General features: G+C 72.2%; 52 protein-coding genes and 1 tRNA gene (2 of these 53 cut by a window edge). 33 read left to right on the forward strand and 20 right to left on the reverse strand.

Features of this window, described 5'->3' with window-relative positions:
- The 3 genes in view from ABZ374_RS07580 to ABZ374_RS07590 are tightly spaced (each overlapping or abutting the next) and all read left to right on the forward strand, a layout consistent with a single transcriptional unit that may run on beyond the window.
- On the forward strand, positions 1–426 hold the end of the coding sequence (locus ABZ374_RS07580) for a hypothetical protein (RefSeq protein ID WP_360307614.1). 774 nt of this gene lie to the left of the window's left edge; 426 of the gene's 1,200 nt are visible here — the last part of the coding sequence; its start codon lies off the left edge, out of view; it ends in the stop codon at positions 424–426.
- Positions 423–1,982 (forward strand): hypothetical protein, encoded by a 1,560-nt coding sequence (locus ABZ374_RS07585; protein ID WP_360307617.1) that lies wholly within the window; start codon positions 423–425, stop codon positions 1,980–1,982. Before ABZ374_RS07580 ends, ABZ374_RS07585 begins: the two co-directional genes overlap by 4 nt.
- Positions 1,973–3,322: an AAA domain-containing protein gene (locus tag ABZ374_RS07590; protein ID WP_360307620.1), complete on the forward strand. Its 1,350-nt coding sequence runs from the start codon at positions 1,973–1,975 to the stop codon at positions 3,320–3,322. Before ABZ374_RS07585 ends, ABZ374_RS07590 begins: the two co-directional genes overlap by 10 nt.
- A gap of 64 nt (positions 3,323–3,386) precedes the next feature.
- Here ABZ374_RS07590 and ABZ374_RS07595 read toward each other — a convergent pair whose 3' ends face one another.
- Both ABZ374_RS07595 and ABZ374_RS07600 read right to left on the reverse strand, forming a co-directional pair.
- Positions 3,387–3,722 (reverse strand): hypothetical protein, encoded by a 336-nt coding sequence (locus ABZ374_RS07595; protein ID WP_360307623.1) that lies wholly within the window; start codon positions 3,720–3,722, stop codon positions 3,387–3,389.
- A gap of 385 nt (positions 3,723–4,107) precedes the next feature.
- Positions 4,108–4,545, reverse strand: a complete 438-nt coding sequence (locus ABZ374_RS07600; protein WP_360307626.1) for a hypothetical protein — start codon at positions 4,543–4,545, stop codon at positions 4,108–4,110.
- A 357-nt stretch (positions 4,546–4,902) separates the two neighbouring features.
- Between ABZ374_RS07600 and ABZ374_RS07605 the strand changes: the two genes are divergently transcribed.
- On the forward strand, positions 4,903–5,928 hold the full coding sequence (locus ABZ374_RS07605; protein ID WP_360307629.1) for a hypothetical protein: 1,026 nt from the start codon (positions 4,903–4,905) through the stop codon (positions 5,926–5,928).
- A gap of 531 nt (positions 5,929–6,459) precedes the next feature.
- Here the strand turns inward: ABZ374_RS07605 and ABZ374_RS07610 are convergent.
- Both ABZ374_RS07610 and ABZ374_RS07615 read right to left on the reverse strand, forming a co-directional pair.
- Positions 6,460–7,125 (reverse strand): HAD family hydrolase, encoded by a 666-nt coding sequence (locus ABZ374_RS07610; protein ID WP_360307632.1) that lies wholly within the window; start codon positions 7,123–7,125, stop codon positions 6,460–6,462.
- 277 nt (positions 7,126–7,402) lie between these two features.
- A complete protein-coding gene (locus ABZ374_RS07615) occupies positions 7,403–8,215 on the reverse strand; it encodes a phosphatase PAP2 family protein (protein WP_360307635.1) in 813 nt (270 codons plus the stop codon).
- A gap of 225 nt (positions 8,216–8,440) precedes the next feature.
- On the opposite strand from ABZ374_RS07615, the gene ABZ374_RS07620 reads away from it, so the two are divergent.
- Together ABZ374_RS07620 and ABZ374_RS07625 are read left to right on the forward strand one after the other, a co-directional pair.
- On the forward strand, positions 8,441–9,577 hold the full coding sequence (locus tag ABZ374_RS07620; RefSeq protein ID WP_360307638.1) for a phosphotransferase family protein: 1,137 nt from the start codon (positions 8,441–8,443) through the stop codon (positions 9,575–9,577).
- A 243-nt stretch (positions 9,578–9,820) separates the two neighbouring features.
- Positions 9,821–12,085 (forward strand): HD domain-containing protein, encoded by a 2,265-nt coding sequence (locus tag ABZ374_RS07625; protein ID WP_360307641.1) that lies wholly within the window; start codon positions 9,821–9,823, stop codon positions 12,083–12,085.
- 70 nt (positions 12,086–12,155) lie between these two features.
- Here ABZ374_RS07625 and ABZ374_RS07630 read toward each other — a convergent pair whose 3' ends face one another.
- Positions 12,156–12,641 carry a MarR family transcriptional regulator gene (locus ABZ374_RS07630; RefSeq protein WP_360307644.1) on the reverse strand — a complete coding sequence of 162 codons (486 nt, stop codon included), beginning with the start codon at positions 12,639–12,641 and terminating at the stop codon, positions 12,156–12,158.
- Between the two features lie 159 nt (positions 12,642–12,800).
- Complete coding sequence (locus tag ABZ374_RS07635; RefSeq protein WP_360307647.1) at positions 12,801–13,658, reverse strand: enoyl-CoA hydratase-related protein; 858 nt, start codon at positions 13,656–13,658, stop codon at positions 12,801–12,803.
- 164 nt (positions 13,659–13,822) lie between these two features.
- On the opposite strand from ABZ374_RS07635, the gene ABZ374_RS07640 reads away from it, so the two are divergent.
- The gene (locus tag ABZ374_RS07640; RefSeq protein ID WP_360307650.1) at positions 13,823–15,544 is read left to right on the forward strand and encodes a class I adenylate-forming enzyme family protein; all 1,722 of its coding nucleotides are present in this window, start codon (positions 13,823–13,825) and stop codon (positions 15,542–15,544) included.
- Positions 15,545–15,560: 16 nt separating this feature from the next.
- Here the strand turns inward: ABZ374_RS07640 and ABZ374_RS07645 are convergent, their stop codons facing one another.
- Positions 15,561–17,228, reverse strand: coding sequence for a serine/threonine-protein kinase (locus ABZ374_RS07645; protein ID WP_360307653.1), 1,668 nt, complete (start codon positions 17,226–17,228; stop codon positions 15,561–15,563).
- A gap of 164 nt (positions 17,229–17,392) precedes the next feature.
- Between ABZ374_RS07645 and ABZ374_RS07650 the strand changes: the two genes are divergently transcribed.
- Positions 17,393–18,556, forward strand: coding sequence for a nucleoside 2-deoxyribosyltransferase domain-containing protein (locus ABZ374_RS07650; protein WP_360307656.1), 1,164 nt, complete (start codon positions 17,393–17,395; stop codon positions 18,554–18,556).
- On the opposite strand, the gene ABZ374_RS07655 is transcribed toward ABZ374_RS07650, so the two are convergent.
- Positions 18,547–18,753, reverse strand: a complete 207-nt coding sequence (locus ABZ374_RS07655; RefSeq protein ID WP_360307659.1) for a hypothetical protein — start codon at positions 18,751–18,753, stop codon at positions 18,547–18,549. The two genes, ABZ374_RS07650 and ABZ374_RS07655, sit on opposite strands and share 10 nt — an antisense overlap.
- A 131-nt stretch (positions 18,754–18,884) precedes the next feature.
- Between ABZ374_RS07655 and ABZ374_RS07660 the strand changes: the two genes are divergently transcribed.
- Positions 18,885–19,124 carry a hypothetical protein gene (locus ABZ374_RS07660; RefSeq protein WP_360307662.1) on the forward strand — a complete coding sequence of 80 codons (240 nt, stop codon included), beginning with the start codon at positions 18,885–18,887 and terminating at the stop codon, positions 19,122–19,124.
- Between the two features lie 65 nt (positions 19,125–19,189).
- Here the strand turns inward: ABZ374_RS07660 and ABZ374_RS07665 are convergent, their stop codons facing one another.
- Positions 19,190–19,738, reverse strand: a complete 549-nt coding sequence (locus ABZ374_RS07665) for a hypothetical protein (RefSeq protein ID WP_360307665.1) — start codon at positions 19,736–19,738, stop codon at positions 19,190–19,192.
- Between the two features lie 286 nt (positions 19,739–20,024).
- On the opposite strand from ABZ374_RS07665, the gene ABZ374_RS07670 reads away from it, so the two are divergent.
- On the forward strand, positions 20,025–20,498 hold the full coding sequence (locus tag ABZ374_RS07670; RefSeq protein WP_360307668.1) for a hypothetical protein: 474 nt from the start codon (positions 20,025–20,027) through the stop codon (positions 20,496–20,498).
- A 98-nt stretch (positions 20,499–20,596) separates the two neighbouring features.
- Here the strand turns inward: ABZ374_RS07670 and hemC are convergent, their stop codons facing one another.
- Positions 20,597–21,496 carry a hydroxymethylbilane synthase gene (gene hemC, locus ABZ374_RS07675; RefSeq protein ID WP_360307671.1) on the reverse strand — a complete coding sequence of 300 codons (900 nt, stop codon included), beginning with the start codon at positions 21,494–21,496 and terminating at the stop codon, positions 20,597–20,599.
- A gap of 214 nt (positions 21,497–21,710) precedes the next feature.
- Here hemC and ABZ374_RS07680 point away from each other — a divergent pair, with 214 nt between their 5' ends.
- Positions 21,711–21,914, forward strand: a complete 204-nt coding sequence (locus tag ABZ374_RS07680) for a chaplin family protein (RefSeq protein WP_360307674.1) — start codon at positions 21,711–21,713, stop codon at positions 21,912–21,914.
- Positions 21,915–22,050: 136 nt separating this feature from the next.
- Here ABZ374_RS07680 and ABZ374_RS07685 read toward each other — a convergent pair whose 3' ends face one another.
- Entirely contained in the window at positions 22,051–24,519 is a 2,469-nt protein-coding gene (locus ABZ374_RS07685; protein WP_360307677.1) for a glycoside hydrolase family 3 C-terminal domain-containing protein, read from the reverse strand.
- A gap of 176 nt (positions 24,520–24,695) precedes the next feature.
- Between ABZ374_RS07685 and ABZ374_RS07690 the strand changes: the two genes are divergently transcribed.
- Complete coding sequence (locus ABZ374_RS07690) at positions 24,696–25,361, forward strand: helix-turn-helix domain-containing protein (RefSeq protein ID WP_360307680.1); 666 nt, start codon at positions 24,696–24,698, stop codon at positions 25,359–25,361.
- 10 nt (positions 25,362–25,371) lie between these two features.
- On the opposite strand, the gene ABZ374_RS07695 is transcribed toward ABZ374_RS07690, so the two are convergent.
- The 3 genes from ABZ374_RS07695 to ABZ374_RS07705 all read right to left on the reverse strand — a co-directional run bounded on the left by ABZ374_RS07695 (position 25,372) and on the right by ABZ374_RS07705 (position 28,981).
- The gene (locus ABZ374_RS07695) at positions 25,372–26,568 is read right to left on the reverse strand and encodes a MerR family transcriptional regulator (RefSeq protein ID WP_360307683.1); all 1,197 of its coding nucleotides are present in this window, start codon (positions 26,566–26,568) and stop codon (positions 25,372–25,374) included.
- 165 nt (positions 26,569–26,733) lie between these two features.
- Positions 26,734–27,231, reverse strand: coding sequence for a universal stress protein (locus ABZ374_RS07700; protein WP_020550635.1), 498 nt, complete (start codon positions 27,229–27,231; stop codon positions 26,734–26,736).
- 637 nt (positions 27,232–27,868) lie between these two features.
- Entirely contained in the window at positions 27,869–28,981 is a 1,113-nt protein-coding gene (locus ABZ374_RS07705) for a putative sulfate exporter family transporter (protein ID WP_360307687.1), read from the reverse strand.
- Positions 28,982–28,992: 11 nt separating this feature from the next.
- Here ABZ374_RS07705 and ABZ374_RS07710 point away from each other — a divergent pair, with 11 nt between their 5' ends.
- The 12 genes from ABZ374_RS07710 to ppgK all read left to right on the forward strand — a co-directional run bounded on the left by ABZ374_RS07710 (position 28,993) and on the right by ppgK (position 42,278).
- Complete coding sequence (locus tag ABZ374_RS07710; protein WP_360307690.1) at positions 28,993–29,919, forward strand: LysR substrate-binding domain-containing protein; 927 nt, start codon at positions 28,993–28,995, stop codon at positions 29,917–29,919.
- Between the two features lie 185 nt (positions 29,920–30,104).
- Complete coding sequence (locus ABZ374_RS07715) at positions 30,105–31,400, forward strand: helix-turn-helix domain-containing protein (protein ID WP_360307693.1); 1,296 nt, start codon at positions 30,105–30,107, stop codon at positions 31,398–31,400.
- A gap of 4 nt (positions 31,401–31,404) precedes the next feature.
- The gene (gene orn, locus ABZ374_RS07720) at positions 31,405–32,016 is read left to right on the forward strand and encodes an oligoribonuclease (RefSeq protein WP_360307696.1); all 612 of its coding nucleotides are present in this window, start codon (positions 31,405–31,407) and stop codon (positions 32,014–32,016) included.
- 109 nt (positions 32,017–32,125) lie between these two features.
- Positions 32,126–32,201, forward strand: a tRNA-His gene (locus ABZ374_RS07725).
- 164 nt (positions 32,202–32,365) lie between these two features.
- Positions 32,366–32,668, forward strand: a complete 303-nt coding sequence (locus ABZ374_RS07730) for a DUF397 domain-containing protein (protein ID WP_360307699.1) — start codon at positions 32,366–32,368, stop codon at positions 32,666–32,668.
- Positions 32,669–32,797: 129 nt separating this feature from the next.
- Positions 32,798–33,457, forward strand: coding sequence for an ATP-binding cassette domain-containing protein (locus tag ABZ374_RS07735; RefSeq protein WP_360307702.1), 660 nt, complete (start codon positions 32,798–32,800; stop codon positions 33,455–33,457).
- Positions 33,457–34,818, forward strand: a complete 1,362-nt coding sequence (locus ABZ374_RS07740) for a YhgE/Pip family protein (RefSeq protein ID WP_360307705.1) — start codon at positions 33,457–33,459, stop codon at positions 34,816–34,818. The genes ABZ374_RS07735 and ABZ374_RS07740 overlap by 1 nt, the downstream gene beginning before the upstream one ends.
- Positions 34,819–34,960: 142 nt before the next feature.
- Positions 34,961–36,382: a hypothetical protein gene (locus ABZ374_RS07745; RefSeq protein ID WP_360307708.1), complete on the forward strand. Its 1,422-nt coding sequence runs from the start codon at positions 34,961–34,963 to the stop codon at positions 36,380–36,382.
- 180 nt (positions 36,383–36,562) lie between these two features.
- Positions 36,563–37,216, forward strand: a complete 654-nt coding sequence (locus ABZ374_RS07750; RefSeq protein WP_360307711.1) for an ACT domain-containing protein — start codon at positions 36,563–36,565, stop codon at positions 37,214–37,216.
- Between the two features lie 211 nt (positions 37,217–37,427).
- On the forward strand, positions 37,428–38,588 hold the full coding sequence (locus tag ABZ374_RS07755) for an LCP family protein (protein WP_360307714.1): 1,161 nt from the start codon (positions 37,428–37,430) through the stop codon (positions 38,586–38,588).
- A gap of 171 nt (positions 38,589–38,759) precedes the next feature.
- Positions 38,760–41,414, forward strand: coding sequence for a right-handed parallel beta-helix repeat-containing protein (locus ABZ374_RS07760; RefSeq protein ID WP_360307717.1), 2,655 nt, complete (start codon positions 38,760–38,762; stop codon positions 41,412–41,414).
- Between the two features lie 126 nt (positions 41,415–41,540).
- Entirely contained in the window at positions 41,541–42,278 is a 738-nt protein-coding gene (gene ppgK, locus ABZ374_RS07765) for a polyphosphate--glucose phosphotransferase (protein ID WP_360307720.1), read from the forward strand.
- Positions 42,279–42,318: 40 nt separating this feature from the next.
- Here the strand turns inward: ppgK and ABZ374_RS07770 are convergent, their stop codons facing one another.
- Positions 42,319–42,915 carry a 3'-5' exonuclease gene (locus tag ABZ374_RS07770; protein WP_360307723.1) on the reverse strand — a complete coding sequence of 199 codons (597 nt, stop codon included), beginning with the start codon at positions 42,913–42,915 and terminating at the stop codon, positions 42,319–42,321.
- 97 nt (positions 42,916–43,012) lie between these two features.
- Here ABZ374_RS07770 and ABZ374_RS07775 point away from each other — a divergent pair, with 97 nt between their 5' ends.
- Positions 43,013–43,780, forward strand: a complete 768-nt coding sequence (locus ABZ374_RS07775) for an SDR family oxidoreductase (RefSeq protein WP_360307725.1) — start codon at positions 43,013–43,015, stop codon at positions 43,778–43,780.
- 123 nt (positions 43,781–43,903) lie between these two features.
- Here the strand turns inward: ABZ374_RS07775 and ABZ374_RS07780 are convergent, their stop codons facing one another.
- The gene (locus ABZ374_RS07780; RefSeq protein ID WP_360307728.1) at positions 43,904–45,175 is read right to left on the reverse strand and encodes a metallophosphoesterase; all 1,272 of its coding nucleotides are present in this window, start codon (positions 45,173–45,175) and stop codon (positions 43,904–43,906) included.
- 271 nt (positions 45,176–45,446) lie between these two features.
- On the opposite strand from ABZ374_RS07780, the gene ABZ374_RS07785 reads away from it, so the two are divergent.
- The 3 genes from ABZ374_RS07785 to ABZ374_RS07795 are packed head-to-tail and all read left to right on the forward strand — an operon-like array spanning position 45,447 to position 48,633.
- Positions 45,447–45,992, forward strand: coding sequence for a TrmH family RNA methyltransferase (locus ABZ374_RS07785; RefSeq protein WP_360307731.1), 546 nt, complete (start codon positions 45,447–45,449; stop codon positions 45,990–45,992).
- Between the two features lie 23 nt (positions 45,993–46,015).
- A complete protein-coding gene (locus ABZ374_RS07790) occupies positions 46,016–47,479 on the forward strand; it encodes a carboxylesterase family protein (protein WP_360307734.1) in 1,464 nt (487 codons plus the stop codon).
- Positions 47,461–48,633: a type ISP restriction/modification enzyme gene (locus ABZ374_RS07795; RefSeq protein WP_360307737.1), complete on the forward strand. Its 1,173-nt coding sequence runs from the start codon at positions 47,461–47,463 to the stop codon at positions 48,631–48,633. The genes ABZ374_RS07790 and ABZ374_RS07795 overlap by 19 nt, the downstream gene beginning before the upstream one ends.
- Before the next feature lie 58 nt (positions 48,634–48,691).
- Here ABZ374_RS07795 and ABZ374_RS07800 read toward each other — a convergent pair whose 3' ends face one another.
- Complete coding sequence (locus ABZ374_RS07800; protein WP_360307740.1) at positions 48,692–49,864, reverse strand: amidohydrolase family protein; 1,173 nt, start codon at positions 49,862–49,864, stop codon at positions 48,692–48,694.
- Between the two features lie 256 nt (positions 49,865–50,120).
- On the opposite strand from ABZ374_RS07800, the gene ABZ374_RS07805 reads away from it, so the two are divergent.
- Positions 50,121–50,612 (forward strand): GNAT family N-acetyltransferase, encoded by a 492-nt coding sequence (locus tag ABZ374_RS07805; RefSeq protein ID WP_360307743.1) that lies wholly within the window; start codon positions 50,121–50,123, stop codon positions 50,610–50,612.
- Positions 50,613–50,687: 75 nt separating this feature from the next.
- Positions 50,688–51,437 carry a hypothetical protein gene (locus ABZ374_RS07810; RefSeq protein ID WP_360307746.1) on the forward strand — a complete coding sequence of 250 codons (750 nt, stop codon included), beginning with the start codon at positions 50,688–50,690 and terminating at the stop codon, positions 51,435–51,437.
- Positions 51,438–51,536: 99 nt separating this feature from the next.
- On the opposite strand, the gene ABZ374_RS07815 is transcribed toward ABZ374_RS07810, so the two are convergent.
- Together ABZ374_RS07815 and ABZ374_RS07820 are read right to left on the reverse strand one after the other, a co-directional pair.
- Positions 51,537–52,673 (reverse strand): serine hydrolase domain-containing protein, encoded by a 1,137-nt coding sequence (locus tag ABZ374_RS07815; protein ID WP_360307749.1) that lies wholly within the window; start codon positions 52,671–52,673, stop codon positions 51,537–51,539.
- A 66-nt stretch (positions 52,674–52,739) separates the two neighbouring features.
- Complete coding sequence (locus tag ABZ374_RS07820; protein ID WP_360307752.1) at positions 52,740–53,342, reverse strand: TetR/AcrR family transcriptional regulator; 603 nt, start codon at positions 53,340–53,342, stop codon at positions 52,740–52,742.
- A gap of 1,173 nt (positions 53,343–54,515) precedes the next feature.
- Here ABZ374_RS07820 and ABZ374_RS07825 point away from each other — a divergent pair.
- On the forward strand, positions 54,516–55,352 hold the full coding sequence (locus ABZ374_RS07825; protein WP_360307755.1) for an ATP-binding cassette domain-containing protein: 837 nt from the start codon (positions 54,516–54,518) through the stop codon (positions 55,350–55,352).
- Complete coding sequence (locus ABZ374_RS07830; protein ID WP_360307758.1) at positions 55,345–55,656, forward strand: hypothetical protein; 312 nt, start codon at positions 55,345–55,347, stop codon at positions 55,654–55,656. The genes ABZ374_RS07825 and ABZ374_RS07830 overlap by 8 nt, the downstream gene beginning before the upstream one ends.
- A 14-nt stretch (positions 55,657–55,670) precedes the next feature.
- Here the strand turns inward: ABZ374_RS07830 and ABZ374_RS07835 are convergent, their stop codons facing one another.
- Positions 55,671–56,045 (reverse strand): nucleotide pyrophosphohydrolase, encoded by a 375-nt coding sequence (locus tag ABZ374_RS07835; RefSeq protein ID WP_360307761.1) that lies wholly within the window; start codon positions 56,043–56,045, stop codon positions 55,671–55,673.
- Positions 56,046–56,176: 131 nt separating this feature from the next.
- Here ABZ374_RS07835 and ABZ374_RS07840 point away from each other — a divergent pair, with 131 nt between their 5' ends.
- Positions 56,177–56,419, forward strand: the start of a protein-coding gene (locus ABZ374_RS07840; protein ID WP_360307764.1) for an exodeoxyribonuclease III. The gene runs 549 nt beyond the window's last position; the window shows 243 of its 792 coding nt (coding positions 1–243); the start codon lies at positions 56,177–56,179; its stop codon lies off the right edge, out of view.

Raw genomic sequence — 56,419 nt, forward strand, 5'->3', positions numbered from 1 at the left:
GAGCGCCTGTCCGGCGTGGAGGAACTGCTCGGCGAACTGCCGGAGACGCTCACCTTCGACGTCGACGGCGAACTGGTCGGGGCGGCCGTCGCACGGGTGCCCGCCGCGTACGTGCCGGACTGTCTGTCCGCGTGCGAACTCGCGCTGTTCTGTCGGGACGAGGCCCGCGGTTGTGCTCCCGGCGGCGGCAGCGTCGGCACGCTGGGCACCTCGGTGCGCGGTGCGCTGGGCGGGATCGAGGACATCGCCGACGCACTGGCCCTGGCCGACGGCCGGCGCGCGGCCCGGCCCGGCGAGGAGGACGTGGCCCGGCTGCTCCGTCGGGCCCAGGCGCTGCGCGCCGAGGTGCTGGGGGCGGCGGAGCCCGGGTCCCGGGCGCCCGGGACCGAGGTACCGCTCTCCGAGGTGTCGGGCGGTGTCCGGTGAGCGCGATCGCCGCGCTCGGTCGGCTGCGGGCCGCCGCGACCGGGGTGGCCCAACCGGCCGCCACCGTGCGTCACCGGCATCTGTCCGCCGGGCCGCTGGTGCTGGTGCCGTATGTGCTCGCGGGCGAGGCGTTCGCGCCGTTGGCCGTGTTGGTCGGCACCGACCGGGACCGGCCGCATCTGCTCGCGGTGCCGCAACCGCGGGACCGCGACCGGCGGTTCGCACACGCGGCCGAACTGGGTCGGTTGTTGCTGCCCTACCTGGGCGCGTTCGCGGCCGAGACGGAGACGATCGAGCGGCGGAGCGAGGACCCGTACGAGCGCAGCCTGGACGCGCCGCAGGTGCTGGTGCCCACGGCGGGCGGTGTCGAGTATCTGCGCCTGCTCGGCCGGTCCACCCGATTCCGGCGCACCGACGGCGAGTTCGCGGTGGCCCAGGAGGTGCCGCTGCTCGGCCGGTGGAGCACGTGGCTCGCGGATCGGGCCGGAGTGCCCGGATCGAGTGTGCTGTTGGCGATGACCGACCTGCTCACCCAGGCGTGGGTGACCGGACAGAGCGCGCTGGAGGACGGTGACCTGGCCGCGCTGCTCGCCTGGATCGACCCGCCGGCCGGGCAGCGCGGCGATCGGGCGGCGCGTGCGGTCGAGGGTGGTCCGACCGCGGGGCCGGCGACCGATCCGGCGTTCGACGAGCGGCTGGTGCCGTTGATCGCCGCCTTCGACGACGCGGTGGCGGCGGAGCGGGACGAGGCCGCGGAGCGGGACGAGGCCGATGCGGCCGGTGGCGCCCGGACCGACCTCGGACCCCGCGGTCGGGACGCCGAGCAGGCGATCCGGGATGCGTTGGCCGCCGAGTTGTTGCCCACCTGGGATCGCGTCTGGCGCGGGGTGGAACTGCTTCGCGCACTGCCTTCGGGCGCGTCGGTGGCCGGGCGATGGGAGGCGGATCGGGCCTCGTACAGCTTCTTCGCCGCCGCGCTGGCCGACCCCGAGTCCCGCCCGCAGCCGCGCGTTCCCGGAGCGATCTCGGCCGCCGCGCAACTCGCGGGCAGGGAACGGGCGCAGGCCCGACTGGATGCCGAACAGGTGCGCGACGACCCGCTGTTGATGGCCGCCGTCCGGCTCGCGGGCGAGGCGTTCCGGGGCGAGTTGGGCGCGGTGGACGCCGAGCGCATGGTCGCCGAGCCCGGGAAGAAGACCGCCCGCCCGCGTCCGATGTTGACCTTCGCCACCGACGACGAACCGCTGTTCGGGCCGGGCACCGACCTCGCGTGCGTCGAACGCCCGGACGCCAAGGCGCGGGTCCTGGCCACCGAGCCCGGTCGGGTCGTACTGGAACTGCGCGGTGGCATGGGCGGCGGCAAGGCACCCAAGCCGGGCAGCGTGCCCGAAGTGGGCGAAGTCCTTTGCTGGACCTCGCTGATCGCCGAATTCCGGCGCGGCCCGGACTGGCCCGACGTCGAGGACACCCCGTGGACGCACGGCGGCCCGCCGCCCGTGCCCGAACCGGAGGCCGCCCCGGAGGCGGACGACGACGCGTTGGAGGATTGGTCGTGACGGCTGTGGCCACCGTTCGTCCCGAAGGCGACCCGGCCGCGCTTGCCGCCGCCGCGACCGACGCCGTGCTCGCCGATCTCGCCTCCGGCGCGCATCGCGGTGTGGTGGTCGACTCGCCGCCCGGCGCGGGCAAGTCGACGCTGGTGGTGCGCGCGGCGGGGGAGTTGGCCCGGGGCGGCGAGCGGCTGATGATCGTCGCGCAGACCAACAACCAGGTGGACGACCTGCTGGTCCGGCTGGTCGAGGAGCACCCGGGGTTGGCCGTGGGCCGGTTGTCCGCCACCGGGTATCGGCTGCCGCCCGCGCTGGTGGGCAGCTCGGTGTCGAACGCGGAGAAGGCCGAGGCGCTGGACGCGTGTGTGGTGGTGGTGGCCACCGCCGCCAAGTGGGCGCTCGTGCAGGATCGGCGTTGGCCGTGGGCGATCGTGGACGAGGCGTACCAGATGCGGTCGGACGCGCTGCTGCTGGTGGCCCGACTGTTCGACCGGGCGCTGTTCGTCGGCGACCCCGGCCAACTCGACCCGTTCGCCACCGTGGACACCTCGCGCTGGCACAGCCTGAGCTACGACCCCTCGCAGAGTGCGGTGGTGGTGCTCCGACGGCACAACCCGGACCTGCCGGTGCATCGACTGCCGGTGTCCTGGCGGTTGCCGGCGAGCGCGGCGCCGCTGGTGTCCGAGGCGTTCTACCCGTTCACCCCGTTCCGTTCCGGCACCGGTCCGGGCGAGCGGCTGCTGCACTTCGGTGCGGCGGTCGAACACGACGCGTACGACGCGGCCGTGGACGTTGCGGCGAAATCCGGCTGGGGCCTGCTGGAGTTGCCCGCGCGGTTCACCGCGGCCGCCGACGAGGAGGCGGTTCGGGCGGTCGCCACGCTGGCCGCGCGGCTGCTCGCGCGGGGCGGGACCACGATCGGCGAGCGCACGCCGGACGGGGTGCCGCTGGACGCGTCCCGGATCGCGATCGGGGTCAGCCATCGCGAGCAGCGGGCCCGGATCGAGTCGGCGCTGCGCGACCTGGGTGCGGCGGACGTCGTGGTGGACACCGCGAACCGGCTCCAGGGCCGCGAGTTCGACGTGACCGTGGTGCTGCATCCGCTGTCCGGTCGGCGCGACGCGACCGAGTTCCACCTGGAGACCGGCCGGTTGTGCGTGCTGGCCTCGCGGCATCGGCACGCGTGCCTGGTGGTGGCCCGGGCGGGCATCCCCGACCTGCTCGACGCGCATCCCACCGCCGACCCGGTGCACCTGGGCGTGCCGGTCAGCTTCCCGGACGGCTGGGAGGCGAATCAGGCGGTATTGGCCGAACTCGCCCGGCACCGGGTCGCCCTGCCCGGATGAACACATCCGAACGCCGGCCGGGCCGAGCCCGACCGGCGTTCACGGCCCGGAATCCGCGCCGGCGCTACTCGCCGCGCTCCAACAACAACTTTCGGCCGTGCTCGATCATCTTCGCCGTGTACTCCTCGCCCCAACCCGCCCGCGCCGCGACCTGAGCCGTCGTCAGATGGTCGAAGCGATTCGGATCCGCCATCCGCGCCACGGCCATCGCCTGATAGTCCACCGCCCGGTCGGCCGCCGCGCGAAACGCCTCGGCCAGGTCCGTCGAGCGGGCCAGCACCTCCTGGGGATCGGTCAGATCGTCCAGGTCGAAGAAGCGTTCGTCGGGCGGCTCGGGTACCGCGGGCTCGAACAACAGCGGCGCGGGCCGCATACGGGGCTTGCGCGACTCGGACGGCATGCGCGGATTCCTTCCGACAGTGCAGACGTGCTGACGACGAATACGGACGGGGGGAGCAACGGGATCGGCCGAAACCGGCCCGCAAGATCCCGCGCCCTTGCCATTGTCGCCAACCGGACGCCATCCGAAAGACCCTTGCCCGAAAGAGGGACGACAGCCCGGGACCCGCGCCGATAAACCCCGAATCGGGGGTGTCGACCCGGTACCGCCGGGTGGTTTCGGCGGCCGGTAAACCTCGCGGAGCCGGTCCGGACAAGCGGATGCGCCCCCTCGCGCAGTGGCGAGGGGGCGCATCGCGTCTTACCGGTACCGGCCGGGTCGAGCAGGTATTGGGGGAGCCGCTCGTGATGTCAGGTCCCCGACCGGTACGTCCTGTGGGGCGACTTCAGATCGCCTGTTGGTGGCGCTCGGCGAGCGCGCGGGCGGCCTCGGCGATGGCCGCGCGCACGTGCCGCAGCGTCGTCAGGCGGTTGTCGGGCGTCGGCGGTACGAGCCACACCAGCGGTCCGTCGTTCTGCTCCGGGGGCGGCGGGAAGGTGATCCACGCCCCCCGCCCGTGGTGGCGCGGGCCGAGCCGGCGCTCGCGCGGCCGCATCGGCATCACCGTGGTCGGCGGTACGAGGAAGCCGATCCGGCGGTAACGGCGGTCGAAGATGACCGGGCCGACCGGCACGCGGTGTGCGTGCAGCGTGGCCAGGGCCTCGCGGCCGAGTCGGTCCTCCACCTCGATCACGTCGAACGTCTCGCCGGCCGCGACCAGGCGAGGGGCGTACGGGTTCCGAAGCGCGTCCTGCGGCAGCGCTGCCAGCGTCGTTCGGTTCACGTCGGCGTCCATCGGTGAGGCGGTCCTCTCGTTTCGTCTGGAAACGGAATCGTCCTCGGGGGCCGGGAGGTCCTCGAAGCGTCCTCTTCGTCCTGCACGAGCCCGAAGCGTCCGACTTTCGGGGCGTCCGCTTCTGCCTTAGATGCAACCAGGTCGGCACACCGTGTGACGAGGCCCGCGGTGGGACTCCTGCAGGACGCGCTGAGGACTCTTGCCGCTCTAACGGGCTAGAGGCATGACGCCGCAGGTGGGACGGGGTCACGATCGAGATCCAGCACGGAGCGGTCGGGCCCGGTGTACCGCGTGATCGGGTCCACGCAGTCATGTCCGTCACCACGACGCGTATGGGAGGACGCGGTGCAACGACGAACCTTTCTGGCCGGCGCCGCCGTCGCCGGCCTCACCGCCAAGAGTTCCGCTTCCGCCGCATACGCCTCCTCGGGGTCGGCGGCCTCTCTCCCCGATCCCACCGCCTATGTCGCCACCACCGCCCGGCTCCGGTCCCGCTACTGGATCGAGGAACCCGGGCGGTTGCTTCCGGTGGTGGCCGAACACGCCCGCAACGGTGCCCGGCTGCTGGCCGAGGGGCCGGAGGGGGCGCACTATTCCGCGATCGCGGAGACCGCGTTGCTCGCTTCGCGGATCGCCTTCTTCGACCTGAGCCTGCGCGGGCCGCATGTGCGGCGCTGGCAGGACCTCGCGCTGGACGCGGCGGACCGGGGCCGGGACGGCTCGTTGGCCGCCGCCGTCCTCGGACACATGGCGTTCGCGCCCGCCTGGACCGGGCGGGGCGCGGAGGCCCGGGACACGCTGGCCGCCGCGCGCGAACGCACCACGAGCGGCGACGCCGGGCCGACGCTGCGGGCGTGGTTGGACGCGATCGCGGCCGAGGCGGAGGTCCGGCTCGGCACACCGGACGCGGCCTTCCCGCTGCTGGATCGTGCCGCCGATACGTACGCGCCGCCGGAGACGCCCGGGTCGTGGACGGCGGACGGGCCGCCGGCCTGGCTGGACTGGTTCTCCGCGGCCCGTCTGGAGGGCTTCCGGGGGGCCGCGGAGGTGGCGGCCGGGCGCTCGGCCGAGGCGCGGGCCAGTCTGGAACGCACACTCGCCGGATTGCCGGCGGACAGCCACAAGCAGCGGGCGATGACGCTGGCCGAACTGGCCGCGACGGCGGTCGGGGCGCGCGAGCCGCAGGATGCCTGTCGGCTGTTGGAGGAGGCGTTGGATCTGGTCGGTGTGCAGGGGTATGCGACGGCGGTGGATCGTATGCGCACGGTGCGGGCTTCGCTGGCGCCGTGGGCTCGGGAGTCCTTCGTCCGGGAGATCGACGATCGCCTGCACTCGGGCGGCGGGGCGCGGGCGGAGGAGGGCTCGGCGTGACCATGGTCGGCGCCTCGGGTGGCCTCAAACGCCGGCCGGGCTGGGTTCGCCTCATGCGCCGGCGGGGCTGAGTGGCCTCAAGCGCCAGCCGGGCTGGTTCGCCTCATGCGCCGGCGGGGCTGAGTGGCCTCAAACGCCGGCCGGGCTGGTTCGCCTCAAGCGCCGGCCGGGCTGGGTTCGCCTCATGCGCCGGCGGGGCTGAGTGGCCTCAAACGCCGGCCGGGCTGCTTGGCCTCAAACGCCGGCCGGGCTGGGTTCGCCTCATGCGCCGGCGGGGCTGAGTGGCCTCAAGCGCCGGCCGGGCTGGTTCGCCTCAAACGCCGGCGGGGCTGAGTGGCCTCAAGCGCCGGCCGGGCTGATTTGCCTCATGCGCCGGCGGGGCTGAGTGGCCTCAAGCGTCGGCCGGGCTGTGTGGCCTCGGGCGTCGGCGAGGTTGAGTGGGTTGGCCGCAGGTGCCGGTCGGGGTGGAGTCTGTCGGGCCGGCCGGGCTCGTTGGTTTGTTGCCCGGCCGGTTTGTGTTGGGGTGGCCGGTCAGGGTTCCGTGATGCCGTTGATGCGGGCTACTGCGGCGGGGAGTTCGCCGAGGGATTCCAGGCGTAGGTCGGTGACCGCGAGGAGTTCGGGGTCGTCGGCGGTGAGGTAGCCCCAGGGGCCGCGGCGGACGTGGGCGGTGCGGAGGCCGGTGAGGTGGGCCGGGCGGACGTCGTTGTCGAGGCGGTCGCCGACGTAGAGGATCTCCTCGGCGGGGCACGGGCACTCGGCCACGAGGCGCTCGAAGAAGGCGGGCTCGGGCTTGCTGATGCCCCAGTCGTCGGAGGTCGCGAGCAGGTCCACGCCCAGGTCGAGGCCGCGCAGGATGACGCCCGCGTTCACGGTCTGATTGCCGACCACGCCGAGCCACAGGCGCTGGTCGCGCAGGGCCTTCAGGCACGGTCGGGTGTCGGCGTAGAGGTCTTCCTCGCCGAACCATTCGGGAAAGCCCGCCGCGGTGCGCGCGGCTCGTTCCGCGGTCAGGTCGAAGCCGGGCCGAAAGCGCTGGAACACCTCGCGATAGTCGAGGCCCTGCGCGATCACCGCCCCGAAGGTGGCCGCGAACGTGTGTCGGGGCACTCCGAGCCAGTCGGCCCACGTGCCGTATTCCCGCGTTTCGTCGACCAGGGTCTCGCCCACGTCGAACACCACGGCGCTGATTCGCATTACCGCTCCCCGCTGTCGTCGCCTGCCGGCCCCGTCTCCGGTTCGCCGTACCCTCCGTCCACCATGCGGGGTCCGGGCCTGTCAGGCCGAGCCCGACCGGGTTCGTCCGCCGTTGTGGCGGATTGTCCGATCGGCATGTGCCCGATGACGGAATCCTTGCCGTTGCCGGGCGCGGGAACACCCAGAAGGTACCGCTTGCCTGGGAGGCAAGCGACGTTCGGAAGTCGTATCCGGCCGATCTTGATCGAAATCGTTTTTCGATCGCGATTCGGCGTGATCAAGCGGCGTTTCTTTGATCGACCTCGATCGGTTGAACAGACTTTTCCGACCCCGCTCGGCGCATCGCCACCCCGTTGCGTACCCGGTCCACGCCGCGCAGGACCCACGGCGACGCGAGCGCGCCCAGCCCCATCACCGCGAGTCCCGCGACCACGTCCGCGAGGTAGTGGTTCGCGGTGCCCAACACCACCACGACCACGAAGAGCGGGTACAGCACGCCCAGGACCCGCAGCCCCCGACCGCGACCGTGCCGCCACAACTGCCACCCGCACCACGCGGCCCAGCCGACGTGCAGGGACGGCATCGCCGCGTACTCGTTGGTCATGTGCTCCATGCCGCGCGGCGCACTCGCGCCCTCGCCCCACCAGCCCCAGGACGCGAAGTGCGCCATGGTGTCGGTGAAGCCGTCGATCATCCGCGGCGGCGCGGTCGGGAAGAGCATGAAGCCCGCCAGCGAGACCACGGTCGCGATCGCCAGCGTGGTGCGCGCGCCCCGGTAGCGCTCCGGTCGGGACCGCCACAGCCAGAACAGCACCAGCGGGGTCACCACGTAGTGCAGCGTCGCGTACGCGTAGTCGCAGACCACGCCGATGAACACGTGGTTGGTGACGACCTGGTTGAGCAGCCGTTCGGGATCGAGGTGGGTGAGCGATTCGACGTGCAGTATTCGCTCGGCGTTGCGCATCGCGGCGTCCACGTCGCCGCGGACCACGAGCCGACTGAGCGAGTACGCCTCGTACAGCACCGCGATCAGCAGCAACTCGGTCCACCAGCGCGGGCGCCGGCGGACCGTGGTGGGGGTTGAGGGCATCCGTCCAGTCTGCAACACCCGTTGCCCGAACCCGGCACCGCGTCCGAGGGATCCCGGCCGATGCCCGCTCTCGCGGCCATTGATGACACGTGTCACACATGATAGAACGTGTTTCACTTTTGTGGCGGGGCAGGGCAGCCGCCGACAACAGGGCGGGGACCGGACGTCGGCAGGGACGCCCGGCCGCGCCGGTCGCACCTTGCGACATGGATACCGGAGGTTGTCGTGTCCGACTCCGACGAGGTCACCCGTCCGCAGACGAGTACGCGGGACCTGGCGACGGTGCACGATCAACTGCTCGCCTGGTTGACCGGCCGCCTGCCCGAGGGCGCGGCGCCGGAGATCTCCGAGCTCAAGGCCCCCTCCGGCAACGGCATGTCCAGCGAGACGCTGCTGTTCGACGCGACCTGGACCGTGGCCGGCGAGCGCCGCACCGAGCGCTGTGTGGTGCGGATGCGGCCGTCGATGGACGCCAAGCCGGTCTTCCCGACCTACGACCTGGACAAGCAGTACGCGGTACTGACCCTGGTCGGCGAGCGTTGTTCGATCCCGGTGCCCGCGCTGCTGTGGAACGAGCCGGACGAGGGTCCGCTCGGCGCCCCGTTCTTCGTGATGCGCCGGGCCGAGGGCGCCGCGCCGCCGGACGTGATGCCGTACACGATCGACGGCTGGATGCTCGCGGCCACGCCCGAGCAGCGCCGCCGGCTCCAGGAGGAGTCCGTCGCCGTCGTCGCCGCGATCCACGAAATCGCCGTGACTCCCGAGGAACTGGCCTTCCTCCAGTACGACGGTGCCGGGGAGACCGCGCTGCGCCGGCATCTGGACGACCTGCGCGCGTTCTACGAGTGGGGCATCGAGGGGCAGCGCGTCCCGCTCCTGGACCGTGCGTTCGCCTGGCTGGAGGACAACTTCCCGGTCGAGGTCGGCCCGGACGTGATCAGCTGGGGCGACGCACGGATCGGCAACATCCTGTACGTGGACTTCGAGCCGACCGCGGTCCTGGACTGGGAGATGGCCGCCGTCGGCCCGCGCGAGCTGGACATCGCCTGGATGATCTTCATCCACGCGTTCTTCCAGGACATCGCCACCCGCTACGGGATGCCGGGCCTGCCCGACCTCATGCGCACCGAGGACGTGTGCGCCCAATACGAGAAGCTCACCGGTTACGCACCGCGCGACATGCGGTACTTCGAGATGTACGCGGCGGTGCGGCACGGTGTGGTGATGGCCCGCATCGCGCACCGTCAATGGCACTTCGGCGAGCGTGAGCAACCGGCCGACCTGGACGAGACGGTGCTGCACCGCGGCCTGATCGAGGCGATGATCGCCGGCACCTACTGGGAGCGCGCCGACGGGAACTGACGCCCGGTCATCGCGACCCGCACACCCGTCGCGCGCCGGGTGCGCCCCCCGAGCCCGGCGGGTGCGCACCCGGACAAGATCCCGAGGGGTTAGGCTGGCCTCTTCACCATCATCCGAAACGGGCGCCGTGATCCGTGCGGGTGATCGTGTGTGACGGGCGACATCACGCGGACACGGTCCGTGTTGTTGTCGGTAGCATGAATCACCGGGGGCGACTCCGGGGGTAGCTGCCGGAGGTGCCGCATGACGATCGGGGGACTCGACCCGCCGGCCGGTGCGGGTGTGCCCAAGGGTGCGCCGCGAGCCGAGGGTGACGTTCCGAGCCGGAGCATGTCCGACCGCGTCGGACGACTCTCCCGCCGGCCTGTCCAACAACCCATCCAACGACTGGGTCTGGCCGCGGTCACCTTCCTCACCGGAAGCCGCCGACGCACGCCGGACGCGGTCGAACCGCTGCTCCAGGTGCATCGGGTGCACCACCCGAAGGCTGACGTGACGGCCATTCAGGAGGCGTACGCGGTCGCGGAGTTGTCCCATCGCGGGCAAATGCGCAAGAGCGGCGAGCCGTACATCACCCACCCGCTCGCGGTGGCCACCATCCTGGCCGAGCTGGGCGCGGACAGCACGACGCTGGTCGCGGCGCTGCTGCACGACACCGTCGAGGACACCGACCTGACCCTGGAAGAGGTCCGCGCGGCGTTCGGCGACGACGTCACGCACCTGGTCGACGGGGTGACCAAGCTGGAGCGGGTCGACCTGGGTGACCGGGCCGAGGCCGAGACGATGCGCAAGATCATCGTGGCCACCGGCCGGGACCTGCGGGTGACGGTGATCAAGCTGGCCGACCGGCTGCACAACATGCGCACGATCCGATATCGCCGCCGGGCCAGCCAGATCCGCACCGCCGAGGCCACGCAGGAGGTGTTCATCCCGCTCGCCGAGCGGTTGGGCATCCACGTGCTCAAGTCGGAGCTGGAGGACATCGTCTTCGCCACGCTCCGGCCCGAGGAGCACGCCGCGACCGCGCGCACCGTCGGCGCGAGCCAGGCGGCCACCGACGAGGCCGTGTCCAAGCTGTGCACGACCGTCAAACGCGCGCTGCGCGATGCCGGGATCGAGGCGGAGGTATCGCCGCGCGCGCGGCACCACGTATCCGTACGCCGAGTACAAAAGCGGCGCGGGCGCGAGGAACTGGGTCCGTTCGACCTCTCCCGGCTGATGATCGTGGTGGACGCGGACACCGACTGTTACGGCGCGCTCGGCGTACTGCACACCTGCTGGTCGCCGATCGCGGGCGAGTTCAAGGACTACATCGCCACCCCCAAGTTCAACCTCTACCAGTCGCTGCACACCGCGATCACGCTGCCCGAGGGCGACAAGGTCGAGGTGCTCATCCGTACCCGGCGCATGCATCGCCTGGCCGAGTTCGGCGTGGTCGCGCACACCGGCAAACCGGACACCGGGCCGGACGCCCCCGAGCAGCTCGCGTGGCTGCACCGACTGCTCGCGTGGCAGGGCGGCATCCCGGACGCGCACGTCTTCTGGAGCTCGCTGACCGCCGACCTGTCGGCGGACCGCGAGCTCCTGGTGTTCACCCCCGGTGGCCGCCCGCTCACCCTGCCCGCCGGGTCCACGTGTGTGGACGCGGCCTATGCGATCGACGAGCAGACCGGCCACCGATGTATCGGCGCGCAGATCAACGGCCGCCTGGTGGCCCTGAGTTCCGTCCTGGCGGACGGCGAGACGGTGTCCATCATCACCGCCCCTCCCGGCGCCGCGGCACCGTCCAAGGAATGGCTCTCGTTCGTCCGCAGCCCGCTGGCCCGAGTCGCGATCGAAGCCTGGCTGGCCAAGTACCCGCAGGGCCTGGAGGGTCGGATCGACCCCCTGCTGGCCCCGCCGCTGGGCAATCTGGCCGCCGCCGGCGAGGCCGCCCAGAGCGCACCCGCGACCGTCCCGGCCCCGGCCGGGCCCCCCGGCGACGCCGCGCAGGCCCCGGTACGGACCAGGCGCCCACTGTCCGACCCCGGCGAGGCCGTGGTCAGCGTGCCGGGATCGCCCGGAGCGCCGGTGCGACTGGCCCGCTGCTGCACCCCGGTCCCGCCGGACGAACTCGCCGGCTTCGTGATCCGCGGCGGCACCGTCGCGGTCCACCGGGCCGACTGCACCAACGTGCAACAGATGCGCCGCGCGGGCCGCGACGTGGTCGCCGCGTCGTGGCTGCCGCACCAGGCCGACCAGGGCTACCGGGTCACCGTGCAGATCGAGGCCCTGGACCGCCCCCGGCTGCTCGCCGACGTGACCGCCGCGATCGACGCGGAGGGCGCCGACATCACCTCGGCCTCGATCGCGCCGCCGCAGCAGATGCGCGTACGCCAGACCTACACGATCCGCCTGGCCGACCTCGCGACGCTGCCGAAACTGTTGCGGGCGCTGCGCCGAGTCCAGGGCGTCTACGACGTATACCGGGCCCGTCCGCGGGTGCACCCCAGGGTGGCGGACAACTAGGCCCGGTCCGGTGGGGCCGCGCCGCCCGACCGGCAGAGCCCAGGGCGGGCCGTCCGTCCGGGCGGCCCGACTACTGCTGCGGTTGTTGGTGCTGTTCCCGCCGTCCCGGTGCGGCGGGTTCGGCCGTGTCGCCGCGCAGGATGTCGTTGAACCGGGCCAGGTGGTCGGCGAGGGCGCCCAGTTCCTCCTCGGGCCAGGAGGCGAACCGTTCCGCCATCACCGCGAGGCTGCGTTGGCGGGCGTCGGCCAGCCGCAGGTGGCCGGCGTCGGTGAGGGTGATCAGGTGCGACCGGCGGTTGCCGGGATCGGTGGTCCGGGTGATCAGCCGGGCCTCCTCGAGCGCGGTGAGCTGTCGGCTGATGGTGGTCTTGTCCAGGCTCAGCCGGCAGGCGAGTTCCTTGCCGGTGGAGGTGCCGCGTTCCTCCAGGTGGGCCAGCAGGTGGTATTCCGCCTGGGTGATCCCCGCCGCCTGCAACGGGGGAGCCATCAACAGCCGAATCAGCCGGGTGGCCGCACCGACCTCACGGACCACTCGCCGCTCAACGCTCTCCGACATCGCCTTGCTCCTCAACCGCCACGCGCCCTGAATGTGCGCCAAGAGTGCCCGAAACAGTTGCAAAACACAACAAGCTGTAAGGGCCATCCGAGTGCGGCCCCCGACACACCCCCGAACACACCCCGGGCGGCCCCGGACCGGCGGGTGCACCGCGCGCGGTCAGGGCAGGCCGGGCAGGTCCGGGAGGTCGGTGCCGACCCGGAGAGGGAAGTCGGGCCGGCGTTTTTCCAGGAAGGCTTGCACACCCTCCCGGACGTCGGCCGAGCCGCCGGTCCAGTGCAGCGCGCGGGACTCGTGCAGGTGGGCGGTTTCCGGGTCGGGGACGGTCTGCATGCCCCACAACAACCGCCGGGTCAGGGCGATGGCCACCGCCGGGGTGTTCTCCGCGATCGTGCGGGCCACCTCGCGAGCACGCGGGAGCAGGTCCTCCGGCGGCACCGCCTCGCGGATCAGGCCGGCCTCCTTCGCCTCCGCCGCGTCGAAGACCCGGCCGGTGAAGCACCATTCGAGGGCCCGATCCAGACCCACCACCCGCGGCAGGAACCAGGTCGAACACCCGTCGGGGGTGATCCCGCGCCGGGCGAAGACGAAGCCGAACCGGGCGGCCGAGGAGGCGATCCGGATGTCCATCGGCAGCGTCATGGTCGCGCCCACGCCCACCGCCGGACCGTTGATCGCCGCGATCAGCGGCTTCTTCGAGCGGTACATCCGCAACACCAGTCGCCCGCCGTCGTCGCGGAACGCGTCCGCGTCGTCCACCGCGTCCTCGAATCGGCGCGCGTGTACGCCCGGGTCGAACGAGTCGGCGCCCAGCTCCAAGTCCGCTCCCGCGCAAAAGGCCCGCCCGCTTCCGGTGAACACCACCACGCGGACCTCGTCGTCCGCGTCCGCCCGGTCCAACGCGTGCGAGATCTCCTGCCGCATCCGGTGGGTGTACGCGTTCAGCCGCTCCGGCCGGTCCAGCGTCACGGTCAGCACGTTGTCCTCGACCGACGTCGAGATCTGCTCGTAGTCCACGCAAGCTCCCCGGTTGGCGCACGTGCCGGTGGTACCCGTTCGGCCACCCTGCCGGGTGATCATGTCGATTGCCAGGGTTCCCGCAGTGCGATCTCCGCACTAGCTTTGATGGGCTCCTACCCCGGTACCAGTCGCGCGCAGCGTGCAGGAGGTGGACCCACCGGATGCTGGATCGGACACAGGCCCTGGCCGAACTCACCGGACCCGAATCGGCCTACGCGATCGAGAGGGTCGTCCACGACGGCATCCCCTGGCGGGTCCTGAGCAAGGCCCCGCCGACGCTGCGCGCGGTCTTCGAGGACCTGGCGGCGTACGGGACCCGGGACGCGCTGGTCGCCGACGGCGAGCGGATCGACTACGCCGAGCAGCATCGACTGGTCGCCCACCTGGCCCGGTTCCTGGCCGTCGAGTGCGGTGTGCGGCGCGGCGACCGGGTGGCCATCGCGATGCGCAACCACCTCGAATGGCCGCTCGCGTTCTGGGCGACCCAGGTGATGGGCGCGGTCGCGGTGCCGCTCAACGCGTGGTGGACCGCCGACGAGCTTCGGTACGCCGTCGAGGACTCCGGCAGCACGGTGCTGATCTGCGACGGCGAACGGGCCGAGCTGATCCGCGGGCACCTGGATCCGAGCACGGCGCCCGAGGTGCTGGTGGTCCGTCCCGAGGAGCCGCCGGTCGCGGGCGAGCGGGACCTGTCCGCGCTGCTGCGCACCTTCACCGGCGAGTGCGCGCTGCCGGCGCAGGGGCCGCAGCCGTTCGACGACGCGACCATCCTGTACACCTCCGGCACCACCGGGAGGCCCAAGGGCGCGGTGGCCACGCACCACAACCACACCACCAACCTGCACACGATGCAGCTCGTGAAGGCCATCGGGCTGGCCCGACTGGGCCTGCCCACCGCCGAGTTGGCCAAGGGGCCGGCCGTGTTCGAGGAATCGGGCGCGGGGCTGCCGACGCCGAGCAATCTGCAGGTCTACCCGTTCTTCCACATCGCCGGACTGGCCGGGCTGTACATCGGTGCCGCGCAGGGCGCCAAGCTGTGTCTGCTGCACCACTGGGACACCGCCACGGCGCTGGAGTTGATCGAGACCGAGCGCATCACCACCGCCAACATGGTGCCCACGCTGCTGCGCCGGCTGGTCGAATCACCGCTGCGGGCCGGGCGCGACCTGTCCAGCCTGACCAGCCTGGGGACGGGCGGCTCGCCGGTGCCGCCGGACCTGGTCGGGCGGGTGGGCGCCATGTCCGGCAACCCCATCGTGCCGTTGAACGCCTACGGGATGACCGAGACCACGTGCGTGGTGGTGGCGAATTCGGGCGACGACTACCACGCCAATCCGGACAGCGTCGGCCGGCCGGTGCCCACGGTGGATCTGCGGGTGGCCGATCCGCTGACCGGCCAGGAGTTGCCGACCGGGCAAACCGGGGAGATCCGCTTCCGCGGCCCGCAGGTGGTGCGCGGCTACTGGAACCGGCCGCGGGAGAGCGAGGAGGCGTTCCCGGACGGGTGGTTCCGCACCGGGGACCTGGGCTACGTCGACGCCGAGGGCCTGTTGTACGTGGTGGACCGGCTCAAGGACGTGATCATCCGCGGCGGCGAGAACGTCTACTCGGCCGAGGTCGAGGCGGTCCTGTTCGAGCATCCGGCCATCGCCGACGTCGCGGTGGTCGGGGTGCCGCACCACGATCTGGGCGAGGAGGTGGCCGCCGTGGTCCGGCTGCACGTGGCGGGCGCGGTCACCGCGGCCGAACTGCGCGGGCACGTGGCGCGCCGGCTCGCCGCGTTCAAGGTGCCCACGCTGGTGCGATTCACCGAGCGGGCGCTGCCGCGGAACGCGGTGGGCAAGGTACTCAAGCGCGAACTGCGGGACATGCTGACCCTGTGACGCCAAGCGCGTTGCCTCACGCCTCGTCCCGGAAGCCGTAGCCGTCGAGGCGGTGCTCCCAGTAGGTGAGGTCGTCCCAGACCTCGATGACCAGCTCGTGATTGGGGCCCAGCACCCGGATCACGTCCGGGACGAGCGCACGCAGGTGCAGCACCGCGCCGACGAAGTTGCCCGCCTCGCCGTCCCGGCGAGCCCGTTCGCGGCGCACCCGCAGGGTTTCCAGGTGGTCGGTGCCCAGTACGTGGACCTGGTCCTGGAGCAGGTTCTTCAACAACTGCGCCGCCTCGGCCGGCCGGCCCGCCTCCCCGGTCCAGTGCGCCAGCGCCCGCCGGGCCCGCAGCGTGTCCGGGGACAGCGCGCCGCGCAACCGCCCGCCGTCGGAGATCACCCCGCGCAGCAGCGTGATCGCCGCGAGTGGGTCCCCGTCCTTGCCCAGCCGCGCGGCCAACTGCTCGCGCAGCAGCAGGGTATCCGGGTGGTCCACGCCGAACGCGCGCATGCGCTGCCCGAGTTCGGCCCGCAACACCTGCAGCGAATCGCTCGCGCGGACCGGGCGCGAGTCGGTCGTCTCGGAGACCAGCCGGACCGGCAGGTCCTGGGTCGGCTGCGGATCCATCGACGCGATCGGGTCCGAGGCCGGTATCCCCCACGGCTGCGGCGCGAGGTTGCGCGGTGGTACGACCGACAGCTCCAACAGTCGATCGCGCACCTCGGCCGCACTCGCCGGGCGGTTCTCCGGTCGTTTGGCGAGCAGCGCGAGCACGAGCGCGGCCAGGTCCTCGGGCACCTCCAGCCGGGTGTTGCGGACCGACTCGGGCGGCCGCTGCAAGTGGGCGGTCATCATCGAATGCGGCCGATCCAGGCCGAACGGCGGCGCACCGGTCAACAACTCGTGCAGCACGCAGCCGACGCTGTACAGGTCGGCCCGGCCGTCGATGCGACCGCCGAGGATCTGCTCGGGCGACATGTAGGCGGGTGTGCCGATCATGCTGCCGGGCATCGTGATGCCCGCGCGCGAGGAAACCTTCTCCATGTAGCGCGCTATGCCGAAGTCGAGCACCTTGACCACGCCGCGCGAGGTCACCATGACGTTCGCGGGCTTGATGTCGCGATGCAGCACGCCGCCCGCGTGCGCCACGTCCAGGCCGTCGCAGAGTTGGATCCCCCAGCCGACCACATGCCCCAGGGGCAACCACGCGCCGTCCGCGACGAGCTGGGCCATCGAGCGACCGGTGATCAGCTCCATCGCCAGGTACATGACCTTGCCGTCGGTCCGGCGCAGGTCGCCCGGTCCCGGGCCGAGCGCGGAGGTGATCTGCGCGTCGTGGTGCACCGTCTCGGCCTCGTGGGTGAACACCCGGGTCGCGGGATCGAGCCGTTCGTGATCGCCCGGCTCCGACTCGGTCGCCCCGGTCGCCCCGGGAGCGGTGCGGTGTTCCACGACCGCCTTCCGGCCCTGGTCGTGCACGACGATGATGTTCGGCGAGGACAGCCCGCCGACGATGATCGCCTCCCGGCCGAATCGGTCCACGTTGTTGTTGGACGCCCCGAACGACTCCTTGAGCACCTTGACCGCGACGAACCGTTGCATCTTCTGGTCCCAGGCCCGCCACACGGTCGCGTTGCCTCCCGAGCCCAGCCTCTTGTCCAGCCGGTATCGGCTGCCAAGCCACAACTGAGCCACCGCAAACGCCTCCCCGTACGCGCCGTATGGATGTGATTCTTTCGTAGCAGCGTGCGTGCGGGGAACGGTATGCGACATCACCACTCGGACGCGGATCGGGTCGGCCGCACGGGGCTCGCCGAGACCTTCGATCACCTGCGGTGACGACCGCTACTGTCGAGGCCATGACCGAGATCGTGGTGGTGAACTCGCCCGACGAGCCCCCGACGGCATGGGACGCGAGCGTCTTCCTGGCCGGGCCCACCCCCCGGGCGGCGCACGTGGCCTCCTGGCGTCCGGCGGCGCTGAAGCTGCTTCGGGAGCGGTGGCGCGGGCCGGGCCGGTTGGTGGTGTTCGTGCCCGAGCCCGGCGTGGGGCGGTCCTGGCCCACGCATCGGGTGCAGCGGGACTGGGAGTTGCGCAACCTGGACCGCAGCGACCGGGTGTTGTTCTGGATCCCGCGCGATCTGCGCGATCTGCCCGGGCTGACCACCAACGACGAGTGGGGTTGGCTCAAGGACTCGGGTCGCGCGGTGCTGGGCACCCCGCCGGACGCACCGCAGGTGCGTTATCAGCGGGCCTACGCGCTCGGCCACGACGTGCCGGTTCGCGACACGCTGCCCGAGACGGTGGACACCGTGCTGGAGGGGCTCGGAGTCGGCGCGCCGCGCACGGACGGCGAGCGGGACATCCCGCTGAACGTGTGGCTGACCCGGGCCTTCGAGGATTGGTACGCGGCCCAGCGGGCGGCGGGCAACACGCTGCTCGGCGGCCGGATCGCGTGGGTGTGGCGCAACGGCGCGGACACCTGGTTGTGGGCGGCGCGGGTGCGGGTGGCGATCGCCGCCGAGGCCGGCCGGGTCAAGGACGCCGAGGTGGTGCTCGGCCGGCCGGACGTGGCCGCGGTGGTGCTCTACCGGCGCGCCGAGCCGCTCGCGGCGAGCACCGTGGTGTTGGTGCGCGAGTTCCGGTCGGCGGCGCGTACCGCGGACGGCTTCGTCCACGAACTGCCGGGCGGGAGCGGGCGCACGGCGGCGGACGGGTGCGCCGAGGTGGTCCAGGAGACCGGTCTGGCACTGTCGCCCGAGCGGTTGCGCGCGCACGGCTCGCGGCAACTGGCCGGCACCCTGACGGCGCATCACGCGCACGTCTACTCGGCCGAACTGACCGAGGCGGAACTGGCCGTACTACGCAGCGACCCCGGCCCACATGGTGTGGCCGGGGACGGGGAACGCACTCACGTCGAGATCACGACGTACGGCGAACTGCTGCGCTGCGGGCGCGTCGACTGGTCGACGCTGGGGATGCTGGCGGCCGTGTTGGCAGGTGCCGCCGAGGATCAGCGGTAGTTGCCCGGACCCGTGCAGGGGGCGTGCCGCTCGACCAGGCAGACGGTGTCGTCGATGGTCATCAGCCGGCCGCCGACGATCTCCGGCGCGCGGAACGCGGGAGTCTGGACGGTGACGAGCGAGCGCGGGCTGAGTGCCGCGATGTACGGCTCGCCACAGCGGGTGCACATGGCCGGGGCGGTGAGGGTCTTCAGCATGTCGTTCCTCCGAGACTGGTGACGTTAACCTTCCGTTCACCTTTGGTTCGGTCCCCAGTTTCCTTCTTGTATGAAGAAATGTCAACTGTGTTGGCCTACGGAGGTGGCGACCCATATGGCATCCTGACGGGGTGGATCACAAGGATGTCGATCAGCACCCCGATTCCGCCGGAGAGGGCCTGGTCCGGGCCGCGAAGGCGTATCGAAGGACCGAGAAGGCTCACGAAGAGGCGCGTCAGGAGCTCAAACGGGCGGCGGTGCGGGCGATAGCCGCCGGGGTCAAACAGTCCGAGGTGGTCAAGGTGACCGGGTGGACGCGTGAGTACCTGCGCCGGCTGAAGAAGGACAAGAAGGATCACGGCGACGACTGAGGCCGGGCCCCCGCGGGGATCCGGCCTCGTTCGTGCGTGCCCGGCGCGGTCCGGGCGGGTGGGGCTCAGGCGTTGTCGAGATCGTCCAGGTTCTCGAACTCGGGCAGGTCGGACAGGCCGGCCACGTCCTGGAGCGGGCACAACACGTGCCGCTCGACCACGTAGGTGGTGCCGGCCGCGTTGAACACGTGGCCGGACACGGGGGCGTCGATGCGCGACAGGTAGCGCCGCTGGGTGGGGATGAGCTGGGCGATGTAGGGCTCGTTGCAGCGGGTGCAGGTGGCCGGGGTCGCGGTCGGCGAGGCCGAGGCGTAGCGGTCGAGCGCGTGCACGAGCCGGTCGGCCAGGTGCGCGGCGGTGCGCTGGGTGGTGGCCACCCGGGTGGTGTCGCCCGCCTCGCGCGATTCGGCGCACGCGCGCATCGCGTCGCCGATCCGGCGCAGGGCGACCTTGTGGAACGGCGGCGCGTCGCTCGCGAGCGCGTCCGCGCGGTCGGCGATCGAACCGGCGGAACCGGCGAAGGCGGGGTGCCGCTGGGCGCCGTCGGCGCCGAGGGCCGAGACATCGGCGGCAAGGCCGCGCAGCGCGGCCACGTGCTCGGGCGTCAAGGTCATGGTGTGCCGTTCCTTTCTGCCGTCCGACGGGAGGCAACTCATCCATAGTGAACAGATTCGATCAATAAACGCCATGGAATGTGACGATCGGCACGTTGGTGCCCGGTTTGCTTCTGTTTGTCGAGAGGTAAGCCCGGGCGAAGCCCGCAGCCTCGATGGTGCGAAGCCCCCCGATGTCGTAACGGTTGCGGCGACGTAACCATTACGCAATGGCCGAAAAGATCCCCTTGTGACCGGTGAAGTCCGGGGAGGAGGGTCTCGACCAACATCGTTTTAGGGGGACTGTATGCGCACCATCAAAGTCGGGCTGATCGCGGTGATGTTGACCTGCGCGGTCGGGGCGTGTGGGAGCGACGGGGACAGCGGTTTCGGGGGTCTGGGGGCCCCGAAGACCACCGGTGCGAGCTCGGACGCCACGCCGACGGGGAAGACCCCGACGAGCCGGGCCACCGACGACGACACGCCGGCGCCGCCCGCCACCGAGCGCCCGACCACGTCGCGCCCGCGCACCACGGCGCCGGCCTCGCCGACCTCGACCGGGGCGGGCCGCGGCGACTGGAGCTCGCTCTACTCGACGAACTTCCTCAACGGGTGCCTGAGCACGTCGAACAACAACACGAAGTACTGCAACTGCGCGCTGACCGAACTCCAGGGCAAGTACAGCCAGGCCCAGATGAACGCGTTCGACCAGGAGTACGCGCGGACCAACAAGCTGCCGTCCGAGTTGCAGACCACCGTGCAGAGGTGCCTGAACACCTGAGCGCACCCGACGCCGGCCGAGTCGCCCGGGGGCGCGACCGACCGGCGTGAACGGGCCCTCCCGGGCCGCGAGCGATCGCGGCACGGGAGGGCCCGCGCTCAGTGCGGGATCGCGTCGATCAGCGCGCGGGCACCCCGGGCCAGCAGGTCGCCGGCCACGACGACGCCGAGCTTGTCCGGCTCGCCCCCGTGGTCGGTGGCCTCCAGCAGCCGTGCGCCGTCGGGGGAGTACACCGCCGCGTGCAGTATCAGGCCGGCCTCGGTGTTCGTGCAGTAGGCGGCGATCGGGCTGTGGCAGTGGCCGCGCAGCTCGCGCAGCAGGGCCCGCTCGGCCTCGACACAGGCCCGGGTGGGCGCGTCGTCCAGGGCCCGCGCGGCGGCCAGGACGCTCGGATCGTCGCTGCGGCACTGGAGGGCCAGCACGCCGGCGCCGACCGCGGGCAACATCTGACCGGTGGTCAGGATCTGGGTGATGCGCCGTCCTTCGCCGATGCGTTCCAGGCCCGCGACGGCCAGGATCAGCGCGTCGAACTCGCCCGCGTCGAGCTTGGCCAGCCGGGTGTTCGCCGAGCCGCGGACCGGCAGCGGGATCAACCGAGGGTGGCTGCGCCGCAGTTGCGCGGCGCGCCGGACCGAACTGGTGCCCACCCGGGCGCCGGGCGGCAGCTCGGCCAACCGCGCGCCGACCACGCAGTCGTGCACGTCGTCCCGGGGCAGGTAGGCGGCCACGGCGAGACCGTCGGGCAGCGGCACGTCGCCGGGCATGTCCTTGAGACAGTGCACGACCAGGTCCACCTCCCCGTCGAGCTGTGCGCGGTCGAGTTCCTTGACGAACGCGCCCTTGCCGCCGAGTTCGGCGAGGCTGCCGCCCCAGCGGTCGCCGCTGGTGGACATCGGGACGACGACGGGTTCGTGCGGATGCCGGGGCAACAGGGAGGCGACGAGCCGAGCCTGGGCGAGGGCCATGGGGGAGGACCGGGTACCGATGCGGAGCTGCATGGCCGACACGCTAAGGCTGCGACGCGCGTGGCACCGCATTTTGGCCGGGTCCGATCCCTCGAAGGTGGGACGCCGACCCGCGCACCCGTCGGGAGGAGCCGGGCGGCCCTTCCGTTCGGCCCAATCCCCGTGTCCTTCCGGCGGTTCGCCGCGTTGGCGATTCGCGCCCCCTGGGCGTTCGAGACCGTCCGCATCGAGACAGGGAACCGTCCCCATGCAGCGCATCGTCCGCGGCCTGTTGCTCAGCACGACCGTCATCGCGACCCCCGTCGTCGGCGCGACCATGGCGCTCGCCGCGCCGGCCGGCACCGAGACGCGCACGGTCCGGGCGCACCCGATCGACGCGGCGGGCGGCCTCTGCGGCAACACGGCCGACCTGGTGGGCGTCATCAACCCGGCCTTCGGTCAGCGCTGCTGACGCTCGGCGGCGGGTCGGGCGCCCGGCCGGCCGGCACGGGGCGCGTGCCGCGCCCGGACCCAGCCGAGGGCGGGCGTGCGAACGGCCGCACCGGGCGGGGCCGTGACTCCCCGGCCCGACGCGGCCGCGCTTTCGGTCAGAGCGCGAGATCCGCGCTCAGCCGCAGGTCGCCCAGGGAACGGCCGACGCGCAGCGTGTAGGTGCCCGGCGTGGTGGTCCACGCCGCACGCTGCTCGTCCCACCGGGCCAGTGTGCGTGCGTCGATCTCCACGACGGTGGTGACCTGCGCGCCCGCCTCGGCGTCGATCGCGGCGAAGCCGACCAGGCGGATCGGCTCCGCCCGGCCCATCAGCGTGCCGTCCGCGGTCTCCAGGTAGACCTGCACCACCTCGCGGCCCGCCCGCTCGCCGGTGTTGGCCACGGTGATCTCCACCCGCACCCCGCTCGCGTCGCCCTTGACCGCGACCTCCCGGTAGGCCCAGGTCGTGTAGCCCAGGCCGTGCCCGAACGGGTACGCCGGCGCCGCCTCGCCCAGGGCCCAGGCGCGGTAGCCGATGTTGCTGGACTGCACCGCGTAGTGGTGCTCGTCGTCGTTCACCCGGGCCGTGGAGTAGACCGGCACGTCGGCCTCGGCCGCCGGGTAGGTCGTGGGCAGCCGGCCACCCGGCTCCACCACGCCGGTGAGCACGTCGCCCAGCGCCGCGCCGCCCTCCTGGCCGGGCAACCACGCCCACAACACGGCGGCCACCTCGTCCCGCCACGGCATCAGCACGGGCGAACCCGCGTTGACCACCACGACGGTCCTCGGGTTGACCGCCGCGACCCGGCGGACCAGCTCGTCGGAGCGGCCCGGCAGCGCCAGGTTCGCGCGGTCGAAGCCCTCCGACTCGATGTCGTCGGTGGTGCCGACCACGACCACGGCGACATCGGCGGCGCGCGCCGCCTCGACCGCGGCCGCCAACTCGGCCTCCTCGGACCGGCGCGGGTTCGCCCAGCCCAGACCGAGCGCGGCCATGTAGAACTGCTCGCCCTGGCTGAAGTCGACCCGGATCCCGATCGGCGTGCCGGCCGTCGCCTCGATCTCGATGCGGGTGGCCTCGGGACGCATGATCATCTCGATCACGTCGGTGCCCTCGGGCGGCGTCATGTCCACGGTGCGGGTCGCACCGTCGATGCCGACCTCGAACCGGCCCGCGCCGCGCACGTCCAGGATGTTGGTCCCGGATTCGGCCGGGGTGATCGTCGTACGCAGCCGGATCACCGCCGCCCCGGCGGGAATGTTGTCCGGCCAGAACATCAGGTTCGAGCCCAGCCGGTGCTCGGAGGAGAGCACGGTGCCTGCCGCGTCGAGGAATTCGGCCCGCAGGCCCGGCTCGCCGGTCTCCGGGTCGGCGGCCGTCCCCAGGTCCAGGTCGGCCAGCGCCCGGTGGGTGAACGCGCCCTCGGTGACCGTCAGTTCGACGTTCTCGCCGAGTGCGGCCCGCAGGCCCTCGGGGATCGAGACCACGTGCTCGGGGTTCACGTGCGCACTGCCGCCACCCTGCGCCGACAGCCGCAACGCGTTCGGGCCGATCAGCGCGACCCGGGACAGCGCCGCGGGGTCGAGCGGGAGCGCGCCGTCGTTGCCGAGCAGCACCATCGCCTGCGCCGAGATCGCGCGCAGCGTGGCCACCGCGTCCGCGGGGGTCGTGGTCGTGGCCGGGGTGCGGTCGCCCAGCACGCCCACCCGGGCGGCCAGCCGCAGGACCCGGGTGACCCGCTCGTCGATCAGCGATTCGGCGACCCGACCCTCGCGCACGGCGGCCAGCAGCGGCGCGCCCCACACCTCGGAGGGGCCGGGCATCGCGACGTCGGTGCCGCCCGCGGCGGCGGCCTCGGTGGAGCGAACCGCCATCCAGTCCGAGATCACCACCCCGTCGAAGCCCCACTCGTCCTTGAGTACGTCGACGACCAGGCGCGAGTTCTCGGTCATCGTCTCGCCGTTGACCCGGTTGTACGCACTCATCACCAGCCAGACCCGACCGGTGCGCACGGCCTCCTCGAACGGCACCAGATAGACCTCGCGCAGCGAGCGCTCGTCGATCCGCGAGTCGTAGGACATCCGGTCGTCCTCGGTCTCGTTGCCGACGAAGTGCTTGATCGTGGCCCCGACACCGGCGGACTGCACGCCCTCGATGAAGGCGGTCGCGATCCGGGCGGTCAGCAGCGGGTCCTCGGAGTAGCACTCGAAGTGCCGACCGCCCAGCGGGCTGCGGTGCAGGTTCACGGTCGGCGCCAGCAGGACGTGGATGTCCTTGTCCCGGGTCTGCGCGCCCATGACGAAACCGGCCCGGCGGGTGACCTCGGGGTCCCAGGCGGCGGCGAGCGCCGTGGGGCTGGGGAACAGCAGCGAGGTCTCACGCTCGTCCCAGGTGACACCGCGGACGCCGACCGGGCCGTCCGAGACGCGCAGCTTGCGCAGGCCGATGCTCGGGATCTCGGGAAGCGACCAGAAGTCCTCGCCGACGATCAGCGAGAGCTTCTCCTCCAGGGTCAGCCGCGCCACCAGGTCGCGCAGCTCGTCCTCGGTGGCCTCGTTGCCGGTGGGTGTGGGGTGAGACGCCATGGTTCGCCTTCCGCTCGCGTGCCTGATCGGACCCGTGGTCCGGGCGACCCGCCGATCGAGTCCGCCGGAGGATCCGCTCGTACGGTAACCACAAAAACCTATGACACGGTAGCTTTGTTATTCGGACGTGACATACCCCTCGGCGGATCGTCGCCGGGACACGGCAGGATGACCACATGGACGCACGACCGGACGACACCCCCGCCAACCCGCCGACCCGCACCCGGGCCGCCCCGGCGAGACCGCGCGGTCGCGGCTACGCCTCCGGCGATGCCCGGCGCACGCGGATCCTCAACATCGCGCTCCAGGAATTCGCCGAGAACGGCTACCGCGGCACCTCGCTGGCCCGGATCGCCGAGCGCGCCGAATTGACCCAGGCCGGCCTGCTGCACCACTTCCGCAGCAAGCAGGAACTGCTGGTGGCCGTGCTCGACCTGCGCGACCGGATGGACACGGAACATCTGGACCTGGGCGAGCTCCCGCCCGGCGGCGAGGCGGCCCTGGCCAAACTCACCGAACTCGCCGAGCACAACCGCAACATCCCCGGCCTGGTCCAGCTCTTCACCGTGCTCACCGGCGAGGCGGTGACCACCGACCACCCCGCACACGGCTGGGCCCAGGACCGCTACGCGATGGTGCGCACCGGCGTCACCGCGTCGCTGGAGGCCGGTCGGGCGTCCGGCGAACTGCGCGCGGACATCGATCCCGCCGCGATCGCGGCGCAGATCTTCGCGATGATGGACGGCCTGCAACTGCAATGGCTGCTCGACCCCGAACACGTGGACATGGCGACGCTCTTCCGCGACTACGTGGAACACCTGCTGCGCCGCATCCGGGCCTGACCCGGCGGACCTACCCGGTCGGACCCTCGCCCGCGGTCAGCTCGCGCAACACCGCGCCCAGATCCCAGTTGGACAGGCCGGCCAGCGCCTCGCGGAAGACGGTGAGCCCGAACAGATCACCGCGCGCGGTCATCCGACCGGCGGCCAGTGCCTCGCGCGGCGCGTGCCGGTCGTTGAGCAGGATCACCCGGCGCGCAGTGTCGTAGTCCATGTGCACCACCAGATCCGGGCCCGGCAACAACCCGGGACGCACCAGCACCCGGCCCTGGAAGCAGTCCAGGTGCAGCTCGGCCGGGTCGTCCCGATCCGGCACGTCGCTGACCACGATGTCCACGATCGCCGGATGCGGCGTGCGCTTCTCCGGATCCGGCGTGATCAGCCGACTGAGTCGGGACACCGCGGCGATCCACGCGTCCGACATGAACGGGTGCCGATCGAGCGCGGGCTCCTCGTCGTCGACCGGCTCCGGCCGGCCCCGGGTCGGCTCGGGCTCCTCGCGCAACACCTTCCCGAGTTCCTCGCCGAGCCGACGGGCGGCCGTGCGGCGCATCGCCCGGGCGAGTTCGGCCTCCACCGCGCGCAGCGCCAGCGGTCGCATCCGGCGGATCATCTCCGCCGTCTCGTCCGCGTCGCCGTCGGCGGGCAGCAGATGCGACTCCATCAGCCGCCCGAACCCCTCGGCCACGTGCTCCATGGCCGCCCGCAACATCCGCAACTGCTCGGTGACCGCCGTCACCGGTACGCCGGCCGCGTGCAATTCGGCGCCCACCGCGAGCTCGCGCGGACTGGGCACCCGGAACACGGTCAGCGAGTCGTCCTCGGGTTCGAGCAGGCCCAACCGCACCGCCCCGGCGAGTGCGACCGGATCCGACAGCCCGCCGAACATCGCGATCAGCTCGGCCCGGGTCATCCGCTCCGGCGTCTCGTCACTCCACGGCCCGCTCGCCTCGGCGACCAGCCCCAGCACTCCGCCGAGGCTGCGCCCGCCGTCCCACGCGTCGAGCAACTCCTTGATGCTCACCAGGCTGTAGCCGCGCTCCAGCAACTGCCCGATCAGCCGTAGCCGGCCCAGGTGCCCGTCGTCGTACAGGGACACCCGCCCCTGGCGCCTCGGCCGCGGCAGCAGCCCGCGATCCTGGTACGCCCGCACATTGCGTACGGTGGTGCCCCCCTCGCGGGCGAGGTCCTCGATCCGGTACTCCGCCAACCTCGTGCCTCGCGATCCTCGTGCCCCGTGTCCGCGGCCAACGTAATGCAGATGTGTTCGAGGTTCGATCACACTTCGGTGGCAAAGGTGCGGGAAGGCACGGAAAAGCGGTGGCAAGGCGGCGACGCCCTGTTCGACACACTGCGGACCGGGCACGCGGCAACGTCAGGGAATCACCACGACCGGCCGTTTGGCGTGCTTGACCAGGCGGCACGCGACCGAACCGAAGATCCGGCTGGCCAGCCCGGTGGACCCGCCGACCACGATCGCGTCGGCGGTGAATTCGCGCGCGACGTCCTCGATCTCGTGGCAGATGTCACCCCCGCGCTCGACCAGGATCCACGGCACGTCGCTGAGGTGGTCCGCGCAGGCCAGTTCCAGGCCCAGGGCCTCGGAGCGGCTGTCCGGCACGTCGATGAAGACCGGTGGCTCGCAGCCGGCCCACACGGTGGCCGGAATGCGGTTGGCCACGTGCACGATCACCAGCCCACCACCGAGTCTGCGTGCCATGCCGGACGCGTACGCCAAGGCACGTTCGCTGGACTCGGACCCGTCGAAACCGACGACGACGGGGTGTTGGAACGCGGGATCGCGCTGATGAGGGGAGTCGGGACGGAGCAACGGGGTGCCGTCCGGAAGGTCACTGAACTCGAAAGCAGCCATGGGAATCGGGCGTCTTTGCTGTGGAGGGGCGCCTCGGGGCTTCCTGTACCAGATTACTGCGCCGACCCGCACATTCGAAGTGTCGGCCGGGGTTCTCCCGGACAAAAAAGACACCACGGCGCGTGCCGGTCGGGGCTTGATGCGATCCGCCGGACCACGCACGGGGATGGCGCCCCCGACAAAGCCTCGGCGAGACACGCACATTAGCCGGACAACACCGTGAATGGGGAGACCCGGGCGGCCGTGTGGGTGATTGTGATCCGGCCGCAGTCGATTCCCGGCCCTCCCCGGGGTCGCTCGGCGGCCCGGTCGGGGGTCTGTTCCGGCCGGCCGCGGGGCGGCTCCGGCGCCCGTTCGAGGGGGCGCGCTGACGCCGCAGGAGGGAACGGGCGTTACCCCGGGCCCCGCCCGAGCGTTGGTCAGCACGACACCGTGCGTCCGGGCGACCGCGTCGAAACGGGCGGCGATCCGCAGGTTGGACGCCGACCCTGCCGCACGCCGACCCGCGCCGCGGCGCCGACGTCGAACCTGTCTGACGGCCCGTCACGCGCCGGGCCGTCGGCGGGTTCGATGTACTTCCGGACGCGCGTGCCTGTCGGCGGCTTCGGCTCGGCCGTCGACAGGCCGGCCGCACCGCTCACATGGTCAGGAGCACGCCGCCGTAGGCCGCGCCGGCGATCAGCGCCCAGGACGCGAAGCCCAGGGCCAGCGCCCGCCAGCCGGTGCGCACCAGCTTGCTCAGGTCGACCATGCTGCCCAGGCCGAACAGCGCGGCGGCCAACAGCAGGTCCTGCACGGTGCCCGCGACCTCCAGCACCGACTCCGGCAGCAGACCGGTGCTGCGCACGACCACCATGGCCAGGAAGCCGACCACGAACAGCGGCATCAGCGCCGGCCGCCGAGCCCCCGCGGGCCCGGTGTCGCCCGCTCGCGCGGCCCGGCGACGCATCGCGTAGCCGGTGCCCACCACGATCGGCGCGAGCAACAGCACCCGCATCAGCTTGACCACCACCGCGGTGTGCAGCGCGACCGACCCGGCCACACCACCGGCCGCGACCACCTGGCCGACGTCGTGCACGCTCGCGCCGACCCAGCCGCCGTACCGCACCGCGTCCAGGCCCAGCGGTGCCTGGAGCAGCGGCAGCACCACGATGGCCAGGCTCCCGCACAGCGTGACCAGGGCGACCGCGGTGGCCACGTCCTCCTCGTCGCTGTCGCTGACGCCGTTCATCGCGGCGACGGCGGAGGCGCCGCAGATGGCGAAGCCGGTCGCGATCAGCAACGGTTGATCGCCGGGCAGGCCGATCCGCCGTCCCAGCCACCGGGTGCCGAAGAAGGTCACCACGACCACCACGACCACCATGGCCACCGGCGCGAACCCGAGTCCGACGATGTCGCCGAGCGCGAGCTTGAGGCCGAGCAGCACGACGCCGGCGCGCATCAGCCGCCGGCCGGCGAAGCCCAGCCCCGGCGCGGTCGCGGCGGGCAGGGCGCGCACGTTCGCGGCGAGGATGCCCAGCGCGACGGTGACGGTGAGCATCGGCAACTGCGGCCACAACCGGTGGGCGCCCCAACCCGCCGCCACCGCGAGCGCGGCGGCGAGCAGCCCCGGCCACAATCGCGGCTTCGCCGACTTCGTGGCGGCCGAACGGGGTCCGGGGTGAGCGCGTCGCGCGACGGTCAAGGTCATGATCACCACCCTCGACCCGCCGGGTCGGCGCGGGTAGCGGTCGGTTGCCTGGTAGGTCATAGGGTTTGGCTATGACCTCGCCGGCACGCCCCTCGGACCGACTGCCCGACCTGTACACCCTCGAACTGCTCGTCGCGGTGACCGAGAGCGGCAGCCTGGGCAGCGCGGCCCGCCGGTTCGGGATCAGCCAGCCCTCGGCCAGCGCCCGGATGCGCACGCTGGAACGGCGACTCGGGGTGCGGCTGCTGGAGCGCAGCACCACCGGCTCGGTGCCCACTGCGGCGGGCCTGGTGATCACCGACTGGGCGCGTGGAGTGCTCGACCAGGCGCACGCCCTGGTCGAGGGCGCCGCCGCGCTCAAGGCCCGGCAGGAGGACCGGCTGCGGGTCGCGGCGAGTCTGACCGTGGCCGAGCACCTGGTGCCCGGCTGGCTGACCGCGCTGCGCGAGGCGGTGCCCGGGGTGCATGTGGGCCTGCAGGTGACCAACAGCCTGCATGTGATCGAGGCGTTGCGGGCGGGCGAGGCGGACCTCGGCTTCGTCGAGGGGCCGTGGGTGCCGCGTGACCTGCAATCGGCGGCGGTGGGCCGGGACCGGCTCGTGGTGGTGGTCGCGCCCACCCACCCGTGGGCCCGGCGGCGGCGCCCGATCGCCGCGGCCGAGTTGGCCGCGACGCCGCTGCTGCTGCGCGAGGCCGGGTCGGGCACCCGGGAGACGCTGGAGCGGGCGCTGGCCGCCTACGACGGAGTGGCCGTGCCGGCGCTGGAGTTGGGTGCCACGGCACCGCTGCGCTCGGCCGCGATCGCCGGATCCGCGCCGGCGGTGTTGTCCGATCTCGCGGTGCGCGAGGACCTGGCCGACGGGCGTCTGGTGGCCGTGCCGATGGCCGATCTGCCCGCCATGGATCGCATCCTGCGGGCGGTCTGGCCACGTGGTCGGGAGCTGCCCGAGGCGGCCCTGCACCTGCTGCACGCGGCCCGCCGGCAGCCCGGGACCTGACCGCGCGCGTCATTGTCGACAAGTTCTGTGATGTGACCACCGTCACAAACACGCATATCTACTTAACGTCACGTAGAGAACACCATGCATAGACAAGGTAAGAGAGAGTAAGTTCCGATCTTGGGTTACGTGAGTGACGCCTGTGACCTACTGGGGCGTGAGGGGAGAAGGGGGCGATCGGGGCCATGAGCAGGATCGACAGCCGTAAAGACCGGCGACGGGGGCGAGCCCGCGTGGTCGATGCCGACCACCCGGCCGAGCTCACCACGATCGACGGCGTCGATGCCGTCCCGGCCGGCGATCAGGACGCGGTGGTGATCGTCGCGGCGTCCACCGTGCTGTCCGAGGCCCCGCCCGAGAGCGACTCGATCGACGGCGAGGGCGACCTGGCCGGCGACCTCGACCTCGACGGCGAGTACGACCCCGATGCCGAGGGCGTCCTGGCCCCGGGGCGCGAGCGCCCGCTGCTCGGTCGGCGTCGCCCGGACACGATCGCGGTGTTGTTGTTCGCCAACTCGCCGATCCTGGAGAGTTCCATCCCGATATCGGTGTTCGGGGTGGATCGACGCGACGCCGGCGTGCCGAACTACCGATTACTGGTATGCGCGGCCGAACCCGGACCGCTCCGTACCACCGGCGGCGTCGAACTGATCGCGCCGTACGGCCTCGACGCCCTCGCCCGGGCCGGCACCGTGATCGTGCCCGCGTGGCACTCGCCGTCCCGGATGCCGCCGCCGCCCGTGCTGGAGGCGCTGCGCCGGGCGCATCGCGAGGGAGCCCGGATCGTCGGCCTGTGCGGCGGCGCGTTCGTGCTCGCCGCGGCCGGCCTGCTCGACGACCGTCCGGCGACCACGCACTGGATGTACGCGCCCGCGCTGGCCAAGCGCTACCCCAAGGTCCGGGTCGACCCCCGCGAGCTGTACGTCGACGACGGTGACATCCTCACCAGCGCCGGCACCGCGGCGGGCATCGACCTGTGCCTGCACCTGGTCCGCCTCGACCACGGCCCGGACGCGGCCAACGCGCTCGCCCGCCGACTGGTCGTGCCGGCCCACCGGATCGGCGGTCAGGCGCAGTACATGGATCTCACCCTGCCCGAGGAGATCAGCGGCGACCCGCTGGCCACCGTCATCTCGTGGGCGCTGGAGAACCTCGCCGACCGCTTCGACATCGAGCAGTTGGCGACCCGCGCGTACATGAGTCGGCGCACCTTCGATCGACGCTTTCGCACGCTCACCGGCAGCGCCCCGCTGCAATGGCTGCTCACCCAACGAGTACTCCAGGCCCAACGGCTGCTGGAGACCACCGATCTCCAGGTCGAGGAGATCGCCCGGCGCTGCGGATTCCGCTCGCCGGTGGCGCTGCGCGGCCACTTCCGCAAACAACTGGGTGTCCCGCCGGCCTCCTACCGGGAGACCTTCCGCACCCGCAGTCCGGAGGAGACCGGAGAAGAGGAGGCATGTGCCCGGGCCGTAGGGTGACCCTATGAACGACCGCTTGGTCTGGATCGACTGTGAGATGACCGGACTCGACCTGTCCCGGGACGCGTTGGTGGAGGTGGCGGCCCTCGTCACCGACTCCGAGCTGAACATCCTGGGCGACGGTGTCGACGTCGTGATCCGCCCGCCCGCCGAGGCGCTGGCCGGCATGCCCGATGTGGTGCGCAAAATGCACACCGCTTCAGGTCTGCTGGAGGAGCTGGAGGCGGGCGTCAGCCTCGCCGAGGCCGAGGCCGAGGTGCTCGCCTACATCAAGAAGCACGTCCCGGACGGCCGCAAGGCACCGCTGTGCGGCAACTCGATCGGCACCGACCGGGGCTTCCTGGCCCGGGACATGCTCGACCTGGAAGCCTTCCTGCACTACCGGGTGATCGACGTCTCCTCGATCAAGGAACTGGCCCGCCGCTGGTATCCGCGGGTCTACTTCCAGAGCCCGCCGAAGGCCGGCAACCACCGCGCGTTGGCCGACATCCACGAGAGCATCGAGGAATTGCGGTACTACCGCGAGGCGATCTTCGTGCCCGACCCCGGCCCGGACAGCGACACCGCCAAGGCGATCTCGGCCAAGTACGGCCACAAGCCGGCCGCGCGCGCCTGAGATCCGGTGCCGCGCGAGGCGCGGCACCGGCCGCCCGGAAACCCTGCGGCGAGCAGTCTCCGCGAGCCTGTACACTTTTCCTCGCCGGGACGGAAACGCCTCGGTGATGGTGGGTGTAGCTCAGCTGGTAGAGCACCTGGTTGTGGTCCAGGAAGTCGCGGGTTCAAGTCCCGTCACTCACCCCAGACGAGGTCCCGAGGCACGCGAGTGCCTCGGGACCTCGCTCGTTTTGTACCGGTCCCCGGGTCGGTGCACCCGATGTCGGCGTTCGCGTTGTGTGTGGTGCCGGACGCGGCGTAGCGTGCGGTCACCTGAGGGTTACGCACGCGTCATCGGGAGGGTTTCGATCATGAGCACCGGCGAGTCCGAGCAGCCGTCGCGGCAGCGGTTGGACGACGAGAAGGCCGCGCTGTACGCGATGGACATCAGCGGTGTCACCTGGATCGGCTACGGCGAGGACACCACCGGCGAAGGCATCGTGGAGACCGCCGAACTGCCCGGTGGGGGCATGGCGATGCGGAACTCGATCCACCCGGAGGGGCCGATCCTGCGGTTCACCGAGGGCGAGTGGACCGCGTTCGTGCTCGGGGTGCGCGACGGCGAGTTCGACCTGGACCGGCTCGCCGAGCCGCTGCCGGAGCAGCGCGGCTGACCCGGTTCCCGACGTCTCGCCCGACGCCTGGTCGGGCGAGTGGGGCGGGCGGGCGTCATCCGTTTCGCTCGTTTGGCACCCCGTGTACCGGTTACTCCTCGGTGGACGTCCCACCGACGAGGGAGATCCGTGTCCACAACCACCTCCGGGGTGGAGATCAGCGCGGTCGGCCTGGCGGCATCCGGACCGGACGGCACGATCTTTCGCGATGTCCGGCTGACCGCGCCCGCAGCGGGTCTGACCGTGCTCGTCGGCCCGGCCGGTGCCGGCCGCACCTCGCTGTTGCTCGCGCTCGGCGGCCGGTTCCGCACCGACGCGGGCCGCGTGACCGTCGCGGGCAGCCACAGCGCCGCGTCGGCTCGGGCGCACACCGCACTCGCCCGCGCCCGGCCCGGTCTGGACCTGGAACCCCACCTGTTCGTCGCCGAGACGGTCGCCGAGCGCCGAGCCATCGGCGGCGGCCTGCCCACCGAGCCCGCGCTCGCCCGGATGTACGACCTGCTGCGCATCGACCCACCCGGCCACGTCCTGGTCGAGCACCTGGCCGCGGTGGAGCAGTTGTTGTTCTCGGTCGCGTTGGCCGCGGCCGGGCGGCCCGGCGCGGTCCTGGTCGACGACGTGGACAGCGGCATCGCGGGCGCCGACCTGCTGCGCGCGTGGCGGGCGTTGCGCGAGTTGGCCGACACCGGCATCACCGTCGTCGCCACCGCGACCGAGGCGCCGCGCGGCGCCGACGCGGTGGTGGACCTGCCCGGACACCACCTGTACCCGAGAGGCGGTATCGCCTGATGGGTGTGCTGCGCCTGGCCTGGTTCGAACTACGGCGATTCCGAGGCCCGTTGCCCCGGCTGGTACCGGTCATGCTGATGCTGGTGCCGACCCTGTACGGCGCGCTCTACCTGTGGTCGAACTGGGACCCGTACGGTCGGCTGAACCAGGTCCCGGTGGCCTTCGTGAACGAGGATCGGCCGGTGGACGTGCGTGGGCAGCACATCGACGCGGGCGGCCGGTTGACCGAATCGATCCGGACGGACGACAACTTCCGGTGGAAGGTCACCGACGCGAAGGCGGCCCGAACCGGCCTGGAGGACGGCGACTACCACTTCGTGGTCACCGTGCCGGCGGACTTCAGTGCGACGCTGGCCACCACGGCGTCGGACCGGCCGCAGCAGGCGAAGTTGTTCATGACCCTGGACGACGCGAACGGCTTCATCATCGGCAAGATGGCCGAGATCGCCAAGACGCAGTTGCAGCAGCAGATTTCGGCCACCACGCAGAGCACCCTGGTGCAGCAGCTCTACGGACAGACCGGGGCGCTCAAGGACGAACTGGCCCGCGCCGCCGACGGCGCCCGGCAACTGGCCGCCGGTGTCGGCACCGCGCCGCCGGATCAGGTCCGGCAGGGGGCCGAGCAACTCGCCGACGGCCTGGCCCGGCTGAACACGACGGTGCCGGCTCCGCCGCCGGCGCAGGCCGCGGGCGAGGACGCGCGGGTGCTCGGCGCGCCGGTGGCGATCGAGGTGACGAATCTGCATCCGGCGGTGCTGTACGGCCGCGGGCTGGCGCCGTTCTTCTTCGGCATCGCGCTGTGGGTGTTCGGGCTGGTCGGCTTTCTGCTCCTGCGGCCGTACAACCCGCGGGCGCTCGCGGGGCGGGCGGGTGCGGTCAAGATGGCCATGGCCGGTTGGTTGCCGGCCGCCGCGCTCGGTCTGGCGGGTGCGTTCGTGCTGTACGCGGTGGTGCAACTGGGGCTGGGGCTGGACGCCGACGATCCGGGCCTGAGCCTGTTGCTGATCGCGTTGGCGGCGGTCACCTTCGTGGCCATCGCGCAGTTCCTGCGGGCCGCGTTCGGCGCGGTGGGCGACGTGCTGATCCTGGTGCTGTTGATGCTGCAACTCACCTCGTGCGGCGGCCTGTATCCGGTCACCACGACGCCCGAGCCGTTCCAGGCCCTGCATCCGGTGTTGCCGATGACGTACCTGGTGAACGGACTGCGGGTCACCCTCACGGGTGGCGAGGGCGCACGTTTGGGGGTGGCCTTCGCGGTGCTCGGCGGCTACCTGGTGGTGGCGCTGATCGCGACCGTGTTCGTGGTTCGGCATCGGCGGATGTGGACGATGGCATCGCTGAAGCCGGCCGTCGAGTTGTGACCGCGCACCGCTGATGGGTCAATGCACTCCCCCGTACGGTTGTACCCGGGGAGTGCAACCACGCCCGCTCCGTGCACGTCGCCCACAATCAGGGGGTACCGCGGGTTTGCCACCTGTGGTGGAAGAGGGAGAATCAGCGGCGATGAACGAGCAGGAGATACAGAAACTGAGGGCCGAGGCCGAGACCCGGACGCGGGAACTCGGGCCCGAGCACCCCGGTTCGCTCGACGCGCGCGCCGCGTGGGCCCGGGTGGTCGGTGACGAGGGCAGGCCCGCAGAGGCCGCTCGGATGTTCGGCGAGCTCGCGGGCGACTACGCGCGCGTGCTCGGTGCGCAACATCCGGACACGCTCCTGGCCCGGCACAACCATGCCTATTGCCTGGGATTGTCCGGGAACGCGGTCACCGCCGAGTCGCTGGCGCGCGATGTCGCGGCCGACTGTGTCCTGGTGCTCGGTCAGGACGATCCCGAGACGCTGAACGTGCGTGCCGGGTGGGCCCGATGGATCGGCGAGGCGGGTGACGCCGCGGGCGCCGCCCGGATGTTGCGACCGATCGTGGAGGAGGCGACCGACGCGCTCGGACCGGTGCATCCGGACACGCTGACCATCCGACACCAGCACGCGCACTGGGTGGGCCGCTCCGGCGAGACGATCCAGGCGGCCCGGTTGATGGCGGCGATCGCGGACGAGCGCGGCGAGGTGCACGAGCCGGACGATCCCGCGGCGTTGACGGCGCGGCACGACCGGGCGACCTGGGCGGGTGAGGCCGGTGACGTCTCGGTGGCCCGGGACGCGTTGATGCACCTGGTCGAGGACGCGACGCGGGTACTGGGACCGGACCACCACGACACGTTGGTGATCCGGCACAACCACGCGCACTGGACCGGCGAGTCCGGCGATCCGCTGGGCGCCCGGACGTTGCTGACCCAGTTGGTCGCGGACTGTGCGCGGGTGCTCGGCGAGCAACACCCGGACAGCGAGAACGCTCGACGCGGGCTGATGTGGTGGACCTACGGGCCCAAGGCCAACGACCCGGCGCCGACGTTCGCGACGGCGGTGGGCAACAGCTCGGTGCGGGCGGGGCGGCCGGCGAAGGAGCCGAAGCCGCCCAAGGCGGCGAAACCGCCGCGGGCGCCGAGGACACCGAGGGCCGAGCGGGCGGGGAAGGCGAAGGCGGCCGAGGCCGCGGCGGCTGCGCCGATCGAGGTGACCGCGCCCGCCGCGCCGGCGGCCGGCGCTTCGGCGGCGGTGCCACCGCCCGCGGAGCCGGACGGGGACGTTACGGCGTTCGCCCCGGTGGCCGGGCTCGTCCCGGACACCGAGGAGAACGCGGCGGTGTCGGCCGAGCCGGCTTCGCGACCCGACCCGGTCGAGGAGGCGGCACCGAAGGTCGATGCGGATCGGCCGGCCGGCGCGGACGCGTCCGCCGCGGACCGGGCGCCGGATGCTGCGGTGACCCGGGTGTCGAGCGTGGCCCCGGACGACGAGCCGATGCACGTGAACGGCTCGGCGGCTGCGGCGGACGAGGTCACCCGCGACGGGGAGCCCGACGAAAAGAAGTAGGCAGGGGGAGGGGCGCCATCGGAATCCTCCGATGGCGCCCCTCCACGTTCGGCGGGTGGTGTCGCCCCGCGCGCCGCGATGTCCGCGCCGCCGATGATCACTTGGTGCTGTCATATGTACGCAACACGAACGAAACGGGGAAAGGTCAGGATGCAAGACAGGTAATGGAGGAGGTGTCGCGTGCTGTACCGACTGAGGGTGTCGCTGCCGGATCGGCCCGGATCGCTCGCGCGGATCACGCAGTTGCTGGGCGCGGCGGGCGCCGACGTGATGCAGATGACCGTGCTCGAACAGCTCGGCGGCCGTGCGGTCGACGAGTTCACGCTCTCCTGGGGTGGTGAGCGGGACATCGCCGCGCTGGTCGGCGCGATGGAGCGCTCGGTGGGTGTCCGGGTCGAGGGCTGCTGGGCGGCCGGCGAGGTGCCCGGATCCGCGCCGGAATTGGACGTGCTGGGGCAGGTGGCGCGCGATCCGGGACGGGCGGTGGCCACGCTGATCGACGCGGCGCCCACGCTCTTCCACGCGGACTGGGCGGTCGCCACGCGCGGCGGACGCGGTCGGCAGCTCGTGCACCAGAGCTGGCGGGCCCCGGAGACGCCGGTGCTGCCCGCGCTCACCCCGATGCGCCCGCTCGCCTTCGCCTACGAGGGCGACCCGAGCGGCCACGGCGCGGCGGCGCCGATCGGCGCCTCCTGGCTGACCCTGTACGTGGTCCGGCACGAGGGCCCCGCCTTCCACCGCACCGAACTCGAACGCCTGGGCCGCATCGTCGACGTCGCGTTGGGCGTCCTGGGCGAGCGCGGTGCGGCGAAGGCCGCGGGCGGGACCGGATAGGTCGGGATTCGGCTCGGCCGCCCTGCGCTCGCGGGGGTGTGGACCGCCCATCCCGCGCTCGGGCGGGGTTTTGTGGCGCGCGGGGTGGGAACCAATTGATGCTATTCAGCGTGTAACGATCGGAACAACTATGATTGTGTAATTGTGCGTACTTCGGGGCATCGAGCCGAGCGCACATCGAGCGCGGGGGCCCGACGAAGGCGACGACGACGTGCAGGACAAGGATGAGACGTCCCCGGCGGCCGACGCCGTTTCGGGGGCGTCGGGTGGGGAGCCGGGATCGGAGCGTCCCGGTCGCATAGAACGGCGCATCCGGGATCGGCGACGCCGACGGCGGCGCATCCTGGCCTGGACCGCCGGTGGGCTCGTCACCCTGCTGCTGGCCGCGGGGGGCTTCGGGTGGTGGTTGTACGACCACCTCAACGGCAACATCCGCACGCAGGACTTCGCCGACCAGTTGACCGATCGACCGCCGCCCACCGGCGGGATGAACGTGCTGCTCGTGGGGTCCGACTCGCGCGCCGGTGACAATTCCGCGTACGGCCGGGACGACGGCGGGACCCAGCGCTCGGACACCACGATCCTGCTGCACGTGCCCGAGGGGCGCAAGACCGCGACCGCGGTCAGCTTCCCGCGCGACCTGATGGTCTCGGTGCCCGCGTGTCGCACCACGACGGGCGGCACCCAGCGCGCCTACTTCGGCCAGTTCAACAGTGCGATGGAGGTCGGTGGCGTGCCGTGTGTGGCGGCCACCGTGGAACGGCTCACCGGTGCGCGCATCGATCATCAGATCACCATCGACTTCACCGGGTTCAAGAAGGTCGTGGACGCGCTCGGCGGCGTGCCGATGCACATCGAGCAGCCGATCGACGACAAGGCCGCGCACCTGCAACTGCCCGCCGGTGACATCACCCTCGACGGGGAGCAGGCGCTCGGCTTCGTGCGTGTGCGCAAGAGCCTGGGCGACGGCAGCGACATCCAGCGGATCGCGCGTCAGCAGGAGTTCCTCAAGGCGCTGATCAAGAAGGTCCAGGACGAGAACCTGCTGACCAACCCGGCCAAGGCGTACAACGTGATGGACGCCGCGACCAAGGCGATCACCACCGACTCCGGGATCAACTCGCTGGTCAGCCTGTACGACTTCGCCAACGGCCTGCGCGGCATCCCGCTGGACAGGATCGAGTTCACCACCACGCCGCTGACCGACTACGCGCCGGACCCCAACCGGGTCGCGCTCAAGCAGCCCGACGCGGCGCAACTGTTCACCCGGCTTCGCGACGGTGCGCCGGCGCCCACGCCGGCCGCGACCGCGACCGCGAGCGTCGGAACGGCCGGGGCCGGTAGCACGAATCAGGGCAGTGCGGGACGTTAACCGCCACCCGGCCGTGCCCTCGGGGCGTTGAACTGTACGGTGCAGGGGTCCGCCGACGACACAGCGTCCGGGCCCCCGGGGCAAGACCCGGTAATGGGGCCGCCCGCGACGCTTTACGGTGGACTCGCGAGGGTGCTGGGTGTGGACCGAGGGGCTGGTGGCAGGGGCGCCATGACGGGTCGGGTTCTTCAGGTGGTGCAGGGCACTCGTTGGCGACGGCGCACGGGTGAGTACACCTCGATCGGCGCCGCGGTCGGCGCCGCGGCGGCGGGTGACTCGATTCTGGTCGCGCCCGGGACGTACCGCGAGGACGTGTCGATAGCCGTCGCGGTGACGGTGGTCGGCTCGGACGGGCCGGGGACGGTGGTGTTGACCGCCGCCGACGGCGTCGCGCTGACGATCACCTCGGACGCGGCCGTGCACGGTCTGGTCGTCGAGGGTGGCGCCGGGGTGTTGTCGCCGGCCATCGTGATCGAGGGTTGCGCGCCGATACTGGAGGAGTGTGTGGTCCGGGCCGCCTCGGTGGTCGGGGTCGAACTGCGCGCGGGAGCCGACCCGATGATGCGCCGCTGTCGGGTGAGCAACCCGCAGGGGGTGGGCATCGGGGTGACCGGCCGCTCGCGGGGCACCTTCGAGGACTGCGAGATCGGCGACACCGGACGTGAGGGCTTCGACGTGCGCGAGGGCAGCGCGCCGATCCTGCGCCGCGGTCGGGTGCGCGACGCGTCCGGGCACGGACTGCGGTTCACCGGCCCGGGGACCACCGGCAGCGTGCAGGAGTGCGAGATCCACGACGGCTCCGACGCGGAGCCCGCGGTGTTCGTCGGCGACCAGGCCGCGCCGCACCTGACCGGCCTGCACATCCACGACGTGGGCGGCGGCGGCATCTGCGTCGCGGGCGGTGCGGCGCCGATCATCGCCGACTCGCGGATCGAGCGGGTCGGCTGGGCGGGCATCTCGGTCGGCGGCCAGGGCAGCGCCGGATCGCTCTCGCGCACCGAGATCACCTCGGTCAAGGGCACCGGCGTCCAAGCCGACGACCTGGCCACGTTCTCGCTCGACGACTGCACGATCCGCGACGCCGAGGGCAACGGCGTGTCCGTCGACCGCGGCGCCAACCTGACCCTGGTCGGCTGTCGGCTGCGCGACATGGGCCGCAACGGCGTCGACGTGCACGGTCACTCCGAGGTCACCCTGAGCGGGTGCACGATCCGCAGCTTCGGCCGCAACGGCCTCTCGCTCGCCGACCACGGCGCCCGGGCGTCCGCGATCGACTGCGAGTTCCACGACTCCACCGGCGGCAAGCCGGCCGTGTGGGTGGCCGACGGCGCGGACGCGGCGCTGGGCGAGTGCCGCATCCACGACGTGTTGGACGGGGTCAAGGTGGCCGGCTCCGGCACCGGCCTGTCCATGCACGACTGCGAGATCCACGACGTGGACGAGACCGGCATCGGGATCGGCGCCGGCGCGGTGGTCTCGGTCAAGTCCTGCAAGGTCCGCAAGGCCACCACCGGTGTGTGGTTCATGGAATCGGACTGCGGCGGGATCATCGCCGACTGCACCATCGAGGACACCACCGACGGCGTCTCGGTCACCGGCGCGGCCGGTCCCACCGTGCGCCGGGTCCGGGTGGACCGGGCGAGCGGTGAGGGCATCCGCGTCGCCGGGGGCGGGCGCGGCGACTTCGAGGACTGCGAGGTGCTCGGCGGGCGCGGCTACGGTGTCCACGTGCGCGAGGGTTGCCACCCGGTGTTCACCCGGTGCACCACGCGGGACAATGCCAAGGGCGGCTTCGAGTTCGCCGGTCCGGGGCCGGTGGCGGTCGAGTGCACGTCGCAGGGGGACGGGGCGAGCGGCACGGAGACACCGGCCGGCGGCGGGATCCTGGGTACGCCCGGCCCGATCGCGGCGGCGGGCGCGCAACCACAGGGCGTGGCCACGCTGACCGCCACGCTGCCGATCCCGGGCGCGCGCGAGGGCGGGGCGGTGGACGGACCCGTCGCCGAGGCGTCCGGGCGCACCGTGGACGAACTGCTCGCCGAATTGGACGCGTTGGTCGGCCTGGCCGGGGTCAAGACCGAGGTGCGCAACCTGATCGACCTGATCTCGGTCGGCCGGCGGCGCGAGGAGGCCGGACTCAAGGCGCCCACGCTGCGCCGGCACCTGGTCTTCACCGGCTCACCGGGCACCGGCAAGACCACGGTGGCCCGCCTCTACGGCGAGATCGCCCAGGCGCTCGGCGTGTTGCGGATGGGCCACCTGGTCGAGGTCTCCCGGGTCGACCTGGTCGGCGAACACATCGGCTCGACCGCGCCGCGCACCAAGGAGGTCTTCGACCGGGCCCGCGGCGGTGTTTTGTTCATCGACGAGGCGTACAGCCTGGCTCCGCCGGATCCCTCGCGCGACTTCGGCCGCGAGGCGATCGACACGCTGGTGAAGATGATGGAGGACCACCGCGACGACGTGGTGGTGATCGTGGCCGGCTACACCGACGAGATGGAACGCTTCCTGGGCGCCAACCCCGGCTTCGGGTCCCGGTTCTCGCGCACCATCACCTTCCAGGACTACTCGGCCGACGACCTGGTCGAGATCACCCGCAAGCAGGTGAGCGAGCACGAGTACGTGCTCACCGACGACGCGTGCGATGCGCTGCTGGGCTACTTCCGCCGGCTTCCGCGCGGCGCCGCGTTCGGCAACGCGCGTGAGGCGCGGCGGACGTTCGAGGCGATGATCGAGCGGCATGCGACCCGGTTGGCCCAACTGCCGGGCGCGGGCATGGAGGAGTTGCGCACGTTGCATTCGGAGGATCTCCCCGAACTGCGATGAATCGGCCCGCGCCGGCGGGGTAACGGCCGATGGGGCGCGGTCGCCCGCGTCGCGCGGTGGACGGTGCGCAGGACTGTGGGCGGTGCGCAGGGTTTGTGGATGGTTGCGACGGCGAAGGAGCCTCACGTGCCGGTCATGGGCATCGACATCGGCGGGACCGGGATCAAGGGCGCGCCGGTGGACCCCGCCGCCGGCGCGCTGACCCACGAGCGGGTGCGGTTGCTCACGCCCGAGCCGTCCGGCCCGCAGGCGGTGATCGGGGTGGTCCGCGAGGTGCTGGAGCAGTTCGCCGACACCGCGGGTCCGGTCGGCATCACCTTCCCGGGCGTGGTCCGCGACGGCATCGTGCGCACTGCGGCGAACGTGGACAAGTCGTGGATCGACCTGGACGCCGACGCGTTGTTCACCGCGACGCTGGGCCGGCCGGTGACGATGGTCAACGACGCGGACGCGGCCGGCGTCGCCGAGATGCGCTTCGGCGCGGGCCGGGGGCAGCGCGGCACGGTGCTGATGTTGACCTTCGGCACCGGTATCGGCAGCGCGCTGTTCGTGGACGGCACGTTGGTGCCCAACACCGAGCTGGGGCACCTGGAGTTGGCCGGCCACGAGGCGGAGCGTCGGGCCTCGGCGGTGGCCCGGGAGACCCACGATCTCTCCTGGGAGAAGTGGGCCGCACGAGTACAGGAGTACCTGCGGCACGTGGAGATGCTCTTCTCCCCGTCGCTGATCATCATCGGCGGCGGGATCAGCAAGAAGCCGGAGAAGTTCCTGCCGTACATCAAGATCCGCGCCGACCTGGTGCCGGCGAGGTTGCACAACGACGCGGGCATCGTGGGCGCGGCGATGCTGGTGGCCGGGGACTGAGGCCGGGGTCGTCCTGCGGGTTGCCGGCCGTCGGTGCGGTCTATCGGGCGGATGCCGCCGGCGAGCGGGTGTCCGGGCGATCGCGGCGGGAGGCGCGCAGTACGCCGCCGAGCAGCTCGGCGATGTTCCACGCGTCGTCGACGCCCCGGTGGTGGGTGCCCTCCTGCGGGAGGCCGGCGTGTTCGAGGGCGGCGGCCATGCCGAGTTCGCGGTCCAGACCGTGGGCGAGCGAGTACAGCGACTTGGCGTTGAGGTGGCGGGTGCCGAAGGGATACGGGACACCCTCGGCGGCGCATTGGCGCTCGAACTGTTGCCGGTCGTACTCGCCCCAGCTCGCCCAGACCCGCTGATGGGTCCGGAACTCGGTGCGCAACAGTGCGCACGCCTCGGCGAAGGAGCGGCCGGTCGCCACCTTCGCCTGGGTCAGCGTGGTCAGTTCGGTGCAGAACGCGCCGACGGTGGAGTGGGTCGGGCGGACCAGGATGCCGCGGTTGGCGTCGCGCTCGCCGGTGGCGATGTCGAGGGTGGCGACGCCGATCTCGATGATCTCGCCGTGCTGCCCCTCGGGAGGCGGGCCGTCCCAGCAGGTCGCCTCGACGTCGATCACCACGAGCAGGTCCATCAGTCGTTTCGCCATGCCGGTCAGGACACCATTACGGACTTCGTGCTACCACTGGTTTTTGTTCTGACGGTACGTCAGATGCACGGCCCGCCCGTCCACGGAGGAGTTCGAAATGGGTACGCACAAGACATCACCCGAAACCGGCGTCGTGATCACCGGCGGTGCCTCGGGCATCGGGCGGGCCACCGCGCGGGCGCTGGCCGCCACCGGCCGACCGGTCGCGCTGTGGGACATCGCGGCGGGCCCGGTCGAGGAGGCGGCCAAGGAGATCGAGGCCGAGCACGGCGTGCCGGCGCTCGGTCTGGCCCTGGACGTCACCGACACCGAGGCGTATGCGGCCGCGATCCACGCCTCGGTCGAGGCGCTGGGCACGATCGGCGGATTCGTGCACGCGGCGGGCATCGTCGACTCGACCCCGATCACCGAGGTCACCGCCGAGAACTGGGACCGCGTCCTGGACGTCAACCTGCGCTCGTTCGCGCTGCTGGTCCAGGCGCTCACCCCGCACCTGCGCGAACACGCCGGCTCGGCGATCGTGGGCATCGCCTCGCTCAACGCGATCGTCGGCAACGCGCTCAACCCGTCCTACTGCGCGTCCAAGTCGGGCATGCTCGGCCTGAACCGCTCGATCGCCGCCAAGCTCGCCGAGTACCACATCCGCAGCAACGTGGTCTGCCCCGGTTACGTCGAGACCCCGATGCTGGCCCGCTCCTTCGCCCGCCCCGGCACCCGGGAGCGGATGGAGAACAGCTCCCCGCTGCGCAGGCTGGGCCGTCCGGAGGAGATCGCCGGCGCGATCCGATTCCTGCTGAGCGACGAGGCGTCGTTCGTCACGGGCACACACTTGACGGTGGACGGTGGAATGACGGAAACGGTCTGATGTGTCGGGGCAGGGCCGCCCCGAGCGGACGCCGCCCTGCCCCGAGTGACCGTCACGCTCGACCCGGACACCCGGTTGCGGATGCGCCGACGTGGGATTTCGGGGTGCCCCGCTCAGGCTGTTCTATCGCGTACTCAGTTCCACCACCGTGACCTCCGGGGGTGCTCCGACGCGTACCGGTGGGCCCCAGAAGCCGGCGCCTCGGGTGATGTAGAGCATCGTGTCGTCGACCCTGTGCAGGCCGGCGACGGCCGGTTGGTCGAGCTTGACCATGAGTTGCACCGGGAACATCTGGCCGCCGTGGGTGTGGCCGGAGAGTTGTACGTCGACGTCGTACTTGGCGGCCCGGTCCACCTGGACCGGCTGGTGGGCGAGCAGTACCACCGGGCGGGACGGGTCGCGGTCGGCCAGTGCCTTGGCGAAGTCGGGGCCGTCGTGGTGCGACTTGCCGGTGACGTCGTTGACCCCGGCCAGGTCGAAGGCCGCGCCGCCCCGGGCGATCTCCAGCCGGTCGTTGGCCAGTGTGTGCACGTTCAATTCGGCGAGTTCGGCGACCCAATCCGCCGCGCCGGACATGTAGTCGTGGTTGCCGGTGACGAAGAAGGACCCATGACGACTGGTCAACCGCCGCAACGGCTCGGCGTCGCCGCCCAGTTGCCCGGCCGTGCCGTCGGCCAGGTCGCCGACGACGGCGACCAGGTCCGGGTTGGTCCGGTTGATCGTCTCCACCACGCGCGTGGTGTGCGCACGTCCGAGCAGCGGGCCCAGATGGATGTCGCCGACCACCGCGATCCGAAAACCGGCCAGCCGAGGGTCGAGCCGGGCGATCGGTATGCGGACCCGCACGGTGCGCGGCGCGCCCAATGCCTGGGACATCCCGTATCCGACGGTGCCCAGCGAGGTGCCCGCCGCCAACAGCGCGACCGAGCGGCTCAGCACCAGCCGGCGGTCCGGAGCCCACGGCGTGCCCGCGACGGCGGCCGGCGGCTCCGAGGTGTCGGCGTCCCCGTCCGCGTCCGCGCCGACCGCTACCGGGACGGCGACCGGCAGGTCCGCGGGCTGCTCGGCCGCCCCCGCGCGCCGCCGCAGCGTCCGCAGCGCGAGCAGCCGAGGCACCTCCAGCACCGCGAGCGCGAGCACCACGTAGAGCAGCAGGGCCATCCAGACGAAGCCCGGCCAGGCGATCCACTCCGTGCCGCGTGGGCCGAACACCTTGGGCAGGACCAACGCGCCCACCATCGACACGCCGAGCGCGACCACCACGCCCGCGCCGATCCGCCGCACCGGCCCCGACCGGGTGGTGTCGCGCACGAGCCGCCGCCACACGTAGAGGTGCACGCCGACCAGCAGCGCGAGCACGGCGACGGCCGCGACGATCACCAGGACAACGGTCAAGGCAGGACTCCCGAGTGAATGGATGTTTCCCGGGAAGCGTGTCACGCCCGTGCCGGCACCGGCATCCGGCTCGCGGAGTATCCGAGGTTGCTCCCGTGGGCGCAATGCGGCGTCGTTCGCCGTATCCTGACGCGGTAGCGACACTCGACGATGGCCCGGTCACGCCGCGAAGTGGCCCACTCGTGAAGCGAATCAAGCACCGCGAACACCGATCGAACCGCATCGATCGCATCGGCACGCACGTCGACGGGAGGCGCTCCTCCCGGGAGCGATGACCTCGCGCGGCGGCCCTCGCCCCGCCGACCCCGCGTACCACGTCAACACCCGCGCCGAGCTGAAACGGCAGCGCCGACCCCGGGCGCACGGCTGCTGGGACCACCTCTACCTCGCGCCGCTGTGGCCCAAGCACGGCGTCAACCTCGGCACCCTGCTGCGCACGTGCGACGCGGTCGGCGCGTGCCTGGTCGTGCCGCGCCTGCCCTGGGTGCCCGAGGCACTGGCCCGCGGCAACACGCTGCGCCGGCCGACCTGCGTGCATCGGGTCGGCAACCCGCTCACCTGGTTGGCCGGTCGACGCGAGCGCGGCGCCCGGGTGGTCGGCGTCGAACTCGCCGACGACGCGGTCCGACTCGCCGACCTCGAACCCGCCCGCCGACCCACCATCGCCGTGCTCGGACACGAGAGCGACGGCATCCCGTTCGAGGCGTTGCCGTTCATCGACGAGATGGTGGAGATCCCGATGATCGGCACCGGCACCAGCCTCAACGTCGCGGTGGCCGGGTCGCTGGTCGCCTACAAGCTCGCGGGTCTGCTCTGACGGCGGGTCCTATGCTCGATGCCATGGTGCGAGTGCAGACGTCGCTGGGTGGCCTGATCGGCGAGGAGTCGGACGGGGTCCGGATTTTTCGAGGGGTACCCTTCGCCGCGCCGCCGCTGGGACCGGCCCGGTTTCGGCCGGCCGGGCCGGCGGCGGCCTGGGACGGGGATCGGGACGCGCGCGAATTCGCCCGCGCGGCGCCGCAGCCGATGGGCCAGTACGGCGCCGCGCCGGTGGCTGTCGACGAGGACTGCCTGTACCTGAACATCCACGCGCCCGCCGGGCCCGGCCCGCACCCGGTGCTCGTGTGGGTGCACGGCGGCGGATACACCGGCGGGGCGTCCTTCGAGGGCGTGTACGACGGCAGCGGGTTCGCCCGGCGCGGCGTGCTGGTGGTCACGCTCGCCTACCGCCTCGGCGTGCTCGGGCTGTTGCACCTGCGGCACCTGCTGGGCGAGGAGTACGCCGCCTCCGGGGTCAACGCACTCCTGGACGTGGTTCAGGGGCTGCGCTGGGTGCGCGAACACATCGGCGCCTTCGGCGGGGATCCCGACCGGGTCACCCTCGGCGGGGTCTCGGCCGGCGCGAAGCTCACCGCCAACCTGCTCGCGCTGCCCGCCGCGCGTGGGCTCTTCCACCGGGCGATCGTGCAGAGCGGCGGGGCCCAGACGGTGCGCAGCGTGCCGGAGGCCGAGCAGGCCACCGGCGACGTGCTGGCCGCGCTGGGGATCGCCCCGGATCGGGCCGCCGCGCTGATCCGGGTCCCCGTGGCCGAGTTGCTCGACGCGCAGGCCGAGGCGATCGGGCGCGGCGCGGCGCGGTTCGTGTTCCGGCCGGTGGTCGATCCCGCCGGGCCGCTGCCGGTGACGCCGGTGCGCGCGATCCGGGGCGACGTGCCGATCCTGCTCGGGTCGAATCAGGACGAGGAGGAGATGTTCGTGGTCATGGAGGGTACGGACGCCCACGAGCCCGGACCCGCCGACCTGGCCAACCTGCGCCGCCCGGACGACCTCGCCGCCCTGGTGCGCAGGTACGCGGAGCTGTATCCCGAGCTGAACGGGCGTTCGCGGCGGATCCGGCTGCTCACCGCGGAGTCCTACGGGATACCGACCGTCCGGCTCGCCGAGGCGCAACTCGCGGCCGGCGGAACGGCGTACCTGTACCGGTTCCGCTGGGCGCCCAAGGCACATCCGCAACGGCTCGGATCGCCGCACGCGATCGACATCCCGTTCGTGTTCGGCACGTTGGATACGCCGCTCGGTCGCTGGTTGACCGGCGGTGTGCCGCCCGCCGCGCGGGAGTTGTCCGATCGTGTGCAGCAGGCGTGGGCCGCGTTCGTCGAGGGTGGGCCGCCGGTGGCCGACGGGCTGCCGCACTGGCCCGAGTACGACCCGATCGAGCGGCGCACGATGTTGCTCGACGTGCCGGCGACGGTGGTCGGGGATCCGGATCGGGAGGAGCGGCGGGTGTGGGACCACGCGCTGTGAATCCGGTCGGGGCGGCGGCGCTCGCCGATCTGATGCCGTGGGGGACGACCGGGATCGGCACGGGCCGAACCTGGGTGTACGCGCCCGAACGCGAGACGCTGCGTCGGCGCTGGGCCGGGTTGGCCGCCGCCGAGGACCGCAACGCCCTGTTGCAGCCGACCCGTTCGCGAACCGAGTCGTCTCGGCCCGCGCCGCTGCCCGGGTGTGACGCGCCGACCGGCCCGCTGGCGCGGGTGGTCGGGCCGACGCCTCGACTGGTGCGGGTCGCCCGGCGGCCCTTCGATCGGCAGTGGCTGCTCGCGGACCACCGCGTGGTGGACTTCGCCCGGCCCGAACTGTGGCGGGTGCGCGGGGACCGGCAGGTCTACCTGACGGAGCGTCAAGCCGGGGATCCCTGGCCGCTGTTGTGCAGTGCGCTGCTGCCGGACGCGGCGCACCACGGCGGTCGCGGCGGGCGGGTCGCGCCGCTGTACCGGGACCCGGCGGGCCGCGAGCCCAACCTGGTGCCCGGACTGGTCGAACTGCTCGCGGACCGGCTCGCCGTCCCGGTCGCGGCCGAGGACCTGTTCGGCTGGATCGTGGCGGTGACGGTGGACCCGGCGCGGGTGCCGCTGACCGCCGACCCGGGGCTGTGGACGGCGGGCGTCGAACTCGGCCGCCGACTGATCGGCCTGTACACGTTCGGTGCGCGCTTCGGCCGCCCCGGCGACGGCAAGCCCCGGCTGCCGGGCGGGCGCCGCCCGTTCGTGCGCGAGCCGATCCCGGCCCGGCCGACCGGCGCGACCTATGACCAGGAGAGCCGTTCGTTGCTGCTGGGCACCGGCCGGATCGGGCCGGTGCCGCGCGAGGTGTGGGACCTGGGCATCCTCGAACCGTGGATCGCGGCCCGCACCGAACCCCCGGGCGAGGGCCTGGAGCGGATCCGCGAGCGCACCTGGTCGAGCGAGCTGACCAGCGAACTGATCGACCTGCTGCACGTGTTGGGCCTGCTCGCCGACCTGACCGCGGCTCAGGCCGAACTCCGTGCCCGGGCCGGCGCAGGCCCCACTCTCGACCCCACCGCCCTGCTCCCACCCGCCCCCGCGACCCGCCGCCCGCCGACCGTCCTCGACAGCACCGAGGAGGGTCCGGGCGGCCAGGCCGTCCTGATCTGACCCGGACCACCCGGCTCGTTCGCCGCAAGAGCGCGATCCGAGCGTGGCCCGGCGTCGGTCAGATCGGGCGGGGGGTGTTCAGGGCCTCGGCGTTTTCGCCCATGATCAGGGCCTTGGTGTGGTCGTCGAAGGGCTTCAGTTCGCTTTCGTAGTCCCTGGGGTTGGGGAGGCCCTCGATGTGGGGCCAGTCGGAGCCGAAGACGACCCGGTCGGGGCCCATCAGGTCGACCACCTCGACGAGGTCGTCCTCCCAGAACGGGTTGATCCAGACGTGCCGGCGGAAGGTCTCCACCGGGTCCTCCGGGAACAGGCCCGGGATCTTGCGGCCGACCGAGCGCAGCTTGCGGAACAGGTCGCCGAGGAACTCGGAGCCGTTCTCCACCGAGACCACCCTCACGTTCGGGAAACGCTCGAAGAGGCGATCGAGGATCAGCGACGCGAGGAAGTCGAAGATCGGCCGCTCCATCGTCCACAACATCGTCACCGACGGGCCGCCGCCACCCTTGAAGTCGGTACGCAGGCCCTGCTTGCGGGTGTAGCCGTTGGCCGAGTAGCCGCTGTCGCCCGCGTGCACGATCACCGGCACCCCGGCCTCGTTCACCCGGGCCCAGAACGGATCGAAGACCGGGTGCCCCGGCGGGTACGGACCGTCCGCGGTGTTCGGCGCGGCCGGGCGCATGCACACGATCCGGGCGCCGCCCGCCAGTGCCCGATCCAGGTCGGCGAGCGCGGTCTGCGGGTCGGCGAGCGCGATGTAGGGCGCGGCGAAGATCCGGTCCCGGTAGGCGTACCCCCAGTCCTCCTCCAGCCAGCGGTTGAACGAGGAGTACAACTGCCCGACCGCCCAGGGGTCGTGCGCGAGCGCCGCCTCGTACACCATGCCCAGCGTCGGGAACAGCCAGATCCGGTCCAGGCCCTGATCGTCCATCACCGCCAGCCGCGCGTCCCGGTCGCGGTATTCCGGGCGGATCGGCTCGCGCTCGCGCAGGTAGTCCAGCGGGTTGCGCCCGGAGGGGTTGCCGCGGAAGTACTCGGCCATCGCGCCGGCCTTGGCGATCGGGTCGAAGGTGGGATTGACCACGGCGTGGTTCACCGTGCCGCCGAGCACGTGGTACTTGCGGCCGTTGATCTCGCACCACTGGACGACCTGCTCGCCCAGCCTCGGGTCCAGGTGTCGGGTGAAGGCGTCGATGGCCTCGTAGTAGTGGTTGTCGGCGTCGAAGACGCGCATGGCGAAGACCCCCTCGGAGCGGCACGGAACCGGACCCGGGTCCGGACGCGGACCCGGGGATCGTCGCCCGAGTCGTAACGCCGTTACACGGTAAGGGAAGCTGTCTTTTATGGGAATGCCGATCGCCGAGCCGGCCGCCGACCCCTGCGACGCGGCCGCCGATCCCGCCTCGCCGGCCGGTGCGCGGCGGCCGACGCGGGGGAACGGCAAGGCGGTTCGGGTCTGTGCCCGGTGTCGGCCGGGTATCGGGTCGGGCATGACGAATGATCTCGGGGCGGTGCGGATCAGAGCCGCACAACCGGCGGACGCGGCGAGTGTGGCCGCCGTGCACATGGCCTCCCGGTCCGCGACGATGCCCTACCTGCCGCCGCAGCGGCGCACCCACGAGGAGGTGACCCGCTGGATCGGCGAGGTGCTGACGGCCGAGTGTCGGGTGTGGGTGGCCGTGCGCGGGGACGAGGTCGTCGGCTACGCGGCGTTGGCCGGCGACCTGCTCGAATGCCTGTATCTACGACCGGACCTGCTGCGCCGAGGGGTTGGCACACTGCTGCTGGAGGAGGTCGCCCGACACAGCCCGACCGGGCTCCGGCTGCACGTGTTCGCACAGAACGACGGTGCCCGGGCCTTCTACCGCCGGCACGGCTTCGTCGTGGTCGACACCGACGACGGCAGCGGCAACATGGAGAACCTGCCGGAACTTACCCTGCGCCGACGACCCGGGGTCGTCCGGGCCGTCTCGGGCGGGTGATGGTTGCTGGGCCGAACGAGGGAATAGTACGCGCGGCGACCGTCGGGCGAGGTCGGGGCGATCTAGCGTGGTCGGGTGAGCAGACACGTAATCCACCGGGCGGCGGCGCTGGCGGTCGCGCTCGGTGTGGTCGCCGTGCCGGCCGCGGCCGCGGCGCCGCTCACCGGATCCGCGCCGGCCCTCGGTCGCGGTTCGGCCGAGGTGTTCCGCCGGCCGATCCCGCCTCCGCTGCCTTCCCCGCCGTCGTCGAGTGGGCCGCTTCGGCCCGGCCTGCGACTGCCCGGGACGGACGCGATCCCGTCGGATTCCTGCCTCGATCCGACGCCTTCGGGTCCGCCGGATGCGGGCGGGGCGGGCCTGCCCGGCACCTCGCTCGGGCGCGACCGCACCCGCGACCTCGGCACCGCCGCGCTCCGGGCGCACTGCCCCGGGCTGCCGGACGCCGACCGCGGCGCCGAGCCGGCGGTGTCGCCGGGCGCCGCCGGGCGATCCGAGCACGATCGGGCCGGTGTGGGACCGCGTCGACACCGGGCGGACGGCCGCCCCCCGGCCGCCCCCGGCAAGCCCTCGCAGCGGCGCAAGCCTCCCGGTGCGCGGGACGACGCGGCCGAGGAACGGGGCGCCGCCGCCGCGAAGCGGGCGGTGCACGACGGGCCCGCGCTGATCGCCCGCAGGGCCATCACCGACCGCGTGGCGAACACCGGTTCGGCCCCGCTGTTGCCGCTCGGCCTGGCGGCCGGCGTGCTCCTGCTCGTCGGGGGCCTGGCTCTCGTGGCCGGCCGCCGCCGTGACCGCCCCGGCCGCGACCGCCCGCGCCGCGACTGACCCCACCGTGATCGGCCGCGCCCCGACCGACCCCACCGTGATCGGCCGCACGACGCAACTCCGGGCTGTGGAGCCCGCCTTCCCGGGGCCTGCCCGCCCCTACCGATCCAGGCACCCCCGCACCGCGTCGATCAGACCCAGCGCCCGCCCATCCGTGTGCAGCGGGGACTGGCCGTTCGTCACGTAGGCGAAGGCCAGACCCGCGGCCGGATCGGCGAAGGCCAGTGGACCGCCGCTGCCCGGGTGTCCGAAGGCGGCGGGGTCGGCGGAGACGGCGAAGAAGGTGGTCTCCGGCTTCATGAAGCCGAGGCTGAAGGCGGTGTGTTCGCCGAGGATTCGGTCCGGGCCCTCGACCACCGTACGGGTCACCTCGGTGACGGTCGCGGGCGAGAGCAGCCGCACGCCGTCCAGCGTGCCGCCGCCGGCGAGCATCGCGTACACCCGCGCCAACGCCCGGGCGTTGGTGACGCCGAGTCCCGAGGGCACCTCCCAGGCCAGCACGTCCGGGTCGTGATCCGCGCCGGGGGCGGCGAGTTCGGGCAGCGCGAGCATCGCCCGGCCGAGGTCCGAGCCGAGGTCGAGCAGCGCGGGGTCGGTCGGCGTGAGCGTGGTCAGGTGCGCGAGCCGGGGCAGCACGGTCGCGGGCAGGCCGATGTGCGCGTCCACGCCCAGTGGGCCGGCCACCTCCTCGGCCAGGAACGCGCCCACCGTGCGACCGTCCACCCGGCGGATCAGCTCGCTCGCGTAGAAGCCCCAGGTCACCGCGTGATAGCCGTGCGCCGCACCCGGTTCCCACACGGGCCGCCGGGAGGCCAAGGCATCCGCCAGTGCGTCCGGCATGGCCACCTGGGCGAGCGTGATCGGCTCGTCCAGGAACGGCAACCCGGCCTGGTGCGAAAGCAGTTGGGCCACCGTCACATCACGTTTGCCGGCCGCCGCGAACTCGGGCCAGTAGCGGCACACCGGCAACGCGGGATCGAGCAGCCCCCGGTCGATCAGCACCGCCAGGCACGTCGCGACCAGACCCTTGGTGACCGACCAGACCACCTGTACGGTGTCCCGCTCCCAACTGCGCCCCGCGTCCGGTTCGGCCAGCCCGCCCCACAGGTCCACCACGGGTGCTCCGTGCAGGTGGACCGCGACCGCGGCCCCCACCTCGCCGTGGAGCGCGAAGTTCTCCTCGAACGCGGCCTGTACGGGCGCGAATCCGGGCGCGACGAAACCGTCGACGTGCATGGTGTGGTCCTTTCGAGCGCTCGAAGTACCCACCGGTGTCGGGGTGGCCTGGCGGCCGTCGCCTGGTCAGTTCCGGGGGGTGACGCCTTCGAGTACGAGCGCCGTGAATTGGGCTTCCAATTCGGGCAGGGTGCGGTCGGTGCCGGACTTCCAGCCGGCGGTGAGCCACAGCGGGTACGCGAGATAGCGGTAGACCAACTCCGGGTCCAGATCGGCACGGAACTCCCCGGACTCGATCCCCTCCCGGAGGGTGTCCAGCCACAGATCACGGACTCGCATGCCGTCCACCGCGAGATGCGCGAAGCGCGGCAGCGTGGCCAGGTACGCGTAGTCCCGGACATACATCGTGGCCGCGTCGGGGTGGTGCTCGATGGTGAGGAACGCGGCATGCACGAGCCCGCGGAGCCGGTCGCTGGAGTTGCGCGCGTCGGCGAACGCCTCGTCGTACCAGCCGGACAGGTCGCGCATCGCAGCGGTGAGGATCTCGTCGATCAGATCCTCTTTGGAACCGAACCAGTGGTAGAGGCTGCCCGCGAGGATTCCCGACGCGTCGGCTATCTCACGGATGGTCGAAGCGACAACGCCCTTGCGGGCGAACAGTGTTGCGGCCTCGGACAGGATCACCTCCCGGCGCGGAAGTGCTTCGGGTTCCGTCTTCCTGCGTGCCATGAGCGCCCGTTCTCGGTCCGGCGGGTGGATGCGGCTGCGTTGGTGCTGTGCAGCCTAACCGCAGGTGGAGCGGTTGCCGTTGATCTGTGGGGGATTGCCTTCAGGGAGAACCTAGGGAACAACTCGGCAGAGCCTGACTGCCTATCTAACATTTGTTAGATTGTGCTGAACCTTCTACGCCAGTTTCCGAATCGCTGTCAAGGCCCTTGCCGGCGAAGGGCGTTGCGGTCTAGCTTGAGCCGCATCCGGGACTCCGTGGGGGATGGCCGGGCGGGGAGACGACGCGAGAGGCGTTGGCTCCCATGGCTCGTTGCACCACACGTACGGCGCAGGCCGTGCACACGACCTGCACCGCGAGAGCGGGACGCACACATCGGCGACTCGTCGGAGGCAACTCCCGTGCGGGCGGCCTTATTTCGTGCGCCCGCCGCACGTCGTTAGCCGACGCCCGCAACGGCACATCGGCTCGACTGCTCGCGCCCGCAATCGGCGTGTCCTGAACCATGGACACCTTCGTCGCGTCACTCGCCGCCGTCGCCCACCCGGCGATCGGCTGCCCGGCCCTCGGTCCGGGAGAACTCCCGTGGACCGCATGCCGGTTGCGTGACCACGCGGGTGTGTCGTCGCGTCCGGTCCCGATTCCCGGGTTCGTGGTGCGCCCGCACGGGCCGTTCCCGGCCCGGCCGATCGGATCGTGGCGGGACGAGATCGAGCAAACCGGTACAAAAACTTTGTCGTGGCCGGGAGGTGACGCCGGGTCAGGAGGGGAGTCGGCGTCCGTCCGGGGCGCGGGGGCCGTCCGGGATACATCCGGGTCGCGGTCGGACGGGGCGGGGGAGCCCTGTTCGACCGTCGATCCGGCTTCCGGTACGGCCCCCGATACGGGTGGCGCGCGGGCGGGGGGTGACGCCTGGTCAGGTATGGCGTCCGGCCTCGCGCGCCGCCCGGGGGAAGGGTCCGAGGCCGGGGCGCGCCCGCATGCGCGCCCCGGCTCGGGGCCCGAACGGCCGCGCGGTCGGCGGCCCGATGCACCAGGCGCCGCGGCTGTGAGCGCCGCGGCGCACGCGGGTTCGCTCGGGGAAGCGACACCCGCGGGTTCGAGCGGCCCGGCCACGCGTGCGCGAGCGGCCGTCGCGTACGTGCGCGAGCCGGGTCCTGCGAAGGAGGGCGACCATGCCTGACCCGGCGCGGCTGTACGCGTCCGGACCCGAACCGATTCCGGCCACCGCCTCCGATCAGGTCCGCCAACCCGTCCTGCGGGCCCGGCACCTGCGGGTGGACTTCGCCGGTGCGCGCGCCGTGGACGACGTGTGCCTGCGCGTCGAGCGCGGCGAGGCGGTCGGTGTGATCGGGCCGCACGGCAGCGGCAAGACCACCCTGTTGAACGCGATCACCGGAGTCGTGCCGGCCACCGGCGAGCTGTTCGTGTCCGGGCTGCCGGTCCGCCTGGGCAGCCCCGAACGCTCGCGCCGGGCCGGCCTGGTCCGGATGTTCCAGACGCCGCAACCGGTGCGTGCGCTCTCCGGGGCGGACAACGTCGTGCTCGCCGGCTCGGACATCCGCCATCGCGGGCTGCTCGCGGCCTGGCTGTCCCGGCCGCTGCTCGCGCGGGTCGAGCACGAGCGGCAATTCGGCGCCCGGATCACACCGGATCGGGCCGGCGCGCGAGGCCGGCGAGAGCGCGCCTCGGACGTACTGACCTATGGCGAACGGCGGCTGCTGGACATCGCACGCGGGATGGTGGCGGTGCCCCGGGTGCTGATCCTGGATGAGCCGAGCGCCGGGTTGAACGCACGTGAGACGCACGCCCTGCTGCTGCTCCTGCGCGGGGTCGCGGCGGACGGCGTGGGGTTGTTGGTGGTGGACCACAAGATCGACTTCGTGGACGCGTTGTGCGATCGGGTCACCGTGTTGGAATCCGGCCGCGTGGTTGCGGAGGGCACGCCGGCCGAGGTGCGAGGGGACCGCCGCGCCGTGGACGCATGCTCGGGGGGAGTACGCGATGCCTGAGACCGAAACACCGGAGACCCAAACGCCGGAGACGCAAATGCCATCCGGCGACGTCGACGAGGTTGGCGCAGTCCCGCGGATCGGCCGGATCCCGGAGCAGCGAGCAGGTACGTGCGACCCGCTCGACGGCCCCCGGTCCGCGGTCGACGGCCTGCCCGGCGATCTCGGCGCGCTGCCGTACGAACCCGACGCGCCACGCACCCAGACCCGACTCGTGGCCGGCGCGAACCCGGACGAGCGCACACCCCGCGCCGCGCACGCGATCACCCGCGCCCGGCGCTGGATCCGGCTGCGCCGACCCTAGGCTGGGAGGCGGCCCTACAGGCCCGGGGCGCCCGGCGGGTACTTGATCGCGTTCTTGACCATCTTGTCCCGCAGCGCCTGCGCCGGATCTATGCCGAGCCGGTTCGCCAGCCCGAGCAGATAGGCCAGCACGTCCGCGATCTCCTCCCGGACGTGCTCGCCGCGCTCCGGGTCCGACATCACGTCCGCGGCCTGCTCCGGGGTCAGCCACTGGAAGATCTCCACCAACTCCGCCGCCTCCACGCTCAGCGCCATCACCAGGTTCTTCGGGGTGTGGAAGGGCTGCCAGTGCCGCTCGGCGGAGAAGGCGACAACCGCGGCGGTCAGGTCGGCGAGATCGGAACCGGGCGGGGGAGTGGCGTCCGTGCGGGCCGGGGGAGTGGTGTCCATGCCCCATGACTACCGCATCCGCCACGCCCTCGGCGCACCGGCGGTGTCACCCCGGCGAGGGAGAATGGCCCGCAGGCCCGTCCGGTCGATCCGGCGGGCCCGAACGCCGTCGTCCGCTCTGGAAGGTTCGCATGAGGGTCGCCACCTGGAACATCAACTCGATCGGGGCCCGGCTGCCCAAGCTCGTCGAGTGGCTGGAGCGGGCCGCGCCCGACGTGGTGTGTCTGCAGGAGCTCAAGTCCACGCCCGAGGCATACCCGACCAAGGAGCTGGAGGAGCTCGGCTACGTGTCGGCGGTCAACGCCGGCGGGCGCTGGAACGGCGTCGCGGTGTTGTCCAAGGTCGGCCTGGCGGACGTCACCGTCGGTCTGGAG

Origin of the sequence: Embleya sp. NPDC005971, from assembly GCF_040629175.1 — a bacterium.
Taxonomy (GTDB): Bacteria; Actinomycetota; Actinomycetes; order Streptomycetales; family Streptomycetaceae; genus Embleya.

What these genes read in the sequence shown, in the direction of transcription:
- ABZ374_RS07700 (WP_020550635.1), bottom strand. Translation starts at nt 27,231, where the DNA reads ATGGCTGCTTTCGAGTTCAGTGACCTTCCGGACGGCACCCCGTTGCTC.
- ABZ374_RS07825 (WP_360307755.1), top strand. Translation starts at nt 54,516, where the DNA reads ATGCCTGACCCGGCGCGGCTGTACGCGTCCGGACCCGAACCGATTCCG.
- ABZ374_RS07710 (WP_360307690.1), top strand. Translation starts at nt 28,993, where the DNA reads ATGACCTCGCCGGCACGCCCCTCGGACCGACTGCCCGACCTGTACACC.
- ABZ374_RS07625 (WP_360307641.1), top strand. Translation starts at nt 9,821, where the DNA reads ATGACGATCGGGGGACTCGACCCGCCGGCCGGTGCGGGTGTGCCCAAG.
- ABZ374_RS07820 (WP_360307752.1), bottom strand. Translation starts at nt 53,342, where the DNA reads ATGGCACGCAGGAAGACGGAACCCGAAGCACTTCCGCGCCGGGAGGTG.
- ABZ374_RS07680 (WP_360307674.1), top strand. Translation starts at nt 21,711, where the DNA reads ATGCAGCGCATCGTCCGCGGCCTGTTGCTCAGCACGACCGTCATCGCG.
- ABZ374_RS07655 (WP_360307659.1), bottom strand. Translation starts at nt 18,753, where the DNA reads ATGCTGAAGACCCTCACCGCCCCGGCCATGTGCACCCGCTGTGGCGAG.
- ABZ374_RS07650 (WP_360307656.1), top strand. Translation starts at nt 17,393, where the DNA reads ATGACCGAGATCGTGGTGGTGAACTCGCCCGACGAGCCCCCGACGGCA.
- ABZ374_RS07690 (WP_360307680.1), top strand. Translation starts at nt 24,696, where the DNA reads ATGGACGCACGACCGGACGACACCCCCGCCAACCCGCCGACCCGCACC.
- ABZ374_RS07705 (WP_360307687.1), bottom strand. Translation starts at nt 28,981, where the DNA reads ATGACCTACCAGGCAACCGACCGCTACCCGCGCCGACCCGGCGGGTCG.
- ABZ374_RS07610 (WP_360307632.1), bottom strand. Translation starts at nt 7,125, where the DNA reads ATGCGAATCAGCGCCGTGGTGTTCGACGTGGGCGAGACCCTGGTCGAC.
- ABZ374_RS07745 (WP_360307708.1), top strand. Translation starts at nt 34,961, where the DNA reads ATGAACGAGCAGGAGATACAGAAACTGAGGGCCGAGGCCGAGACCCGG.
- ABZ374_RS07770 (WP_360307723.1), bottom strand. Translation starts at nt 42,915, where the DNA reads ATGGCGAAACGACTGATGGACCTGCTCGTGGTGATCGACGTCGAGGCG.
- ABZ374_RS07715 (WP_360307693.1), top strand. Translation starts at nt 30,105, where the DNA reads ATGAGCAGGATCGACAGCCGTAAAGACCGGCGACGGGGGCGAGCCCGC.
- ABZ374_RS07640 (WP_360307650.1), top strand. Translation starts at nt 13,823, where the DNA reads ATGCTGGATCGGACACAGGCCCTGGCCGAACTCACCGGACCCGAATCG.
- ABZ374_RS07790 (WP_360307734.1), top strand. Translation starts at nt 46,016, where the DNA reads ATGGTGCGAGTGCAGACGTCGCTGGGTGGCCTGATCGGCGAGGAGTCG.
- ABZ374_RS07815 (WP_360307749.1), bottom strand. Translation starts at nt 52,673, where the DNA reads ATGCACGTCGACGGTTTCGTCGCGCCCGGATTCGCGCCCGTACAGGCC.
- ABZ374_RS07665 (WP_360307665.1), bottom strand. Translation starts at nt 19,738, where the DNA reads ATGACCTTGACGCCCGAGCACGTGGCCGCGCTGCGCGGCCTTGCCGCC.
- ABZ374_RS07835 (WP_360307761.1), bottom strand. Translation starts at nt 56,045, where the DNA reads ATGGACACCACTCCCCCGGCCCGCACGGACGCCACTCCCCCGCCCGGT.
- hemC (WP_360307671.1), bottom strand. Translation starts at nt 21,496, where the DNA reads ATGCAGCTCCGCATCGGTACCCGGTCCTCCCCCATGGCCCTCGCCCAG.
- ABZ374_RS07685 (WP_360307677.1), bottom strand. Translation starts at nt 24,519, where the DNA reads ATGGCGTCTCACCCCACACCCACCGGCAACGAGGCCACCGAGGACGAG.
- ABZ374_RS07730 (WP_360307699.1), top strand. Translation starts at nt 32,366, where the DNA reads ATGAGCACCGGCGAGTCCGAGCAGCCGTCGCGGCAGCGGTTGGACGAC.
- ABZ374_RS07630 (WP_360307644.1), bottom strand. Translation starts at nt 12,641, where the DNA reads ATGTCGGAGAGCGTTGAGCGGCGAGTGGTCCGTGAGGTCGGTGCGGCC.
- ABZ374_RS07800 (WP_360307740.1), bottom strand. Translation starts at nt 49,864, where the DNA reads ATGCGCGTCTTCGACGCCGACAACCACTACTACGAGGCCATCGACGCC.
- ABZ374_RS07740 (WP_360307705.1), top strand. Translation starts at nt 33,457, where the DNA reads ATGGGTGTGCTGCGCCTGGCCTGGTTCGAACTACGGCGATTCCGAGGC.
- ABZ374_RS07775 (WP_360307725.1), top strand. Translation starts at nt 43,013, where the DNA reads ATGGGTACGCACAAGACATCACCCGAAACCGGCGTCGTGATCACCGGC.
- ABZ374_RS07615 (WP_360307635.1), bottom strand. Translation starts at nt 8,215, where the DNA reads ATGCCCTCAACCCCCACCACGGTCCGCCGGCGCCCGCGCTGGTGGACC.
- ABZ374_RS07760 (WP_360307717.1), top strand. Translation starts at nt 38,760, where the DNA reads ATGACGGGTCGGGTTCTTCAGGTGGTGCAGGGCACTCGTTGGCGACGG.
- ABZ374_RS07830 (WP_360307758.1), top strand. Translation starts at nt 55,345, where the DNA reads ATGCCTGAGACCGAAACACCGGAGACCCAAACGCCGGAGACGCAAATG.
- ABZ374_RS07805 (WP_360307743.1), top strand. Translation starts at nt 50,121, where the DNA reads ATGACGAATGATCTCGGGGCGGTGCGGATCAGAGCCGCACAACCGGCG.
- ABZ374_RS07595 (WP_360307623.1), bottom strand. Translation starts at nt 3,722, where the DNA reads ATGCCGTCCGAGTCGCGCAAGCCCCGTATGCGGCCCGCGCCGCTGTTG.
- ABZ374_RS07785 (WP_360307731.1), top strand. Translation starts at nt 45,447, where the DNA reads ATGACCTCGCGCGGCGGCCCTCGCCCCGCCGACCCCGCGTACCACGTC.
- ABZ374_RS07670 (WP_360307668.1), top strand. Translation starts at nt 20,025, where the DNA reads ATGCGCACCATCAAAGTCGGGCTGATCGCGGTGATGTTGACCTGCGCG.
- orn (WP_360307696.1), top strand. Translation starts at nt 31,405, where the DNA reads ATGAACGACCGCTTGGTCTGGATCGACTGTGAGATGACCGGACTCGAC.